The organism is Paenibacillus sp. MAEPY2, assembly GCF_000499205.1.
Lineage (GTDB): Bacteria > Bacillota > Bacilli > Paenibacillales > Paenibacillaceae > Paenibacillus > Paenibacillus vandeheii.
This window is the reverse complement of the sequence record NZ_AWUK01000040.1, coordinates 1-57,671: the sequence shown is the minus strand read 5'-3', so window position 1 is coordinate 57,671 and position 57,671 is coordinate 1. Positions and strand designations below refer to the sequence as shown.

At 48.5% G+C, this 57,671-nt stretch carries 52 protein-coding genes and 1 pseudogene (1 of these 53 running past the window's edge); 33 read left to right on the top strand and 20 right to left on the bottom strand.

The window, feature by feature from the left end:
* Positions 1 to 642, top strand: the 3' portion of a protein-coding gene (lpxD, locus tag P364_RS0128750; protein WP_024633485.1) for a UDP-3-O-(3-hydroxymyristoyl)glucosamine N-acyltransferase. It extends 384 nt beyond the left edge of the window; the window shows 642 of its 1,026 coding nt (coding positions 385-1,026); its start codon lies off the left edge, out of view; it ends in the stop codon at positions 640 to 642.
* On the top strand, positions 639 to 1,415 hold the full coding sequence (lpxA, locus tag P364_RS0128745; RefSeq protein ID WP_024633484.1) for an acyl-ACP--UDP-N-acetylglucosamine O-acyltransferase: 777 nt from the start codon (positions 639 to 641) through the stop codon (positions 1,413 to 1,415). The genes lpxD and lpxA overlap by 4 nt, the downstream gene beginning before the upstream one ends.
* 78 nt (positions 1,416 to 1,493) lie before the next feature.
* Here the strand turns inward: lpxA and P364_RS0128740 are convergent, their stop codons facing one another.
* From P364_RS0128740 to P364_RS0128730, 3 genes are all read right to left on the bottom strand, one after another.
* Positions 1,494 to 3,326: an ABC transporter ATP-binding protein gene (locus P364_RS0128740; RefSeq protein ID WP_173405255.1), complete on the bottom strand. Its 1,833-nt coding sequence runs from the start codon at positions 3,324 to 3,326 to the stop codon at positions 1,494 to 1,496.
* Positions 3,310 to 5,031 carry an ABC transporter ATP-binding protein gene (locus tag P364_RS0128735; protein WP_024633482.1) on the bottom strand — a complete coding sequence of 574 codons (1,722 nt, stop codon included), beginning with the start codon at positions 5,029 to 5,031 and terminating at the stop codon, positions 3,310 to 3,312. Before P364_RS0128735 ends, P364_RS0128740 begins: the two co-directional genes overlap by 17 nt.
* A gap of 69 nt (positions 5,032 to 5,100) precedes the next feature.
* Positions 5,101 to 5,535 carry a MarR family winged helix-turn-helix transcriptional regulator gene (locus tag P364_RS0128730; RefSeq protein WP_024633481.1) on the bottom strand — a complete coding sequence of 145 codons (435 nt, stop codon included), beginning with the start codon at positions 5,533 to 5,535 and terminating at the stop codon, positions 5,101 to 5,103.
* Positions 5,536 to 5,756: 221 nt separating this feature from the next.
* Between P364_RS0128730 and P364_RS0128725 the strand changes: the two genes are divergently transcribed.
* The 4 genes from P364_RS0128725 to P364_RS0128710 are packed head-to-tail and all read left to right on the top strand — an operon-like array spanning position 5,757 to position 8,590.
* Positions 5,757 to 6,686, top strand: a complete 930-nt coding sequence (locus tag P364_RS0128725; RefSeq protein ID WP_024633480.1) for an NUDIX domain-containing protein — start codon at positions 5,757 to 5,759, stop codon at positions 6,684 to 6,686.
* 18 nt (positions 6,687 to 6,704) lie between these two features.
* Positions 6,705 to 7,202, top strand: a complete 498-nt coding sequence (locus P364_RS0128720) for an NADAR family protein (RefSeq protein ID WP_024633479.1) — start codon at positions 6,705 to 6,707, stop codon at positions 7,200 to 7,202.
* Positions 7,183 to 8,121 carry a TIGR02452 family protein gene (locus tag P364_RS0128715; RefSeq protein ID WP_052016820.1) on the top strand — a complete coding sequence of 313 codons (939 nt, stop codon included), beginning with the start codon at positions 7,183 to 7,185 and terminating at the stop codon, positions 8,119 to 8,121. Before P364_RS0128720 ends, P364_RS0128715 begins: the two co-directional genes overlap by 20 nt.
* 46 nt (positions 8,122 to 8,167) lie before the next feature.
* Entirely contained in the window at positions 8,168 to 8,590 is a 423-nt protein-coding gene (locus P364_RS0128710; protein WP_024633477.1) for a macro domain-containing protein, read from the top strand.
* 158 nt (positions 8,591 to 8,748) lie between these two features.
* Here P364_RS0128710 and P364_RS0128705 read toward each other — a convergent pair whose 3' ends face one another.
* The 6 genes from P364_RS0128705 to P364_RS0128680 form a co-directional block, all read right to left on the bottom strand.
* Complete coding sequence (locus P364_RS0128705) at positions 8,749 to 9,696, bottom strand: iron-hydroxamate ABC transporter substrate-binding protein (RefSeq protein WP_024633476.1); 948 nt, start codon at positions 9,694 to 9,696, stop codon at positions 8,749 to 8,751.
* Positions 9,697 to 9,785: 89 nt separating this feature from the next.
* Positions 9,786 to 10,802, bottom strand: a complete 1,017-nt coding sequence (locus tag P364_RS0128700) for a FecCD family ABC transporter permease (protein ID WP_024633475.1) — start codon at positions 10,800 to 10,802, stop codon at positions 9,786 to 9,788.
* 2 nt (positions 10,803 to 10,804) lie between these two features.
* Positions 10,805 to 11,776, bottom strand: a complete 972-nt coding sequence (locus P364_RS0128695; RefSeq protein WP_052016823.1) for a FecCD family ABC transporter permease — start codon at positions 11,774 to 11,776, stop codon at positions 10,805 to 10,807.
* A 202-nt stretch (positions 11,777 to 11,978) separates the two neighbouring features.
* A complete protein-coding gene (locus P364_RS0128690; RefSeq protein WP_024633473.1) occupies positions 11,979 to 13,697 on the bottom strand; it encodes a helix-turn-helix domain-containing protein in 1,719 nt (572 codons plus the stop codon).
* A 33-nt stretch (positions 13,698 to 13,730) separates the two neighbouring features.
* Positions 13,731 to 14,480, bottom strand: coding sequence for an ABC transporter permease (locus P364_RS0128685; protein WP_024633472.1), 750 nt, complete (start codon positions 14,478 to 14,480; stop codon positions 13,731 to 13,733).
* 9 nt (positions 14,481 to 14,489) lie between these two features.
* Positions 14,490 to 15,230, bottom strand: a complete 741-nt coding sequence (locus P364_RS0128680) for an ABC transporter ATP-binding protein (RefSeq protein ID WP_024633471.1) — start codon at positions 15,228 to 15,230, stop codon at positions 14,490 to 14,492.
* Positions 15,231 to 15,457: 227 nt separating this feature from the next.
* On the opposite strand from P364_RS0128680, the gene P364_RS0128675 reads away from it, so the two are divergent.
* Positions 15,458 to 16,468, top strand: coding sequence for a Gfo/Idh/MocA family protein (locus tag P364_RS0128675; RefSeq protein WP_024633470.1), 1,011 nt, complete (start codon positions 15,458 to 15,460; stop codon positions 16,466 to 16,468).
* 13 nt (positions 16,469 to 16,481) lie between these two features.
* Entirely contained in the window at positions 16,482 to 17,102 is a 621-nt protein-coding gene (locus tag P364_RS0128670) for a pyroglutamyl-peptidase I (protein WP_029881382.1), read from the top strand.
* Between the two features lie 82 nt (positions 17,103 to 17,184).
* On the opposite strand, the pseudogene P364_RS35700 reads toward P364_RS0128670, so the two are convergent.
* From P364_RS35700 to P364_RS0128655, 3 genes and pseudogenes are all read right to left on the bottom strand, one after another.
* Positions 17,185 to 17,639: pseudogene (locus P364_RS35700) on the bottom strand (IS3 family transposase); the annotation flags it as partial.
* An 11-nt stretch (positions 17,640 to 17,650) separates the two neighbouring features.
* On the bottom strand, positions 17,651 to 18,232 hold the full coding sequence (locus P364_RS0128660) for a TetR/AcrR family transcriptional regulator (protein ID WP_024633468.1): 582 nt from the start codon (positions 18,230 to 18,232) through the stop codon (positions 17,651 to 17,653).
* Between the two features lie 92 nt (positions 18,233 to 18,324).
* A complete protein-coding gene (locus P364_RS0128655; RefSeq protein ID WP_024633467.1) occupies positions 18,325 to 19,335 on the bottom strand; it encodes a fumarylacetoacetate hydrolase family protein in 1,011 nt (336 codons plus the stop codon).
* 165 nt (positions 19,336 to 19,500) lie between these two features.
* Between P364_RS0128655 and P364_RS0128650 the strand changes: the two genes are divergently transcribed.
* Positions 19,501 to 20,523 (top strand): MBL fold metallo-hydrolase, encoded by a 1,023-nt coding sequence (locus P364_RS0128650; RefSeq protein WP_024633466.1) that lies wholly within the window; start codon positions 19,501 to 19,503, stop codon positions 20,521 to 20,523.
* A gap of 635 nt (positions 20,524 to 21,158) precedes the next feature.
* On the opposite strand, the gene P364_RS0128645 is transcribed toward P364_RS0128650, so the two are convergent.
* Together P364_RS0128645 and P364_RS0128640 are read right to left on the bottom strand one after the other, a co-directional pair.
* Positions 21,159 to 22,001, bottom strand: a complete 843-nt coding sequence (locus P364_RS0128645; RefSeq protein WP_024633465.1) for a 1,4-dihydroxy-6-naphthoate synthase — start codon at positions 21,999 to 22,001, stop codon at positions 21,159 to 21,161.
* The gene (locus tag P364_RS0128640) at positions 21,998 to 22,843 is read right to left on the bottom strand and encodes a futalosine hydrolase (protein ID WP_442952309.1); all 846 of its coding nucleotides are present in this window, start codon (positions 22,841 to 22,843) and stop codon (positions 21,998 to 22,000) included. Before P364_RS0128640 ends, P364_RS0128645 begins: the two co-directional genes overlap by 4 nt.
* Positions 22,844 to 23,361: 518 nt before the next feature.
* Between P364_RS0128640 and P364_RS0128635 the strand changes: the two genes are divergently transcribed.
* The 10 genes from P364_RS0128635 to P364_RS0128590 all read left to right on the top strand — a co-directional run bounded on the left by P364_RS0128635 (position 23,362) and on the right by P364_RS0128590 (position 34,185).
* Positions 23,362 to 23,751 carry a GntR family transcriptional regulator gene (locus P364_RS0128635; RefSeq protein WP_024633463.1) on the top strand — a complete coding sequence of 130 codons (390 nt, stop codon included), beginning with the start codon at positions 23,362 to 23,364 and terminating at the stop codon, positions 23,749 to 23,751.
* The gene (locus P364_RS0128630; RefSeq protein ID WP_024633462.1) at positions 23,744 to 24,646 is read left to right on the top strand and encodes an ABC transporter ATP-binding protein; all 903 of its coding nucleotides are present in this window, start codon (positions 23,744 to 23,746) and stop codon (positions 24,644 to 24,646) included. The genes P364_RS0128635 and P364_RS0128630 overlap by 8 nt, the downstream gene beginning before the upstream one ends.
* On the top strand, positions 24,621 to 26,648 hold the full coding sequence (locus P364_RS0128625) for a hypothetical protein (RefSeq protein ID WP_024633461.1): 2,028 nt from the start codon (positions 24,621 to 24,623) through the stop codon (positions 26,646 to 26,648). The genes P364_RS0128630 and P364_RS0128625 overlap by 26 nt, the downstream gene beginning before the upstream one ends.
* A gap of 538 nt (positions 26,649 to 27,186) precedes the next feature.
* Positions 27,187 to 27,981, top strand: a complete 795-nt coding sequence (locus P364_RS0128620; protein ID WP_152532764.1) for a hypothetical protein — start codon at positions 27,187 to 27,189, stop codon at positions 27,979 to 27,981.
* Between the two features lie 162 nt (positions 27,982 to 28,143).
* The gene (gene nikR, locus P364_RS0128615) at positions 28,144 to 28,653 is read left to right on the top strand and encodes a nickel-responsive transcriptional regulator NikR (RefSeq protein WP_024633459.1); all 510 of its coding nucleotides are present in this window, start codon (positions 28,144 to 28,146) and stop codon (positions 28,651 to 28,653) included.
* Positions 28,654 to 28,968: 315 nt separating this feature from the next.
* Positions 28,969 to 30,612, top strand: a complete 1,644-nt coding sequence (locus tag P364_RS0128610) for an ABC transporter substrate-binding protein (protein WP_024633458.1) — start codon at positions 28,969 to 28,971, stop codon at positions 30,610 to 30,612.
* Between the two features lie 53 nt (positions 30,613 to 30,665).
* Positions 30,666 to 31,649 (top strand): ABC transporter permease, encoded by a 984-nt coding sequence (locus tag P364_RS0128605; RefSeq protein ID WP_201770151.1) that lies wholly within the window; start codon positions 30,666 to 30,668, stop codon positions 31,647 to 31,649.
* Positions 31,646 to 32,635 (top strand): ABC transporter permease, encoded by a 990-nt coding sequence (locus tag P364_RS0128600; protein WP_024633456.1) that lies wholly within the window; start codon positions 31,646 to 31,648, stop codon positions 32,633 to 32,635. Before P364_RS0128605 ends, P364_RS0128600 begins: the two co-directional genes overlap by 4 nt.
* A 1-nt stretch (position 32,636) precedes the next feature.
* Complete coding sequence (locus P364_RS0128595; protein ID WP_024633455.1) at positions 32,637 to 33,593, top strand: ABC transporter ATP-binding protein; 957 nt, start codon at positions 32,637 to 32,639, stop codon at positions 33,591 to 33,593.
* Positions 33,583 to 34,185: an ABC transporter ATP-binding protein gene (locus P364_RS0128590; RefSeq protein WP_024633454.1), complete on the top strand. Its 603-nt coding sequence runs from the start codon at positions 33,583 to 33,585 to the stop codon at positions 34,183 to 34,185. The genes P364_RS0128595 and P364_RS0128590 overlap by 11 nt, the downstream gene beginning before the upstream one ends.
* 189 nt (positions 34,186 to 34,374) lie before the next feature.
* Here P364_RS0128590 and P364_RS0128585 read toward each other — a convergent pair whose 3' ends face one another.
* Both P364_RS0128585 and P364_RS0128580 read right to left on the bottom strand, forming a co-directional pair.
* Positions 34,375 to 35,571: a MalY/PatB family protein gene (locus P364_RS0128585; protein WP_024633453.1), complete on the bottom strand. Its 1,197-nt coding sequence runs from the start codon at positions 35,569 to 35,571 to the stop codon at positions 34,375 to 34,377.
* A gap of 312 nt (positions 35,572 to 35,883) precedes the next feature.
* Entirely contained in the window at positions 35,884 to 37,884 is a 2,001-nt protein-coding gene (locus P364_RS0128580; RefSeq protein WP_024633452.1) for a S9 family peptidase, read from the bottom strand.
* A 351-nt stretch (positions 37,885 to 38,235) separates the two neighbouring features.
* Between P364_RS0128580 and P364_RS0128575 the strand changes: the two genes are divergently transcribed.
* From P364_RS0128575 to P364_RS0128550, 6 genes are all read left to right on the top strand, one after another.
* Positions 38,236 to 38,805 (top strand): STM3941 family protein, encoded by a 570-nt coding sequence (locus tag P364_RS0128575; RefSeq protein WP_024633451.1) that lies wholly within the window; start codon positions 38,236 to 38,238, stop codon positions 38,803 to 38,805.
* Between the two features lie 38 nt (positions 38,806 to 38,843).
* Positions 38,844 to 39,710 carry an aldo/keto reductase gene (locus tag P364_RS0128570; RefSeq protein WP_024633450.1) on the top strand — a complete coding sequence of 289 codons (867 nt, stop codon included), beginning with the start codon at positions 38,844 to 38,846 and terminating at the stop codon, positions 39,708 to 39,710.
* Positions 39,711 to 39,890: 180 nt separating this feature from the next.
* Positions 39,891 to 40,301, top strand: coding sequence for a GntR family transcriptional regulator (locus tag P364_RS0128565; protein WP_024633449.1), 411 nt, complete (start codon positions 39,891 to 39,893; stop codon positions 40,299 to 40,301).
* Positions 40,294 to 40,992: an ABC transporter ATP-binding protein gene (locus tag P364_RS0128560; protein ID WP_024633448.1), complete on the top strand. Its 699-nt coding sequence runs from the start codon at positions 40,294 to 40,296 to the stop codon at positions 40,990 to 40,992. Before P364_RS0128565 ends, P364_RS0128560 begins: the two co-directional genes overlap by 8 nt.
* On the top strand, positions 40,989 to 41,729 hold the full coding sequence (locus P364_RS0128555) for a hypothetical protein (protein ID WP_024633447.1): 741 nt from the start codon (positions 40,989 to 40,991) through the stop codon (positions 41,727 to 41,729). The genes P364_RS0128560 and P364_RS0128555 overlap by 4 nt, the downstream gene beginning before the upstream one ends.
* 153 nt (positions 41,730 to 41,882) lie before the next feature.
* Positions 41,883 to 42,380, top strand: a complete 498-nt coding sequence (locus P364_RS0128550; protein WP_024633446.1) for a hypothetical protein — start codon at positions 41,883 to 41,885, stop codon at positions 42,378 to 42,380.
* A 177-nt stretch (positions 42,381 to 42,557) separates the two neighbouring features.
* Here the strand turns inward: P364_RS0128550 and P364_RS0128545 are convergent, their stop codons facing one another.
* Positions 42,558 to 43,451, bottom strand: coding sequence for a WYL domain-containing protein (locus P364_RS0128545; protein ID WP_024633445.1), 894 nt, complete (start codon positions 43,449 to 43,451; stop codon positions 42,558 to 42,560).
* Complete coding sequence (locus tag P364_RS0128540; RefSeq protein WP_024633444.1) at positions 43,399 to 44,754, bottom strand: helix-turn-helix transcriptional regulator; 1,356 nt, start codon at positions 44,752 to 44,754, stop codon at positions 43,399 to 43,401. The genes P364_RS0128545 and P364_RS0128540 overlap by 53 nt, the downstream gene beginning before the upstream one ends.
* A 422-nt stretch (positions 44,755 to 45,176) precedes the next feature.
* On the opposite strand from P364_RS0128540, the gene P364_RS0128535 reads away from it, so the two are divergent.
* The 5 genes from P364_RS0128535 to P364_RS0128515 all read left to right on the top strand — a co-directional run bounded on the left by P364_RS0128535 (position 45,177) and on the right by P364_RS0128515 (position 52,149).
* Positions 45,177 to 46,670: a TROVE domain-containing protein gene (locus P364_RS0128535; RefSeq protein WP_024633443.1), complete on the top strand. Its 1,494-nt coding sequence runs from the start codon at positions 45,177 to 45,179 to the stop codon at positions 46,668 to 46,670.
* A gap of 26 nt (positions 46,671 to 46,696) precedes the next feature.
* Positions 46,697 to 47,500: a nucleotidyltransferase domain-containing protein gene (locus P364_RS0128530; RefSeq protein WP_024633442.1), complete on the top strand. Its 804-nt coding sequence runs from the start codon at positions 46,697 to 46,699 to the stop codon at positions 47,498 to 47,500.
* Between the two features lie 18 nt (positions 47,501 to 47,518).
* Positions 47,519 to 48,994 (top strand): methyltransferase domain-containing protein, encoded by a 1,476-nt coding sequence (locus P364_RS0128525; RefSeq protein WP_024633441.1) that lies wholly within the window; start codon positions 47,519 to 47,521, stop codon positions 48,992 to 48,994.
* A complete protein-coding gene (locus P364_RS0128520) occupies positions 48,972 to 51,650 on the top strand; it encodes a polynucleotide kinase-phosphatase (RefSeq protein ID WP_024633440.1) in 2,679 nt (892 codons plus the stop codon). Before P364_RS0128525 ends, P364_RS0128520 begins: the two co-directional genes overlap by 23 nt.
* A gap of 247 nt (positions 51,651 to 51,897) precedes the next feature.
* A complete protein-coding gene (locus P364_RS0128515; protein ID WP_024633439.1) occupies positions 51,898 to 52,149 on the top strand; it encodes a hypothetical protein in 252 nt (83 codons plus the stop codon).
* A gap of 184 nt (positions 52,150 to 52,333) precedes the next feature.
* Here the strand turns inward: P364_RS0128515 and P364_RS0128510 are convergent, their stop codons facing one another.
* Positions 52,334 to 53,254: an AEC family transporter gene (locus P364_RS0128510; protein WP_024633438.1), complete on the bottom strand. Its 921-nt coding sequence runs from the start codon at positions 53,252 to 53,254 to the stop codon at positions 52,334 to 52,336.
* 120 nt (positions 53,255 to 53,374) lie between these two features.
* Here P364_RS0128510 and P364_RS0128505 point away from each other — a divergent pair, with 120 nt between their 5' ends.
* The 3 genes from P364_RS0128505 (at position 53,375) to P364_RS0128495 (ending at position 56,238) form a co-directional block, all read left to right on the top strand.
* Positions 53,375 to 53,890: a mismatch-specific DNA-glycosylase gene (locus P364_RS0128505; RefSeq protein WP_024633437.1), complete on the top strand. Its 516-nt coding sequence runs from the start codon at positions 53,375 to 53,377 to the stop codon at positions 53,888 to 53,890.
* A 199-nt stretch (positions 53,891 to 54,089) separates the two neighbouring features.
* Entirely contained in the window at positions 54,090 to 54,662 is a 573-nt protein-coding gene (locus tag P364_RS0128500) for an RNA polymerase sigma factor (RefSeq protein WP_024633436.1), read from the top strand.
* Positions 54,643 to 56,238: a DUF4179 domain-containing protein gene (locus P364_RS0128495; RefSeq protein ID WP_024633435.1), complete on the top strand. Its 1,596-nt coding sequence runs from the start codon at positions 54,643 to 54,645 to the stop codon at positions 56,236 to 56,238. Before P364_RS0128500 ends, P364_RS0128495 begins: the two co-directional genes overlap by 20 nt.
* A 153-nt stretch (positions 56,239 to 56,391) precedes the next feature.
* On the opposite strand, the gene P364_RS0128490 is transcribed toward P364_RS0128495, so the two are convergent.
* Positions 56,392 to 57,447 (bottom strand): LacI family DNA-binding transcriptional regulator, encoded by a 1,056-nt coding sequence (locus P364_RS0128490; protein ID WP_024633434.1) that lies wholly within the window; start codon positions 57,445 to 57,447, stop codon positions 56,392 to 56,394.
* Between the last annotated feature and the right edge of the window lie 224 nt (positions 57,448 to 57,671).

Genomic DNA, 57,671 nt, shown 5'->3' with positions numbered 1-57,671 from the left:
GATCATACTATCGTTTCCGCGCATTCATTTATTGGTAAAAATGTGACCATTGGAACGAATTGCTTGATACACCCTAATGTCACTGTGTTACATGATACTTTCATTGGAGATAACGTCATCATTCACTCAGGCGCAGTGATTGGTGCTGACGGATTTGGTTTTGAATGGGATGGGCAAAAACAAGTGAAAATCCCCCATATTGGAAATGTCATTATTTTTGATGATGTTGAAATTGGTGCAAACACGACTATTGATCGTGGAACGATTGATTCAACAACCATTGGTAAAGGGACCAAAATGGACAACCTTATTCAAATTGGCCATAATGTTCAAATTGGTGAGCACTGTATTATCGCAGGTACAAGTGCAATTGGGGGCTCATCGAAGATTGGTAATCGAGTCATATTGGCTGGTGGAAGTGCGGTTATTAATAATATTACCATTGGAGACAGCTGCGTGGTTTTAGCTAAAACCATGGTTACTAAAAACATGCCCGAGAACTCAACGGTGTCGGGATATACAGCTCGTTCACATAAGAGACAACTAAGAGAATCCGCTGCACTTTCCAGACTACCGAAAATGATAAAAAAACTAAATGAGAAGCTCGATGAACTTTCCAAAACAAAGGAAGGTGCTAAATGATACATCACTCAGCCATTATTCATCCTACGGCAGTAACTGGGAACAATGTCGAAGTCGGACCTTTCAGTATCATTGAAGAAAATTCGAAAATAGGTAGCGGGTGTAGGATTGGAAGTCACGTAATCATAGGAGCTAACACGATATTGGGGGAGAATAACTATATTTCACATGGTGCCATTATCGGTTCAGTCCCACAAGATAAAAGTTACCAAGGCGAAGAATCATATCTCATTATTGGAGATAATAATACCGTGAGAGAGTATGTCACCATATGTAAAGGCACACATAAAGGAGATTGTTTCACGAGAGTAGGTAGTAACAACTTTATTATGAATTATGCTCATATCGCACATGATGTATTGATGGGAGACCATAACGTCATCGTCAATAATGTGCAAATTGGCGGACATGTTAATATTGAAGACTATATCACATTTGGTTGTGGTTCTGGTGTGCACCAATCATGTAACATAGGAAGGTTTGCAATGATTGGAGCGGGAAGTAAAGTTTCACAAGATATTATTCCATATTCTTTAGCAGATGGTCCGCGTTCGTACATACATGGTATTAATATCGTTGGTCTAAGAAGAAATGGATTTTCAAATGAAGAAATAAGCACGATAAAAAAGATTAATACCATTTTATTTCGCCAAAAGCGAACTCTCGATCAATCTATTGAAGAAATAAACAACTTACCTCCTTCTGAATTTAAAGAACACACATTGAGTTTTCTAAATAAATCTACACGCGGAATTGTGCGAATGAAGCGATAAAATGGAAACGCCGCAAAGGTCCGGAATAAAACGGAACCTAATGCGGCGTTTTCGTCTTGTCTTCAAGGGAAAGGTGCGTTAATTTTGTTGTCCCTGATGCAAATGATAATAGAAACCTTGCTGCTGCATCAACTCATCATGACTGCCTCGTTCGGCGATCTTGCCGTCATCGATGACGAGAATCTGATCGGCTTCACGGATCGTGCTTAGCCTGTGGGCGATGACGAAGCTGGTGCGATCCTTCATCAAGGTTCGCATCGCTTCCTGAATCTGCATTTCGGTGCGCGTATCGATACTGCTGGTCGCTTCATCCAGAATAAGAATGGCAGGATCAGCGAGAATGGCACGAGCGATGGTTAACAGTTGCCGCTGTCCCTGACTCAGATTGCTCCCACTGGAAATGATCGGGGTGTCGTAACCCTGCGATAATTTGCGGATGAAGGAGTGGGCATTGGCTAGCTTCGCCGCTTGCTGAATCTGTTCGTCCGTTGCATCCGGTTTGCCGTAGGCAATATTGTCACGAATGGTTCCGGAGAATAGATAAGCATCCTGTAACACAATACCAAGTTCGCGCCGAAGCTGATCTTTCTCAAGTTCCGAGATGTCGCAGCCATCAATGGTAATTCGCCCGCCCGTAATCTCATAAAAACGAGGCAGCAGGTTGATAATGGTCGTTTTACCCGCACCAGTCGGTCCAACAAGTGCAATCATCTCGCCTGGCTTCGCGGTAAAGCTGACCTTTTTGAGAATTTCTCTCTCAGGGCTATACCCAAAGGATACCTCCTCAAATACCACTTTACCTTGAATCTGCTCCAGCTGTTTCTTCTGTTCTTCCACGTATTCACTTGGTGTATCCATAATATGGAATACACGTTCAGCACCTGCAATGGCTGCCTGAATCAGGTTATACTGGTTCGCCAGATCATTGATGGGCCGCTCAATCTGGCGGGAGTAGGCAAGAAAACTTACAATTAGCCCGATGGACGTCAGATCATGATAAGCCATCCAGCCACCTACCGCTGCCAGTATGGCAAAACCGATATTGTTCATGACATTCATCGTTGGGCCTACCAGACCGGATACGCTCTGAGCCTGGGTACTGGAAGTGCGATGCTTCTCGTTCAGGTTCTGAAAATGTTTATGCGCCTGCTCCTGACGATTATAAGCTGCGACCACCTTTTGTCCGGCAATGGTCTCCTGAGCGTAGCCATTAAGCTCACCAAGCAGCTTCTGTTGTGCAGTAAAATGTTTGCGTGTTCTTGAAGCGATCAGCCGAGTGGCGATCGTAATCAGGGGAACCGTCACCAGACTGAGCAGAGTCAGTCGGACATCCAGGGCAAACATAATCGACAGGGAGCCAACCAGCAAGATGGCGCTGGACATCAGCTGGGTTACACTTTGATTCAGCGTCGTGGACACGTTATCGATATCATTGGTAGCCCGGCTCATCAGATCACCGCTCTGATTTTTGTCAAAAAAGTGGATCGGCAGCTGCTGCAGCCTAGAAAACAGAGCATGGCGCAGATCCTTCACGGTCAGTTGGGATACGCCGATCATGACATAGGATTGAGCCCACATCATGAGCGAGCCGAGCACGTATACGGTCAGCAATAGCATGCAGTCTTTCAGCAGGCCATCCGTCATTTTGGGGACGATATGTTCATTGACCGCACGGCCGAGCAGATAAGGTCCTGCCAGATTAAGCAACGTTCCAAGACCCGTCAGTACCAGAGCCGAGATAACCCCTTTGCGATGACGTCCCATGTATGACCATACTCGAATGATGGCGTGCCGGGCGTTCTTGGCTCTTACTTTGGGAACCGGACCTCGGCCGGGTGGCCCAGGTCTTCCGATCGGCGGAATAACGGTCTGATGGATGGAGGAAGAAGCATTTTTAGCCAAATTGAACATCCTCCTTCCGTTGCTGCGAATAATAGATGGATTGGTAGTGTGACGAATGGGCCATGAGATGCTCATGTGTACCACTTGCCGCGATTTCTCCTTCATCAAGCACGTAAATGCAGTCTGCATCCTTTACGGAAGATATCCGTTGTGCAATCAGGAAGGTGGTGCTGTTTTTCATTAGGGAATGCAGCGCCTTCTGAATGCTCGCTTCCGTACGCAGATCGACGGCACTGGTACTATCGTCCAGAATCAGAACTTCCGGTTGCATGAGCAGGGCGCGGGCAATAGAAATCCGCTGCTTCTGCCCACCCGAGAGATTGACACCGCGCTGGCCAAGTTCCGTGTCGTATCCATCTTTCAGGTTCATGATAAAATCATCAGCCGCCGCTGCTTGGGCTGCGGCACGCAGTTCAGCTTCCGTTGCGTCAGGTCGGCCGAAGCAGATGTTATCCCGAATACTGCCACTGAACAGAATGGATTCTTGTAAAACGATGGACGCACGGCTGCGAAGATCCTGAAGATCCCAGTTACGCACGTTCACTCCGTTCACAAGCACTTCACCCTGCGAGGCATCATACAAGCGGGGGATCAGCTGTACAAGTGAAGTTTTGCCCGAGCCTGTTGAGCCGAGTAAGGCCACTTTTTCTCCCGGTTTAGCCGTCAGTGTAATTCCAGATAGAGTATGCTCCCCATCATAGCGGAAATAGACGTCTCTGAATTCCACCTGACCTGCTCCTTTACGAGACACATCATGACCGGATTGGATATCAGGCTGGGTATGAAGCACTTCATTGATCCGTGCAGCAGATACCTTGGCGCGGGAGAAGCTCATCATCATCATGCCGATTGAAGTGAGGGACGAGAGTACAACGGTCACGTAGTTGATAAAAGCAATCAGATCCCCGGCAGCAATATCGCCTCCGACCACCTGAAAGCCCCCAAACCAGAGCACTGCTACAATGGTAGCATTCAGCATCAGGCTTAGTACCGGTGCATTCAGCGATACGATGCGCCATGCTTTCACTGCCGTATGAGTGTAATCCTCATTGGCTTGCTGGAAACGCTTCTTCTCCTGACGTGCGCGTGCAAAAGCCTTGACGACACGAATGCCGGCAAGATTCTCCTGAAGAACGGCGTTCACCTTGTCGAGCTTGTTCTGAACGCTGGCGAAGAGCGGATAGGAAGCGGAAATCAGGATATATAAGATGATAAACAGAATCGGCACGGACAAAATGAGAATTAACGCCAGTTTGACACTGATCGTAAACGCCATAATAATACTGCCGATAATCAGCATCGGCGAACGGATAAACATGCGCAGAAGCATCTGTACAAAGGTCTGCATCTGGGTGATATCACTCGTCAGGCGGGTGATCAGCGAGCCCTCCTGGAAGGTATCCAGATTACGGAACGAGAACTTCTGGATATGATCAAACAATTCCTGGCGCAGATCGGTGCCGTATCCAACGGCGGCTTTGCTTGAAAACAGCGTACATCCTGCACCGCCAACCCATCCGATTAACGCAAAAAGAAACATAAACAAACCTGTAGTCACGATGTGGGACAGGTTCCCTGCAAGCACACCATCATCCACAATGCTGGACATCAGCTTGGGTTGAAGCAGGTCCATGGCAACCTCAAGGACCATGAGCAGCGGAGCAAGAATGGCCGCTGACTTATACGGGGTAAGGAATCGTTTTAACGTCCACAATGGGAAAAATCACCTCATTCGTTGTGAAATAATCATGTTGCAACTATTCATGAGACAGAAGCACCTCATTTAATATTCTTGCAGATTCTGAACCATGCGCTGGGCGAGCGCCGACATGAGTTGCGATTCTTCAGGTGTAAAATCTTTCTGTGCTTGGCGTTCAAGCTCCTGGAATACTTCTCTCAGTTCCTTAAGCGCATCACGGCCCTGATCGGTCAGATAGACACGCAGACTGCGCAGATCCTTAGGGTCGGCTTCACGCCGTACAAACCCCGAGCTTTCCATGCGTTTCAGCATAACTGTTACCGTTGCAGGGGCGCGGCGCAGCTGTTCGGCCAACTGTTTCTGGGTCTGACCATCTTCCCGTTCAAGCTGGAATAACAGCGGCGGTTGTCCAGGATATAACTCAGGGTGGTTGACAAGCTTCTCATGAACCTTGTATCGCTGTAGCTTGACGAGTTCCGATAACTGGCCTATTAAACGTTCATTCCGAGCTGATTTCATAACTGCTTCCATCCTTTTAATTAGTCGACTAACTAAATGATAAGTTTCCTTTGACATATCGTCAAGTGCTTTTTGATATTCCGAAGAAGCTTGTTAGAGCGAGACATAATGTGGGTTTGTGAAGGGATGGAAAATATTGACGCGGGTCAGAAGCATATGTTAGAGTGTTATTATCTAATTGTTAATAACAAATTGTTAATAACAGAATGGGGTCTTTCGAAATGACACATGCGGGTAATTCGGATCAAAATTCATCAGATCATCAGAATCTCGTGAACATAAGCGAACAACAGTTTCTTGAAACCTATGACGCAGGCGAATACGAACGTCCTTCCGTTACCGTGGACATGTTGGTATTTACAATACGAAGTGAAACGCAGGAGAATTATCGCAAACTCGCGGAGCCAGAGCTCCAGCTGCTGCTGATTCGTCGGGGAGGTCATCCCTATATGGGGCAGTGGGCGCTTCCGGGTGGATTTGTCTCTATGCAGGAATCGCTGGAAGATGCCGCCAGACGGGAACTTTTTACCGAAACCGGACTGGATGATATTTATCTGGAGCAGCTCTATACCTGGGGGGATGTGCATCGTGATCCGCGTACGCGTGTAATCAGCTGTTCTTACATGGCGCTGGTCGACAGCAGCGAGCTGCAGCTTCAGGCTGGCGACGACGCCAGCGAAGCGGACTGGTTTCGGATGGAGCAGCGGCTGCTGGAGGAGAAACGTCATATCCATGAGCGTGGACGCGTGACGGAGCGCAGGGTGCAGTTGATTTTGACCAATGGAACAGAGGAATTGTCGGCAGTCATTGAGACGAAGGAAACAGTGGAAGGCAGAGTGCGCCACAGCAATATTTCGATGAATGAGGTTCAAGGAATTGCCTTTGATCACGCGAAGATCATACATTACGCGCTGGAACGTCTGCGGGCCAAGGTGGAATATACGGTTATTGCTTTTAATCTGATGCCAGAGACATTCACATTAACTGCTCTCCAGAAAGTATACGAAATCATCAGTGGCAAAAAACTGCTGGCTGCCGCTTTCCGGCGCAAAATCGCCGATTGGGTTATCGAAACGGGTGAGTATACGGGGAATGCAGGACATCGTCCATCACGTTTGTACAGACTGAATCCGGAAAGATTGACACCATAAAGTTAGGAGGGAATATCGATGGAGAAGTTTACATTTTTTTGGCGTACAGCGTCTCCGTTCTCACAGTGGCACCCGGTGGATTTTACCGTCAATGGCGTTCACTACACCAGTGCAGAACAATATATGATGCACCAGAAAGCGCTGCTGTTCGGCGATCAGATTATTGCAGACAAGATCCTGAAAGCAAGCTCCGCATCTGTACAAAAAAAGCTGGGCAGGCAGGTCGCAGGATTCGACCAGACTGTATGGGAAGAGGAGTGCAGACGTATTGTCTATGAGGGCAACGAAGCCAAATTCACCCAAAACAAACAACTACTGACCACGCTGCTCGCCACCCGAGGAACGACTCTTGTAGAGGCAAGCCCGGATGACCGCATCTGGGGTGTTGGGCTGGCGGAGGAAGACCCGCGCATTCGCAATAGAAGAACGTGGCGGGGGACCAACTGGCTGGGTGAGATTCTCACCCGTCTAAGAGAAAATATAGGAAGTGATGAAGATGAACGACCAACAACATAAGAACGATATTCAGAATAACAACCGCAATATAACAACAGGCGTCAACAGCACGAATGCACGCTCCAAACGTTCTCGTATTGCCCATCAGACACTGGTTATTTTGGAAGCAGGAGAATATGTGAACGGATATGATCGCCGGGTTCAGATCGGTGCGGACTTACAGCGAGCGATCCGGGATTCGGTATTATACCGTCCTACGGAGCTTATCGCTCTTCGAGAAAAGCGAAGTGAAGAAATGATTCGAATGCAAGCTCCGGCGGAAGCTTCAGCCTTTCGCATCGAGGTTACGGGCGAGACCACACTCGCGGCCGCTTCACGCCTTTCTGTGGATGAAGGAAGGAAAGATGTTGTTTGCCTGAACTTTGCATCGGCGAAAAACCCCGGTGGCGGCTTCCTGGGAGGCAGCCAGGCACAGGAGGAAAGCTTGGCTCGGGCTACAGGACTGTACCCGTGTATCGCCCAAATGAACGAAATGTATGATTACAATCGCAAGCAGCGGTCTTGTTTGTACTCCGATTACATGATCTATTCGCCTGCTGTTCCGGTGATCCGTGATGATGAGGATCGGCTGCTCGACAAATATAATCTGACGGCATTCATCACAGCGCCTGCTGTAAATGCAGGAGTGGTGAGAGAGCGGGGAGATGCTGATGATCAGCTAATTGAGTCCGTCATGAAAGGGCGCATTCGCTATATTCTGGACGTGGCCGCGCTGCATGGGCATCAAACTATTGTATTAGGCGCATATGGCTGCGGTGTATTCAGGAATGATCCGGCAAAGGTAGCGGAATATTTCCATGATGTATTGGTAAGAGAGGGCTTCAAGCATTCCTTTGAGCGCATCGTATTTGCCGTATTGGACCGGACAGCCGGACAGAAAACGTTCAAAGCATTTGAGGATCGTTTGGCTGGAGAGTGATTTGGAGAAGTTTACAAAGTCAAAAGGTGTGTGGGAGAGGACAGGTATGAAGTTTCGCGAGATACAGCTGGATTTGTTTGCCATGGATGATCATTACACGCTTGCACACTGCATTTCCGCGGATGCCCGCATGGGGGCAGGAATTGCTGTGCAGTTCCGGCAGCGATTTGGATTGGAGGTTCTTCAGGAGCAGGCGCAGCAGGAGCCACTAGAGATTGGACAGTGCTATCGAGTAGGGCGGACCCTGAATTTGGTCACCAAAGCCAAGTTCTCGAACAAACCAACCTATCAATCCTTTACTCGTGCGGTGGAATCCATGCGTGACGTTTGTGCCAGAGAAGGGATCAACAAACTGGCAATGCCGCAAATTGGCTGCGGGCTGGACAGGTTGAAGTGGGATAAGGTGAGAGGCATTATCCAGGATGCTTTTGCCGAAACGGATGTTGAGATCGTCGTTTGTACCCTGTGATTAGACCATGCCGACGGACTTTTACCTTCAGAGATACAATTTTGGATACAAAAAAACCTCTGCTTTGAGCGGATGGAGAGAGCATGTAGTTGACTCTGTTCCAATCTACAAAGAGAGGTTTTTTGATGTTTTATTATGGGTTGTGAGTAAGGATTATTTTATTTCTTGGAGAACATTTCTTTGGCTTCATCCATGGCCATTTTGTTGCCGATTGAAGAATAATCCAGCCAAGGCTGAGCACCGATCGGGTAAACATGGCCTGCTTTGACAGCCTTAAGTCCCTGCCAGATTGGATTGTTTTGCAGTTCTTTGAACATGCTCTGAGCTTCATCATCCGAGTTCACCACAACGAAGATCGCATCTGCATCAAAGTCCGGCAGTATTTCACGTGAAACAACTTGATAGGGTTTGGACGAATCGAATTCCTCAATGCCTTTAGCTGGGGTCAAGCCCAAATCCTCATACAAAATCGGTCCCATCGGACGGCGTGTACTGAACACACGCAATTCTTTGGCAGTAACACGGATAGCCATTACGGTGCCATCCCCAATGGTGTCATGGATTAGAGATTTCACTTCATCCGTTTCTGTCGCATAATCCTGAATATATTGCTCGGCTTCCTTCTCACGGTTCACGAGTTTGCCAATGTCTTTTAAGTGGTCGCGCCACGTGCCATCATCCAGATTGAAGACGTGTACAGGAGCAATTTTCTCGAATTTGGCGATATCATCACCGGAAAATTCTTCGTCCAGGTAGATGACATCCGGTTTCAGGGCAAGTAAAGCTTCCATGTCCGGGTCCTTAACGGGACCGAGCGGTGTAGTATTTTGAAGACGGTCAGCAACGTGGGACAGGAAGGCTTTGGCTTCCCCGCCGATTACCGAACCAACCGGAGTAATCCCGAGAGACAGCAGGTCATTGGTCAGATGGATCGACATGGATGCGATGCGTTGGTCTCCGGAAGCGGAATTGGTGTCCTGTGAAGCGTTCGAAGTGTCCGTAGTGGAACCTTCCGAAGCAGAGGATGAATTATTGGCGTTCCCGCAGGCTACGAGTACAAGCACCAGACAGATGCTCATGAAGAGCATAAGGTTTTTCTTTAACATGGGTAATCTCAATCTCCTTGAACATCTCATGGATGTCGTTTTTATGTTGGGTATAACGGTGGAATCATTGGATTGTTGCGGTAAAGCTATTACTTGGTTCGTACCAGTAGGTATAAAAAGTAAGGTGCGCCTATCGCCGCGACCACGACGCCTGCCGGAATGGAATTGGGCTGAAAGATCGTTCGCCCAACCGTATCGGCAGCGACCAGAATAACCATACCGATGAGTCCGGCGGCTGGGATCAGATGGCGATGCATCGGGCCAACCAGTCTGCGGGCCAGATGAGGCGCCGCCAGACCAATGAATCCAATCCCGCCGGCCATGGACACACTGACGGCAGACAATGCCACTGTGCACAATAGCAAAATAACACGTTGGGATCGGACGGGTGTACCAATACTGGTCGCGGCAGCATCTCCCAGATTAAAGGCATCCAGCGTTTTGGAGCGACTCCATATGTACGAGATGCAGAGTACAATCCATGGAAGCAGAGCCTGGACATGAACCCAGTCTCTGCCCCAGACGCTGCCAGCCAGCCAGCGAGCGGCGAAGGAATAGGTATCTTCATCCAAACGGAGGGACAAATACAGCGTCAAGGCATGGAATCCGGCCGCTACGGCAATGCCCACCAGAATCAGCTTAATGGGGGATACTCCGTTATGACGATCATAGGATAGCAGCATGATAATTAGCGCCGCGGCGACACTGCCTGCAAAAGCAAACAACGGAATCAGCAAGGCAACCGAGCCGTTCATGGAATGGGCGAAGCTTACAAATACCATCAATCCAAAGGCCGCTCCTGCATGCAATCCAAGGATGCCTGGATCGGCAAGTGGATTGCGTGTAATACCTTGCAGCGCAGCACCAGCGACGCCGAGGCCTGCTCCAGCCAGTACAGTAACCAGAATGCGTGGCAGTCGATAGTCAAACAATACAATCTGATCATCCGGCGTACCATTGCCTAGCAGGGTGTGAAGCACGGCCATTGGTGACAGGCGAATCGTTCCCGTGTTGAGGCTGATCACGATGACGGCACAGGCGATGCAGAGCAGCGTAACACTGACCGCTATGGAACGTTTGCCTCGTGAGGGTGTATTGGAGTTCATCGCTACAAGGCCCTCCTTTCTTTACGGGCCAGATAGAGGAAGAAGGGTACACCGACAAAGGCGACCATAATGCCTACTGCCAGTTCCTGAGGCGGATTCACAATGCGTGATCCCAGATCGGCAAGCACTAGCAAGACGGCTCCGAGCAGGGAGGACATCGGAATGATAAGTCGATAATCCACGCCAACCAATTTGCGAGAGATGTGTGGAATAACTAATCCAACGAAGCCGATTGAGCCTACAGCAGATACGGATACGCCAGCCAGCACTACAACCGCCGTCAGGGCAAACAGCCTGGTCCAGCGGAGGTTGATCCCGAGATTAATCGCAACTTCTTCTCCGAGCGACATAAGGGAGACACGACGGGCCATGGGCATGGTGAGCACGAGGGCAACCAGCAGCACAGGCAGAATCAGCTTCAGATGCCGCCATTCAATACCGCCGAAACCACCGGCATACCAGAAGGCCAAATCCTGACTCAGGTCAAAATATATGGCTACACCAGTGCTGAGCGAACTTAACATCGCTGCAATAACGGCACCCGCAACGGTAAGCCTTATCGACGTCAGTCCTCCGGGAGCGGCCATGCCCAATAGGAAAATGAGCAGAGTGCCCAGAACAGCCCCTGCAAATGACAGGAACATGATCCAGCCATAAGGTAATCCCGGCCAGAAAGCGAAGCTGAGAGCCACGACAAAGGTAGCTCCTGCATTGATTCCCAATATGCCGGTGTCTGCCAGCGGATTGCGTGTAATCCCCTGCATGAGCGCTCCGGCCACAGCAAAGGCGGCGCCAATGACAGCAGCAGCAATAACACGTGGCAGCCGCAGCTCGTGAATAATCTGATGCGGTGTCAAAGCCGGGTTGTACTGGAATATGGCAGTCCATACGGTCTCCAGTGTTAACCCCTTGGCCCCCAGAGAAATGGCGACAAACATACTAAGCAGCAGCGCGGCAATAGCCGCCAAAAACATCAAGCCCACCGTCACTGCGGATTTTTGTGATTTGGACGGACGTTGTGACAGTCCCGGATGTTGAATGCGGGTCACTCCTTTGTTACCAACAACACCTTGCTGTTGTTATTGATTATCATTATCAATTAGTGAACATTATAAAATCTTAATTCAGGCCCGTACATGGCTTAAATTAAGATTATAGAGATGGACATTTTTTAGATTACAGAAATGCGGCTTTGTTCGTCAACATGGAGAGCGCTTCATCGAGCTGGATGTTGATGGAATAGGGAGCGTATACCACCCATGAATTCCAGTCTATGACATGCACGCGTCCGTTTTTTACTGCGGAATAGTTTTTCCACAACGGATCTGTAGTAATCTGCTGCAGCAGGGCGCTCCGTTCATGCATGGATGTAACTGCAATCAGGAGCACATCTGCTTCCAGGCCATCCCATTCCCCAGGCGTGAAGGACATCCAGTTGAAACCTACACCGACAGGTTTGCCTGCCAACTCTCTCTGAATCCGATCGGGAGCGGCCAGTTGCAGGCTGCGGTAAAATACATGGCCGAAGTTGCGATTGCTGTACATGCGTGGTCCTTTTGCAGTTAAAGTACAGACAGCGACGGTGACCTGACCTGCCGTTTCCCTGATCTTTTTGCGAGCCCGCTCCGCCTTGCGCTCATACTGATCAAGCCACTCCTTCGCCGCTTGAGTACGATCCACGATAGAGGCGATTTTCTGCAAATGACCGAAGATGTCTGTCTGATTCCAAGGAATGGTGATGATTGGAGCCACATCTCCGATATGTTCCATCGCTATAGCTGCTGCGTTATCCTTGGTTAGAATCAAATCGGGATTCACATCAAGGAATGCCTGGCGTCCCTGTTCCCAGGGTTCATAGGCATGGAACGGCAGCGTCAACGATTTGGGAACATGGGGCAGATGGCCCTGGATCTGAGCCGCACATGGTGTGATGCCAAGCGTCATCAGGTGATCGGTGTATGGATAGGAGAGCGATACGATATTTCGATGGACCTGCTTGGCATAGGAAGTTGGCGCATAACCGGCATGGTTCCTGAATCGTCGGCTGAAATAGAATTCGTCCCGATAGCCTACCTGGCGGGCCACATCACGAATACGCAGATCTGAAGTCATGAGCAGTTCCTTGGCCCGATTCATTCGTAAATGAGTGATATATTCGATAGGATTTTTCTGCATCCGGCTCTTGAACAGCTGTGAATAATACGACGGGTGCATGCCGGCCAATTCGGCCAGCTTCTCCAGCTTGATTTCGTTCATATAGTTTTCGCGCATATACTGTAAGGTTGATCTGAGCCACTGTTCAGGCTCGTCCTGTCCTTCCGCATCCGACTGACCTTCCTGCGGCCAGAGCATATGAAGCAGATCGGTCAGGAGCAGCTGCACTTTCAAGCTGTTTTGTGAAGCTTCGGTTGTTAATTGTGCGGCAATTCGCTGTATCCCATAGTAAGGGCCTTGAATCCACCCTGTTACAGGTGAACCAAGCTCTCGCTCATATATTCGCCGTTCTTCCGTTTTCTCGGCAACCCGAAACAGATCAAAATGAATGATATACAGTTCAATTTCATGGTCAGCATCAGAGAAGAGCTCCAGAGAACTTCCCGGCGTACACAGGAAGGCGGATTTGCGGGCAACAAGGGTTTCGATATCGTTCGCCACCAGTTTACCCGTAAATTTGTGCATGTAGACAAAGGTATGGTGAGGGAGCTCGGTCTGACTCCATTGCCAATGCGTATCTACGGTGATCCGTTCTGCTTGATGCAGTTCGAGTAACGAGTCGTTTAGAAAAGAATCCATTTCCGTCCGTGTCACGGCTTCTTTGTCGCTGTTTGGCTGATCCGGTTGGGTCAACATGTGGGCGGTACATGGGTTAGGGTTGTTGCTCGAATGAATTAACATGGTGTGACCTCCTTTCCTGACAGATTGGATGTATCATAGCGAGCGCAACCGCATATCCGATGTGAACCACTGTCGGTATGTCATCAGGCTGAGCAGGATGCTGGTAATAGCGGCTGAGCTGGTAAAAGCAAATACGATCAGAATCTGGTAACGAACGGCCTCAACCGGATCGGCACCCGCAATAATCATACCTGTCATCATGCCAGGAAGCTGTACGAGTCCTACCGTTTTCATCCCATCAATCGTGGGTATCATGCTGGATTTCACGGAACGTTTCAACACGTCCTGAAAAGCACGTCTTGGCGTTGCACCCAGTGCAAGCAGGGATTCAATCTCTCCTTTGGAGGACTCGACCTCGCGTTTCATCTGGTTCAGAAACAGCCCGGACACCACCATGGCATTACCGATGGTCATGCCGCTCAATGGAATAATGTACTGGGGAGTAGGCTCCACAATACCCAGACCTAACAATAACCCCATCATGAGCAGCTCTGTAACCGTAATTGCAGCCGCAATATATAAGGAAATCCAGCGAAGGCCTTTTCCGCGTTTGCCGGCATTAATTGAAGCTACTGTAATCATGAATCCGACAATGGCAATAATCAGAGCAGGGTGGTCCGAGTTAAAAATAAATTGAAGTACATAGCCGACAAGCAACAGCTGTACAGCGGAACGAACAGTGCCTATGGCAATATCCTTCTCCAAATCAAGCTTCTGCCAGACCGAGATGAGCATGGTGAGCATTACAAATATAATGGTAAAACTCAGAGCGATGAGTGACATGAGTTCTCCTTATTCTGCCACAGGGACAGGACGCATAATGAATTGTCTGGCCAGTTCGGTGGCCGGATTGTCAAAAAAACGGGCTGTTGGCTGACGCTCCAGCAAGGTCTGGTTGCCCATGAACCAGGTGGTTGTACTGAATGATTGTGCCTGTTCCTGATCATGGGTAACCCAGACAAGAGAAGTGCCTTCCTGCTGGCTCCACCGGGTCAATTGTTCTTCCACGAATCGGGCGTTAGTCCGGTCCAGGGAGGCTGTCACTTCGTCCAGCAGCAGCACCTCGGGCCGCAGCATCATGGAACGGATCAGGGCTATGCGCTGTTTCTCCCCACCGGAGAGGTCGCTGGCCCGCTTTTGAATATCAAGGTCCTCCAATCCCATCCCTGCAAGCAGTCGTTGGGCCAAGTTCTGATCATAGGGCTGCCTATGAAGCAGATGCACCGTTTTCAGGTTATCTTCCACACTGCCTGCCAGCATAACAGCCTGTTGTGCCACATAAGTCATGCGCATACGCCAGGTACGAGGGTCCGAATCCCGGTAAGAGATTCCTTTCCAGATCAGGTCTCCCTCATCAGGAATATCCAGCAGGGCGAGGATGCGAAGCAATGTGCTTTTCCCCTGGCCGGATGCACCGAGTATGGCAATACGCTCTCCCTGTTCCACTGCTGCGTTCACTTTTTCGAATAAAATACGCTGTTCGGTTAAACCGAGACGTTTCACTAGCTTATTAATGGTTAAAAGTGTGGACAAAGTCGGGTCGTCCTTTCATCCGTGATCTGCAATTATCTTAGCAAAAATACGGAATAATTGAAATGAGAGTGAATCTCAATTCGTTTGTTGAATGTAGATCATGGAATGGGGGAGATGAAACCGGTCTGACGCAAGCGGTTCTTTTTGGTAAAATAAAGAAGACTCCGTTTTGGCCTAATCAAGATCGTGATCTTTTTAAAATATTTGATATCAGGGGAGGCTTTACGATGACGAAAGTTGTTGGACGGGACAAAGTAAATTGGGGCATTATGGGCACAGGATGGATTGCATCTCAGTTCGCGCGGGATTTGGAGCATGCCGGGAACGCCGTAAAAGCAGCGGTAGGTTCACGAACAGCCGAAAGCGCAGAGAAGTTTGCAGCTGAATATGGTTTTGCACGCGCTTACGGTTCATATGATGAAATGCTGCAGGACCCTGAAGTGGATATTATTTATGTGGCAACCCCCCATCCGTTACATAAGGAAAATGTGCTTGCCTGTCTGGAAGCGGGTAAAGCGGTACTCTGTGAGAAACCGTTTACGATGAATGCTCGTCAGCTGGAGCAATTGGTGGAGAAGGCGCGTGAGCGCAAGCTTTTTCTCATGGAAGGCATGTGGACACGCTTCCTGCCGCCGATCACTCAGGCCAGAGCATGGATTGCGGAAGGCAGAATCGGGGAGGTACGTCTGGTCAAAGCAGACTTTGGTTTCCGTGTAGGCTGGGAGCCGGAAGGCAGGTTGCTTAACCCGGATCTGGGTGGAGGTGCTTTGCTCGATGCAGGGGTATATCCGATTTCCTTTGCGTCCATGATTTTTGGCGAGCAGCCTCAGCATGTGTGGAGTACGGCCAACATTGGACAGACGGGTGTGGATGAACAGTTCTCCGTATTGTTGTCTTATTCCGAAGGTCGTTCTGCATCGCTGAATGGGGCCATTCGGCTTAACCTGAGTAACGAAGCGGTCATATATGGCACAGAAGGATACATTCGTTTACCGCTCTTCCTGGCAGGCAAGGAAGCCTATCTGCACGTGAACGGTCAGGATGAACCGGAGAAATTTACCGATGACCGGACATGTATCGGATATGCGTTTGAAGCGGAGGAAGCAGGGCGCTGCATCCTGGAGGGACGTACAGAGAGCAGAACGATCCAACTGGACGAATCCCTGGAAATTATGAAGCTGATGGACACGATTCGTGGTCAGTGGGGCCTGCGTTACAAATCCGAAATAAATAGATAGGAGTGGAGAAGCGATGGTGAAAATTCTGATCTCCGGATTTGAACCTTTTGGCGGGGATGCGGTGAATCCGACGGGAGAACTGATGGAAGCACTTGCGCATGAAGTGATCAAGGGAGCGGAGCTGAAAACAGTGCTGCTGCCTGTGCACTTCGATGAATGTGCGGATCTGCTAATCGCAGAGATGGAATCCTATCAACCGGATGTCGTCATCGCCTGTGGACTGGCCAAAGGCAGGACAGCCATTACACCTGAACGGATTGCTGTCAATGTCAAAGACATTCCTCCTGGCTCCTATGCGGACAATCAGGGCCAGCATCCCGTGGACAAGCTCATAGTGGAAGGCAGCCCGGACGGCCTATTCTCCACGCTGCCGATTCGTGCGATGGTGAATAACATGGGGGCAGCTGGCATCCCGGCTGCGGTGTCCAATACCGCAGGCACGTATATTTGCAATAATACGATGTATCGGGTACTGGATCATATCCGCTTGAAACAGCTTCCGATTCGTGCCGGATTTGTACATTTTCCGGCTTCAACAGAGATGGCTGTGCTTCAGCCTTCCGTGCCTTCGCTGCCCATTCCCATGATGCTGGATGCTCTGCGGGTTATGATTCGTACGGTGGTGGGGGAGTAATTAAGTTTGGATCGTTGTAAGACGAACGAATGAGATTACAACTGCACCCCGTCAAGTAGACAGTACAAAAAATAAAAGATAGTTAAGCGGCCTTGGTCCTGAATTCCTTGGGACTGAGGCCATTTAGTTTTGCCTGCAACCGTTCATAGTTGTAAAAGTGTATATAATCATCAATGTCTTTTTGGAGCTCTTCAAAGGTCCAGTAGGTATGCAAGTAGTACTCCTCACATTTGAGCGTTCCCCAGAAGGATTCCATGGGTCCGTTATCAATGCAACGACCCACCCGGGACATACTTTGTGTGAGTTTCGCTTCATCCAACATCTCCTTAAAGCTTAAATAGGCCTTCTTTACGTTGCCGTACTTGAATTCCGTGACATCGGTTATCCATTTTTTGTTTGGCATTTCCGCCTCAAATTTACGATTCAGGACGTTCTCTGCAACCTGCTGAGGCGTAGAGCCTACGTACTTCTTCCTCTTTCTTCGGGTGACAGACTGGTGCCCTGGAGTTTCATCAGACGGTGTACTCGCTTCGCGTTAACAACAAAGCTTATGACTGAGACAAAATTCCTTTAACAAACAATGAGACACTGTGCTTGTAGAACTCTTCCTCGGTGACGAGTTGGGACTGATATTGCCGGTGAATCAGCTCGCTCATCTGAAATCCGTAGCACATCGAGAGAAAAGACATGGCGACAAGACGCTCATTCTGTCTGGCTATAACTTTTTTCTTCTGTAAGCGTTCAAAATATTCAACCAGCAAGGAGTGAAGCTTCGCCGGCGGATCGGCCAGCACTCTGTCTAATTCGGGAAACATTCCTTTGTCGCGGATGCCAATTAAAATGATGTCCGCATTTTTATGGAAAAATAAACGGTACTGCTGACTTACATTCAGCAGATCGACTTCCGGGTTATCGGTCGCGTCCTCTTTTAACAGCTTCTCAAATTGCGGGATATCCGAATGTCTTTCAATGATGGCTTCCAATATGCCTTGCTTGCTTCCAAATTGCCGGAAAATTGTAGATTCATTGACCTTAGCTTCCATTGCAATGGCTTTGGTGCTTACTCCCCGATAGCCATTCATTTTGATGAGACGTGTCGCGGCTTCAATGATTCTGTCTGAAGTTTGCATTGCAGTTCTCCTTTAACATATGTTAAACCCATTCTACTACAAGTATTGCATATGCAGCAGGGTCGGGGTTCATCATTTTCATAAACGTTTATTTAAGGCAAATCGCTTCTTTTTTCCCAGCGGCTTGGTTCCGTAATCTTGACATGATCAGGGACCAATTGCGTGAGCGTGCCTAATTTATCGAATGTAATCTGGATTCGGTCAGAGGGTAACAGCCATTGTTCGGTCTCGATTGCACAGCAATCCGGTATCGTCCCCATTCCTATAATCGTGCCCGGGAGCGGCGTGAAAACTTTGAGAACCTCCTCCATCACTTTTGCAGGGTGTGCAGAATACTCGGATGTGCTTCCCTTCCAGTGCAGTCTCTCCCCGATGTGTACATCCACATCCAGTGCCAGCGGGTTGTCGATTTCATCCGGTGTAACTAGAAATGGTCCTATTCCTTTGCTGCGATCAAAATCTTTGCAGCGCGTCGGTCCGGTCAGCGCCTGGAAATCCGGCCACTGCACATCGCGGACAGTACTGTCGTTAAAAATAACATAACCTGCAATGCAGTTTCCCTTCCCTGTAACAAAGGCCAGTTCCGGCTCGATATCCAGGTAGGAAGAGTACGAAGGCCAATGAATCGTATCCCCATCGCCAATTAGTGCATTATGGTTACACTTGTAATAACTGAAAATTACTTTATTCGGATCTTGCTGGAATTTTTCGGCGGTTTTTCGTTTAAGCTCTTCTCTTTCCGGCCCTGTATATTCTCTTTGCAGCAGATTTACGCCAGCATTTCTTAGATGTCTTGGCGTCAGCCCGAAATCGATAAGCGCAGCCGGATTCGGAACTGGCGGCAGCAGTTTTACCGCTGCAATTGGGTAGATTTCATTTTCATTGAATTGATGTGACTGTTCGACAGCATATTGCATCAATTCCTTAGCGGCATCATAACTTGCCGGCAAATAATGAAGATAGCTGTCCATACTTTCAAGACTATCAATGAAAGTCCCCTGTTTTTTCATGATTGCAGCAAAAGACACGACAAATTCCTCGTTAATTACAAGCCCAAACAAAGGTTCCTGGGATGTCTTGGTTTGAAAGGTTACTAGCTTCATGTTGCAGCGCCTCCATCCATGTAGTGTGATGTTGTTCTGTTACTATCGTATAGCATAGAGTAAATGCATGCAAGTGCTTGCTTGCATTTATGTTATTGATTCTCTATACTAAAGACATAATCAGTGTGCTTTACCCCAAAAACATATACGCAAAGGAGAATTTTCATGAAGTATGGACGTATTATCCAAAAACCTCGCGTTAAATTTTTTGAAGTCGCAGATGGCGTCTTTGCCGGTATTTCGCCGTATCGCGGCATCAGTTGGGCCAATGCCGGGTTCATCAACAAGGGTGGAGGGCTGGTGTATGACACGTTCTTCGATTTGTTCCATGCGCGGGAAATGCGGGAGGCTTTTAAGGAAGTAAGCAACGGCGGCTCTCCCGCATATGTGGTGAATTCGCACTATAACAGCGACCATGCCTGGGGAAACAAAGTGTTTGAAGATGCTTGCATTATTATGCACAAGGAAGCGTCCAGAGAGCGTCTCACCGAAAATATCGCCTGGATGGACAGCGTCATCAGAAGAGGAAAGGATTCTCCGGAATCAACTTCGGGCGAGCGGTTTTTTGCAGCGGAATTTGAAGGATTCGATCTGGAAGGCGTAGAATGGGTGCTCCCGAATATTGAGATAAAGGACGATATCAACATCCGTCTTGGCGATACGGAAGTTATGATTTACAACGTAGCTCCGGCCCACTCTGACAGTGACTTGCTGCTGTGGATGCCAAAAGAAAAGGTGCTGTTCGCCGGCGATGTCGTGTTTAACGGTTGTACGGCATACAGCGAAGAGGGAACTCTCAATTGGGTTAAAGTGCTTGATCGGATTATTGATGAAATTAAACCCGAAATCGTTGTTCCAGGACATGGCGCCATCTGCGGTCTGGACTTCGTGAAGGAGCAAAGAGACTACCTCCTGAACCTGATTAGCGAGTTTAACAAGCATTACAATGACGAAATTGATACCTTGTCCCTGACCAAGCAAATTGATATTTCCCGCTTCCTTCATTGGATTCAGCCAGAACGGTTGTATGTTACAGTGGATATCCTATTGAAAAGCAAACGAGGATTACCACCCCTTCCAATTTGGAACGAGGTGCCTGCTAAGCTGGAAGACATGAAAGCTTTTTTGGCCGGAAAATATGGCGATCAGATCAAGCCATGGGACCCTATGAGTGTTTGGCAAGAATAGCAAGTTGAAGCTAGCGTAGGAAAAACAAAAAACGGCCTTGTCGCAAACGATGCGAACAGCGGCCGTTTTTTTTGAATTGTTTCACGAAATTATAATCGGCGCTTAGAACCGATTATGAAGAAAAATGGAAATGGACTTATGACTTACTAGTAGAACTCTTGCCAAACCAGCCTGCGGAAGAACGAAATAATCAACGAAGGAGTGAACGAAGGCAGAAGCGATCTAACGGATCGGCCAACCAATCAACGTACCTACGGACCAATCGTTCCACATACTAACAAGCGAAGCGCCGAATTAACGAAACTGCAGACGAGCGCTCCAGCCATCACATCTAACGAACTAGAGTCACGCTAATAAGCGGATTTCCACAGACACTGGAATCTAACGAATTTAAGGAGCGTTATTTCGCCGTTTCTTCTGTTTATTTTGTGTTTTCGCAGAGGTTTACCGGAATAACGTTACTGAGGTTCGTTAGTATCGCCATTCCGCTCGATCCTGCTTAATAAGGTGTTACCGATTCGTTAGCGCATTAGTCACGAAGATTATCAGCACGGAGACGGTACCCAACAGAAGTATAGGAACGAGATTTGGCACAGCCTCATTAATATTTTGCATCTCTGCCGGGTGAGCCAGAATTAGATCCGCAATAAATCGAGATCAAACTCGGGAACAAGTCCTTCTTTCATCGCTCGTCCAAGCAACGCTGTAATTGCTCCGTAACCGTCATCGCCCAGGTTGGCGCTGAACTCGTTAACATACAAGCCAATATGCTGCGCAGTTACATCAGGGTCCATCTCTTGTGCATGTTCCATGACGTATGCTTTGGACTCTTCCGGATGTGCCCAAGCGTATTCCACCGAGGCACGTGCCCAACCTGCAAGAGCGTGAGCATCCAGGTTGCGACGGGCAATGATCGCACCCAGCGGGATTGGCAGGCCAGTGTCGCTTTCCCACCAGTTACCGAGGTCTGTCATAAGCTTGAGATCATAGTTCTGGTACGTGAAGCGTGCCTCATGGATGACCAGTCCGGCATCAATTTTGCCATCACGGACAGCAGGCATAATTTGGTCGAATGGCATAACGACAATCTCGCCTACACCGCCGGGAACATTTTGTGCTGCCCAGAGACGGAACAGCAGGTAGGCTGTTGATCGTTCGCTCGGCACGGCAACTCGCCGTCCCGAGAGATAGGCTGGATCGGTTGTACCGTTAGCGGTAAGAACCAGTGGACCACATCCTCTGCCAAGTGCGCCGCCTGCAGGCAAGAGCGCATAATCTTTCAGCACATAAGGTAGCGCTGCATAGGATATTTTCATGACTTCAGGTGTATCTGGTCCATCCGGATTAGCGGCAAGGCCGTTGGTAATATCGATGTCCGCGTAACGGACATCCAGCTCAGGTGCACCTGGAATCAGTCCATGCACCCAGGCGTGAAAGATAAATGTATCGTTGGGACAAGGGGAAAATGCAATTTTCATGATGTAAGTACCTCCCGTAAAATGGAACTTGCAGCCTGGAGCGCATCTAGGGCGTCCTTGATGCGCCAGGCGTCGCGGTCGCGTGGACCGACCGCGTTGGATATGGCCCGCAGTTCGAGTGCAGGCACGCCGAACTGCTGGGCTGCGGTTGCCACGCCGAAGCCTTCCATGCCTTCGGTGGCGGCATCCGGCACGCGGCGCAGCAGCTCCGCGGCCGTCTCGGCAGTTCCGGTCGCCGTGGATACGGTGACCGCCGTGCCTCCGCTGACAGCGAGCCCTGCCCGCTGCAGCTCATGGCGCAGGCGTGCGGCAAGCGCCGCGTCCGCCGCCACTCGGGACGAGCCGAAGCCGAGCTCGTCCACGCTTAGGAAGCCGTCTGGCGTCTGCGAGCCCAGATCGGCGGCAACCATGGCGTCGGCTACCACGAGGGAGCCGACGGCCGCCCGGCCGGGGAACCCGCCGCCGATGCCGGTACTGACCACCAGCGTGTACGCTGGGGTCAGTCCGGTCCCGGCAAGGGACCCCGGCCTTGAGGATGCGGCAGATACCTGTGCCGCATCGGTTTCGCTTGGCGCTGCGGAGCCTTGCGACAGCGCATTGGGGCCAGCCGCCGCTGAGGCAAATGCCAGCGCGGCAGCGGTTCCTGCTGCGGCAGAGGCAGGGCCTACACCCGCAGCAATCACATCAAAGTGCGCAGCTTGGTCACCCAGGCCGCGCAGTACAGCCTCTTTTTCCGCATCAACGGCGGTTACGATTAATACACGCTTTATCTCAGCTGCTGATGCCGAGTATGTTTCTGGGCTGCTTGCCAAGCTTGCAGTTTCTGGGTGATTAAATTGTATAGAATCATTCTGGTTCTGTTCATTCATCCCGGATTCTCCCTTATGAAGTGTTAGATTCAAAGCTCTAATAGGCAATATGTACGCATATAGCGGACGCTGAGAGCACTGTACAGACAACAAGCGAAGCGAGCAATGAACAAGCACATATTTCTTTTCCATCATACCGGAAGGGCAAAGATCAGAACAAGTTTTGAACGTATTTAACTCGAAAAGCAGCTTGACTAACTGTAACAACATTCGGCATGACCATACCCGTCCCTCGAACTAATCTGACGCCCCAAAAAGGCCTGTTTTAATTGCAGAATGATTTATTTCCTTTAGCCTTATATGTCATTTCAATCATATATAAACCTAACGCGAAAAATACGATAAGTCAAAGTAATTGGTTGACAATCTGTATCAACTGTATTAATAATGGTAGTACAGTTGATACACCTTGGTGTTGGAACCAATATACTTCATATACAGTCATCGTTCATTGATAGGGTATTACAACATTTATAGAGAGGAGGTGCGGGATGTTCGAATTGGATGTACGCAGCCGTAAGGCGATCTATGAGCAGCTGGTGGACAAAATCAAAGAAATGATCGTGTACGGTGTTCTCCAACCCGATGAGCAGCTGCCTTCCGTTCGCACGCTGTCCGGGCAGCTTACTGTTAATCCGAATACGATTCAGAAAGCGTACCGGGAACTTGAACGTGAAGGCTATATTTATTCATTACAGGGAAAAGGGAGCTTCGTATCATCGTCCGTGGAACATCCGAATGCAGCCATGAGAGATGAAATCAGAGCGGCTCTGGTGAAGCTGATTGCGGAAGCATCGTATTCCGGTTTGACCAAAGCCGATATGACGCTTTTATTTGAGGAAGCGATGGCCCGTATAGAAAAGGGGGAGCCGAATGATTGAGCTGAACCAGGTCATCAAAGCGTTTGAACAGGAAAAGGCAGTGGATGGTGTAACGTTGCAGGTACATAAGGGGTCCATCTATGGTTTGCTTGGTTCCAATGGGGCAGGCAAGACGTCGTTGCTCAAAATTATGGCAGGCATCTATCGACAGGACAGCGGCACGGTTCGCATGGATGGGCAAGAAATATATGAAAATATGGATCTCAAGGGCCGCACCATTTTTATGGCGGATTCCCCGTACTTTTTCCCACAATCGTCCATCCATCAGATGGCGGCCTTCTATCGTACGGTATATCCGCGTTGGAATGAGGAAAGATTCGTACAGCTCAGCAGTGTATTTAAACTGGATGTCAAAAGAAAACTGCATCGCATGTCCAAAGGCATGCGTCGTCAGGCAGCCGTATGGCTTGGACTCAGCTGTATGCCAGAAGTGCTGCTCATGGATGAGCCGATCGATGGACTTGATCCCGTCATGCGGCAGCAGATCAAGAATCTGCTGTTCCAGGAAGCAGCGGAGCGTCAAGTGACGATTGTGATTTCGTCCCACAATTTGCGTGAGATTGAAGACCTGTGCGACCATGTTGCCATCATGCACAAAGGCCGGATTATCGTAGAGAAAGATCTGGATGATCTGAAGGCGGATACGCATAAAATTCAAGTGGCTTTCCGTCATCCAGATCATGCCAAGGCAATGGATGAACAGGTGAATATTTTACATGAAGAGAAGCGGGGGAGTGTATCCCTGTTTATTGTGAAAGGCAATCGCGAGGCTGTGACGGAACGATTCCGTGCATTGGATCCGTATCTGCTGGATGTGCTGCCGCTGACGCTGGAAGAAATATTTATCTATGAAATGGAGGATGCAGGATATGATATTCAACCGATTGTTCTGTAACCGGGGCATCCTGTTCCAAAATTTCAGGCAGCATGGGTGGATCGGCATCTTGTACCTGATCACGTTGTTGTTTTCACTACCGCTTTATATCGCGACGGAGTACCGGGAAGTGCCCCAGCAGATAACAAGTTTGTTTCAGGCGAATGGAGAGGTACAGATTCTGTTTGCCATTACGCTTCCGGTAGCTGCGGGTATTTTTCTGTTCCGGTATGTGCAATCCGGTGCACCTTCGGATCTGTTCCACAGTTTGCCGCTGCGTCGCAAGCATCTGTTAACCGTTAATTTGTTGACAGGATTTATGATGATCCTGCTTCCAATCTGGATAACAACTGCCATTACTGGCTGGGTATGGGGCGTTTTGGATCAGCCCGCGTTTATATTCGGAGGTAGTTCAATCTGGATGTGGGGCCTCAGTATGAGCATTTACTCGTTGTTTATGTTCATGTTAACTGTGGTGGTAGGCATGTGCATTGGACAGTCCGTATTGCAGGGACTCACCGTGTACGCGCTTTTGTTGTTGCCTGTTGTCGTATGGTTCATTTTATCTCTGCATCTCCAGCATTACCTGCTTGGATATCCGTACGATGATGTTGGACGTAATGCAGAAAAAATATCTTTAGTCCTTCGCATGGCTTCAATTAGTGGAGCTCCTGTGATCGGTTGGGAACTTATTATTTATTCATTATTGACACTGTTGTTCATCCCGCTTTCTTATGTATTCTATGCGAAGAGACAGGTGGAGTCTGCTACCCAAGCGGTGACGTTTACGCTGGTTAAACCCATATTCCGATTTGGTTTAATGTTTACGCTGGTTTTAATTGGCGGAGCCTACTTCACCATTATTGCTCCAAGGGAATCATCGGGGTGGGGCATCTTCGGATATATCCTCGGTGGTATTGTCGGTTATATTGTTGCCGAGATGATTATCCGCAAGACGTGGCTCATCTGGAGCAGCAAGCTGCTGCCCAAGTTTGCTTTATATGGTATCGTGGCTGGATTGATTCTGTATGTACCCGTCGCTGATTGGAACGGATATGCCGCCCGTGTGCCTGAGCTGAACAAAGTTAACAGTATCAAGCTTGGAGGGGAACGGTACACCTATACTAACGGTGTATCACAGAAGATGGATGATGCTCCATTCTATTCAAATGATGCAGAATATATGGAAGCTGTACTTGCCCTCCACCAAAAGATCGTGGATTCGGACCTTCCTCTGCTGGATGCTTCCTTCAATCAAGGTATGCGTAATGACGAGTATGTGTTTATTAACTACAAGCTGAATAACGGCAAGGTAATGAAACGTAAGTACTACATTCCGGAAGCCGAATTCCATCAGGAATTGATGGCCCTGAAGCAGTCTCGGGATTATAAAAAATTCACATATGATACCTACAAGCTGGAAGAGGACGCACTGAGTATCGGGCTTCGCTCCACGATTAGCTCTTATCGAAAAGTGTACATCAGCAATCCAGAACAAGTCCGTGAATTCAAGGAATTGTTGAAACAGGATATTTTGGATCAGACGTATGAAGAACAGCGCTCCCCATGGCAGTCTTTTGCATTCGCGGAAATGAATCAGGAGTCATCATCTTCTAATTCTAATCAGCCGAAGGAAATGTGGAATTTTGAAATCAAACCCAACTTCGAACGAGTGCTGGCATGGTTGAAAGAGAACCATTTATATGATCAGCTTCAAGTCCCAGCAGACGAAATTGCTTCGGCGCAATTTGCGAAGCAGGAGATCGATAGTCCAGGAAATCCGAAGACGATTTATCCACAATCAGAGTATATTGACGATAATTTGAATGGCAACAAGCAGGTCGCTACTAAAAATAAAAAAATTATCAGCCAACTGCTCAAGCGTCAACGGTCCGGTTATCAAACAGAGAGAGATACCATCTATCAGATCAAGTTGAATGTCACCCGCGGGGAGAACATCTACATGATACTGAAAGAAGAAGACCTGACAGAAGAGATGAAAGCCATCCTGGTCGGACAGTAAGACAATCTTTAAGCGGGAAGGGTTCTCCCGATAAACATGTAGATTTCTCAATCTGACTTGACCAGATACAACGAATGGAATATATTAGAAAAAGGAATGATTCGATTTGAAATGATGACTGTTTCAGCGAATCCCATATGGAACGGCTTATGAGGGAAGCACCCGTAAGAGCAGGCAATACGCCTGACTTGCGGGTGCTTTTTTTGTTTTTTGGCAGTTTTTATTTCAGGGAGCGTAATCGAATCACACTGCAAAGATACATCCAGCAGTTTCTACTATCTATTCATATTGAAGGGAGCAGAAGAGAATGCAAAATGGAGTTTTGGAGGAAAATGCAAGTCATCAGGCGGATCTTTGTTCGTGTTCAACACAAATCAGAGAACAGGGCATAATTGAGGCGGATGAAGACAAGCAACAGATTATGAATCAATCCCGTATGAGGAGCTTGAGCAATCATAGTTTCATGAGCAACCGATACGGGGCACGCCCTAACCTTCTTGCTAACATATGGACCCGTATGAGCTTGGGGCTCATAATCATGTTCAGTATGAGTGTAATTTATTATTCCTCCATAGCTGAAGCGGCGGCGGGTCCTGAGCTTGGTGTAACCGCACAGAAAGCATGGGAGACCATGCTGAACAAGGCCGATTCACACACCAAGTTGTCCCTGCAACGAGCGTACGAGAATGTAGGGAACTGGACGACGCAAGAGCAAACTTGGGAACAAAAGACAAAGACCATTCATGCCGCCAATACCAAGGAGCTGGAGCAATTACGTATAAATATAAGGCAAATCGATGATGTAAAGATCGCGGGTCTAGCCGAAAAGGTAAAACAAACCGAGGTCCGCTATGAGCCTTTGTTTGCCTTGTACAGTTCAGTGAACAGGCAGCTCGACGCCGCCCAAGCGGTCAAAAACAAGGAATGGAGTGCAGCTATTCGAACCCAAGCGGATACGTTGAAACCTGTTGTTCAGCTTGCCCGAGAAGACATTCGTTTCAAGAAAAAGGAGCTTGCCGAAGCCCGCAAACGGAAAAGTACAGAAGTGAAACGGCTGCGCACTTTACTGGCTGGAGCCGATCAGGTGAAGAAGCAGATTCAAACGGGCAAAAAACAGGCGAGCCTGTCGAAAGAGCGATATTCAAACGCATTACAACAGTTCAAACAGAGTACGAAGCAAGGCCAGTCGTCACGTGTATTAAGTTCGCTAAACTCATTGGCTGCAGCGGCAGAGAAATGGGCAGTCTCCAAACAACATATTTATTCACTGGAACAGAAGGTAAGTGCTACCTATGCGAAAGTCAGTCAGGAACTGACCAAGAGACCTAAATAAAAGTACACCATCAAAGCGCCATAAAAACATCATAACAAACAACCTATCTCACCGCACTGTACTATACTATCCTTTCTGCCACTACCGAAAAACAACAGTATAGTCGATGAGAAGACAGGACTATGGTACACTCGAAGCAAACGAGGCGGCAGGAGGATATGAATGGCAGACAAAGAAGATTTGACCCGGTTCGGTGTGGCATTTCCCACGCCTCTGATTGAACAGTTTGACAGGTATATTGAAAAGCAGGGATACAAAAATCGTTCGGAAGCTTTCCGTGATTTGGTCCGCAAAACATTGCTGGAGCCTTCTGCATTGCATGCCGAGCAGGATGTAGCCGGAACCATTGAGATGGTGTATGACCACCATATCAGTGATCTCCCTATTCGGTTGATGGAGCTGCAGCATGAGGCGCACCATGACATCATCTCCAACATGCATGTGCACCTGAACCATGATCAGTGTTTGGAGGTGATTGCGGTCCGGGGTAACCTGGGACGATTGCGTCATCTGCATCAGCAGATTCAGGTTCAAAAAGGAGTACTGTATGCAGAGCTGTCTGTAACGTATGTGGATGAGCTTAACAAAATGGCAAGCCATCATACTTACAGTCATGATCATAGTCACAATCAACAAAGTCCTCATCATCATTCTGATTCTTCATCGGAGTAACTTTGAATTCTCAACAAGCTATTCATTGGCTTCAGCTGACTTTGCCCATAGCCCCGTGATTAGAACAACAGATTATTGGTCCAATACCGATAACTGTTGTTTTTATTTGTTACAATACCTCACTTCAAACGGCGAATCACCTTGCCTAAATCTCAATGAATCCCTGTTCATCTCATTTTAATTCCCTATAAATGAAAATAAATGGATTTTGAAGTTAAGTTTGTTGACACTATAAAACTGTTTTGTGCTACAATTTTCAAAAAAAGTAACACGGAATTGGATTGGATAGTGAAAAATAAAGGGGGAACAGCGTAGATGCGCGAATTTTCATGGGGGAAACGATCGGTTAGAGCGGGATTAGGCATTTTACTTATATGTACCGTTGGATTATCGGGATGTACACAGGGGAAATCATCCACAATAGAGAACGCCCAGCAGGCGGCTTCTCTTCCCAAAGACGAATTGGTGCTGGCTGTTGGTACGGAACCGGAAGGCGGATTTGATCCAACTACGGGTTGGGGACAGTACGGTTCGCCACTCTTTCAGAGTACCTTGCTGAAAAGGGATGCCAAGCTTCAACTGGTCAATGATTTGGCTACAGACCATTCCGTCAGTAAAGATGGACTGATCTGGACCATCACATTACGAGATGATGTAAAGTTCTCCGATGGCGAGCCACTGACGGCCGAAGATGTCAGGTTTACGTTTGAAACGGCGGCCAACAGCGGATCGGTCATCGATTTGACCAATATGGCTAATGTGGAAGCCCCAGATGCGACAACGGTCGTCTTCACATTAAAGTCGCCTCAGTCCACATTTATCAGTCTGCTGACTACACTCGGTATTGTACCTGAGCACGCCTATGGTTCTGATTATGCCGAGCATCCGATTGGGTCTGGTCCTTACAAGCTGGTTCAGTGGGATAAGGGTCAGCAGGCGATCGTTGAGGCGAACGAGCAATACTACGGGGAAAAGTCTACATTCCATAAACTGACGTTCCTCTATCTTGATGAGGATGCAGCCTTTGCGGCGGCGCAGGCCGGTACAGTCGATATCGCGGCTATCCCGGCGGCGTTCAGCAAGCAGCAGGTGAACGGAATGAAAATGGAATCGGTAAAAACAGTTGATAACCGGGGCATCATGTTCCCGATGCAACCCTCAGGCGCTAAGTCTGGTGACGGCCTGCCAGCAGGTAACGATGTTACGTCCGACATCTCCATTCGCAAGGCGGTGAATGTGGTAATTGACCGAACTGCTTTGGTAGAAGGAGTACTGGAGGGGCATGGTCGTCCGGCCTATTCGGTCAGTGATGATTTGCCTTGGGGCAATCCGGATTCTGTATTCGCAGATGCGGATGTGGCTGAAGCGAAGCAGATTTTGGCTGATGGCGGCTGGGTGGATACAGACGGTGATGGGATTGTGGAGAAGAACGGCACGAAGGCCGAGTTCAATCTGCTTTATTTTGCAGGGGATTTAACGAGACAATCACTGGCTCTGGCTGCTGCGGATATGGTAGCCGAGGCAGGGATCAAGATCAATGTGGAGGGCAAGAGCCGCGAAGAGACAAAAAAGCTGGCCTATACCAATGCCGTATTATTCGGCTGGGGAAGTCATGATCCGCTGGAAACCTACAACCTCTACAGCAGTACTCATAAAGGCGAAGGGTATTACAACACTGGATTGTACAGTAATCCAACCGTGGACCACTGGATGCAGCAGGCGCTCCAAGCGACAACGGAAGAAGAGGCATTGCCCTTCTGGCAGAACGCGGAGTGGGATGGATCGACAGGATTCAGTTACCAGGGAGATGCGCCATGGGCATGGCTGGTGAACATTGATCATCTGTATCTGGTGAAGAATGGTCTGAGTATCGGTGAACAGCAGATCCATCCACATGGTCACGGCTGGCCGGTGACATCCAACCTGGAGGAATGGTCTTGGGATGACGATTTGAAATAGAAACTCTGCGATAGCAATAGCCTGAATTGGGGAGAGATTGGATGGAGGACAGGATGGGGTGGACCAGATTCGTCGGATTTAAAATGCTGCGGCTTGTATCTTTGCTGGCAGGAGTCAGTGTGGTGTCTTTTGTATTGATGCAATTCTCTCCAGTGGACCCGGTGGAGGCATATATTGGTGGAGACATGATTAGGGTGAGTGCAGAGCAGCGCAGTCTGATTGAAGAACGTTGGGGGCTCAATGATTCACCAATAGAACGGCTGTTTACTTGGGGAGAGGCACTCATTCAAGGAGATCTGGGAACATCGATGATCTATAGGCAGCCGGTTGCAGACATCATCCAGGAACGGTTCATGAATTCTGTCGCTCTTATGGCGGTAGCATGGATGTTATCTGGTCTGATTGGTTTCGGCCTGGGTGTCGTTGCTGCCATGAGGCGGGATTCGCGGCTGGATCGTCTGATCTGTTGGTACTGTTACACACTGGCTTCCACACCGGTATTCTGGATTGCGTTGTTACTGCTTATGGTATTCGGTGTATGGCTTGGCTGGTTGCCAATTGGACTTGGTGTACCTGCGGGTATGGCAGCAGATCAAGTGACGTGGGGGGATCGGGCCATACACATGATTCTGCCTGCGCTGACATTGAGTCTGACGGGCGTCGCCGCCATTGCCTTGCATACCCGGCAGAAGCTGGTGGATGTGCTGGACTCGGATTTTATTCTTTTTGCGAGGGCGCGAGGTGAGCGAGGTGTGCAACTGTTTCGTCGTCATGGGTTCAGGCATGTGGTACTGCCAGCTCTGACGCTGCAGTTGACTTCATTTAGTGAATTGTTCGGTGGGGCTGTACTTGCGGAGCAGGTGTTTTCCTACCCCGGCCTGGGGCAGGCCACGGTTCAGGCGGGATTGCGCGGTGATGTACCGCTGCTGCTGGGACTTGTGTTGTGCAGTGCGATGTTTGTGTTTACAGGCAATATGCTGGCTGATATTTTATACCGGTTCATTGATCCGCGTATGAAGGAGGAGACGATAGGATGAAGCAAACATTGGAACGTCCCTCCCGACCTGTGGCTCAGATTGCACAGCATCCGAAAGTTAACTCTGCCAAAAGTGAGGCGGGGAACAAGAGAAATTGGAGGTCAGTACATCCACGTACTCATGGTCGGAAAGGGTATCCCGATCCCGGCGTCAGCATTCCACGTTTCCGTAATCCGCGCAAATGGGCGCTCATTTGGGGCAGCCTGGGCGTGATCTGGATTGCCATCGTGTGGCTGACAGGCAGACTGCTTCCCGCTGAATCGACGCTGACATCCTTAATGGATCGGAATCTGGCCCCAACTTGGGCTCATCCTTTTGGAACGGATTGGCTGGGACGTGATATGTTCATGCGCACCTTAAAAGGATTGGCAACGAGCATTCAGGTGGGGCTGCTTGCGGCTTGTGGCGGCGGGTTTATCGCGCTGGTATTGGGTCTGGCTGCTGCTTTGGGAAAGACTGCTGATCGGGTCATCTCCTGGATCATTGACCTCTTCCTGAGTGTTCCTCATCTGGTATCGCTGGTGATGCTGGCCTTTGTGTTCGGTGGAGGTTTGCGTGGGGTAGCGTTAGCGATTGCCCTGACTCATTGGCCGAATCTGGCCCGGATTGTCCGGGCAGAGATGATTCAGCTGAAATCAGCAGAGTATATTCACATTTCACGCAGGTTGGGTCATTCGCGAATACGAATTGCGGTGCAGCACATGCTGCCGCATCTGATTCCGCAGCTGTTCGTGGGTGTGCTGCTAATCTTCCCTCATGCCATTCTGCATGAGGCAGCGATTACGTTTCTGGGGCTGGGGCTGTCGCCGCAGCAGCCAGCGATCGGTATTATTTTGTCAGAGTCGATGAGATATTTGTCCGCAGGCATGTGGTGGCTGGCCTTTTTCCCGGGACTCGCATTGTTGTTGGTTGTTCGTGCGTTTGATGTACTGGGCGGTAGTCTGAAGACAATAACGGGTACCGGCAGTTCAAGGGAGGTAGGATAACATGGCTCTTCTGGAAGTGCAGGGTGTATCGGTTTCGTTCCGGCGTGCGCGGGGATGGTTTGGGCACGAGGAGAACCTTGTAATACAGGATCTGGACCTGTCTGTGAATGAAGGCGAGATTGTAGCGGTTGTAGGGGCAAGTGGATCTGGCAAAAGTGTGTTGGCGCAGGCGATCATGGGCATTCTTCCTGCCAATGCCAAGCTGGAGGGCCGGATAAGCTATGCGGGCGAACCCTTAACCCTGGAGCGACAGCTTCATCTGCGTGGAGATGAACTGGTGTACATTCCACAATCGGTCAGTTATTTGGACCCGTTGTTGAAGGTAGGCAGGCAGGTTCATCCGGTAAGCCAAAAGTCAGGACGAAAGCATCGACCGACATCCCGATCCGTAATGCAAAAAGCAGAGCAGGAACTGACGGGACACTATGGATTACCACAGGGCACCTCGGGCAAATATCCGTTTGAATTATCAGGCGGCATGGCTCGTCGCGTGCTGATGGCAACAGCCACTTCGGGTGAGCCGAAATTAATTATTGCGGATGAGCCAACACCTGGCATACATCCCGAAGTGCTGGCTGAAACGATGAAGCATTTTCGTCAATTGGCCAATGAAGGTGTTGGCATCCTTTGGATTACCCATGATATTACGACTGCCCTGACGGCAGCTGATCGCATATCCGTATTTTACGCAGGCTCCAATGTAGAGACGGCGCAGGTTTGTGATTTTACAGGTAAGGGCGAACGGTTACGACATCCATACACGAAGGCGCTCTGGAGCGCTTTGCCGCAAAACGAATTTCAACCTCTGTCGGGTACCCAGCCTATAGCAGGCCGGCAACGGATAGAAGGATGCTCATTTGCACCACGCTGCATCGGAGCGACCACGGCTTGCACAAACGAACGTCCTGAGCTGCGCAAGGTGCGCGGTGGGGAAGTGAGGTGCATTCATGCCACTTGAGGCTCGAAAGACAAGTTATCGTTATAGTAAAGACGCTTGGGTATTTCAGAATATAAGTCTGGAAGTACAGCAAGGGGAATTCGTTGGCTTGTGGGGGCCCAGTGGTTGTGGCAAAACAAGTCTGGGACGTATCCTTGCAGGTTATGTGGAACCGTTGGCAGGTCAAGTGCTGCTGGATGGGAAGCCGCTTCCTAAAACCGGCCCCTGTCCGGTGCAGCTAGTATTCCAGCATCCAGAGAAAGCGGTAAATCCTCGCTGGCGGATGCACCGTGTCTTGAAAGAAGCGGCGATTGAGGATGAGAAGCTGCTCGATGACTTGGGGATCCAAACGAATTGGCTGGAGCGGAGGCCCGGTGAATTGTCAGGCGGCGAATTGCAGCGCTTCTGTGTAGCGCGCGCACTCGGCTTAGCAACTCGATACGTGATCGCCGATGAGATGACCACTATGCTGGATGCGATCACCCAGGCACAGATCTGGCATAGCGTGATGAACATCGCGCGTCAGCGTAATCTGGGACTGCTGATTATCAGCCATGATAGAGTGTTGCTGGACAGGTTATGTGATCGCATTATTCAAATGCCAACGTCGTAGTTTGCTGGATATCAGTATTTTGTATCATTCGATTTCTATAATGGGTACAAATTATAAAAGGGCGTCCGGGTAGTCCATCATGACATTAATCATGAAATTGACTACGGGACACCCTCTTTACAATTTTAACGCACTATACAGGGTCTATTAGCTGAAATTCTGAAAATATAGCTTTGCACCTGATTGAACTCATTCCGCCGACAGCCTGCCCACCAGCACTGACAATCTGCGCATGGCTTCTTCTACTGTTGAACGTGGACAGGCCACATTCATGCGCATGTATCCTGTGCCTTCCACTCCGAAAATGCTCCCATCATTGAAAGCGAGTCCCGCTTCCTTGAGCAGCATCGTACACAGTTGTGCATGCGGGATATTCAGCTTCCGGAAATCCATCCACAGCAGGTAAGTTGCTTCTGGAAGTTGGATTCCGATTTGCGGCATATGCTCAACGACGTATTCTTGCACGTATTCCATATTTCCACGGATATAGGCAAGACAGTCATCCAGCCATTCTTCAGCACCATTGTAAGCCGCTTCGGCTGCCACTGCTCCCAGCGTGCTGATGTTGGCAAGCCCCATCGTTTTCACGCCCTGCATGAATGATTCTCGCAGCTTGGCATTTGGAATGATGATATTGGAGGTACAGAGACCGGGAATGTTGAATGTTTTGCTTGGTGCTGTACAGATGATGCTGAGATCAGCGACAGCTTCGGAAATAAGAGCTAGTGGCGTATGTGCACCTTGTTGGTGTACCAGATCGGCATGAATCTCATCCGAAACGATGAGTATATCATATTGCACGCAGAGTGCAGCAAGGTTCTGAAGTTCTTCACGAGTCCATACCCGTCCAACCGGGTTGTGAGGACTGCACAGAATCAGCATTTTGACCCGACCCGTCTTCAGGCAGGATTCCAGATGCTCCAGATCCATAGCGTATTGTCCATCGTTCTCCACTAATGGATTGGTCATCAGCTCTCTGCCCTGACCGCGGACCACTTCATAGAAGGGGGCATATACCGGAGTCTGGATTACTACCGCATCTCCCGGTTCAGTGAAACGTTGTACAGCAATGCTGAGTGCAGGCACAATCCCCGGGGTGAATACGATCCATTCATCGTTAATACTCCAGTTGTGACGCCGATCCATCCATCCCGATAGCGCTGCGTGATACGCATCTGTTCTCACCGTATAGCCAAAAATCCCATGCTCCATGCGAGTCTTCAGCGCCTGAATGACCGAGGGTGGAGCGGCGAAATCCATATCGGCAACCCACATGGGGAGCGCATCTGCGACGCCAAAAATCTCTTCAAGCGCATCCCATTTCTCTGATCCTGTGGAGAGCCGACTAATCGGCTCGTCAAATGGTTGATTATTGTTCTTGTTCATGACTTGAATCCCCCTTGATATCCGTTCCTTCGACTACAATCGACAGATTATTATCTAATAAATTGGCTGATTTCGCAACTTGTAACCAGCAGATAGATTCCATTTTGTAAGGGGCTATTTCCAGGACTTTTGTTCATGTAGAAACAACCCAAATGTGAACACAGTAAAAACCACCAGAAAAGGTCAAGATGATGACCCTTCTACTGATGGTTTTTGCTGATCCATTGTTCTTCTTTCCCAGGAAGAGATGAGGAGCAAGAAGAAGTTTAATTATTTATTTTTATTTCATAGTTAAGCGATCTTATGATGGCATTACAGGTGCTCATTGAACCATCCAGCAATATGCTCCAGCCGACGTACCCTTAAGTGTGGGTGACCTCCGCGGGACAACTCGTGATTGGCTCCCGGGAAACGAACGAACCGAGTGGTCTGTTTGCGTCGCTTCAAAGCAACATACAACTGTTCAGCCTGTTCAATCGGACAACGCAGATCCTGCTCACCATGCAATATCAGGAGCGGGGTGTTGACGTTGCCCACATAGGCAAGCGGGGAGTGTTTCCATAATTTCTCGGTGTCATCCCACGCATTACCGCCAATCTGGTCCTCCGTGAAAAAGAATCCAATATCACTGACCCCGTAGAACGAGAGCCAGTTCGAGATCGAACGCTGAGTGACGGCTGCCTTGAAACGGTCGGTATGTCCAACGATCCAGTTGGTCATGAAGCCGCCATAACTGCCGCCAGTGACGCCAAGACGGGACTCGTCAATAAACGGATATCGGGATAACGCATAATCCATGGCTTCCATCAGATCACGATAATCCCCACCGCCATAGTCACCCCGGCAGGCATTCACGAACTGCTGTCCGTATCCGAGGCCACCCCGCGGATTGATGTATACAACAGCGTATCCTTGTGCTGCGAGGATCTGGAACTCATGCATAAACGTGAACCCATACATCATATGTGGACCGCCATGAATTTCAAGGATGGTTGGGACTTTGACTCCTTCCACCATGCCAGCTGGTTTCAGCATCCAGCCTTGCAGTCGTAAGCCGTCAGAGGAATCGAACCAGAAGGTCTCTGGTGTGCTCAGCTGAATTTCTTCTTCCAGTTGGGGATTGCTATGGGTTAATTGTATAGATTGGGCCCCTGTATCTTCAGGCTGAGTATATAAAAAGAGATCGCCAGGACTTAATACGTCTGCTACGGCAGCCACAATCTGTCCATTTTCCAGCTCGGCAAACTGGTAGAACTCTTTCTCGTCCGGCAAGATATATTCGGCATGACTGCCGTCCCTTGCAAATCGGGCAATTCGGACACTGCCTTCAATAGTAGCAAGACAGAGAATGGATGAACCATCACGACTGAACACCGGACCCGTATTGGTTAAGTGTGAGCGCATATCACCGACAAGGCTGTGATTCATCTGTACATCCCAATCCTTGCTCAGACATACGGGTTTGCCGCCTGAGATCGGAAGGGTATAGAGCTTGACCAGCGTAGCATTTCCATAGGAGCGGTCACTGGCAAGCAGCGCAAGGGATTGTCCATCAGGTGCGTACGTCAGCCGCCCGAAAGAGTATCCTTCCGGGGTCAACTGCTGCATGTCAGATCCGTCAGCCTTGGCACGATACACATGGTTCGTCAGGGTGTAATCGTTATGCTGCTCGCCCTCTTCAGGCATCTGAGCGATCCAGGCAATGGACTCACCGTCTGGCGACCACGCATAGTCCCCAACGTCATAATGGCCTGTAGTTACAGGGATAGCCTCTCCGCCTTCGGCTGGAACACGGAAGAGATGGGTGCGTCTGCCATTCCACAGTCCGCCACTGTCGGACTTCATTCGAATACGATCCACAACAAGTTCTTGCAGCAGTTTTTTATCTGAATCTTCGGTTTCATCTTCGTTTTTCTTGCTCATGTCCACCGATGATTTAACCAGTAAAGTAAGTCCATCCGGCGACCAGAGCAGGGAACTGACTCCATGCTTCAAATGGCTGATTTGCTGTGCTTCTCCACCATCTGAGGCGATCAGCCACACTTGTGTTTTGCCTTCATGCTCTCGTAAAAAAGCAAGCTGTGAGCCATCCGGTGACCATGCAGGAGCATGATCCTTATCTCCAGATGTGAAAGGCCTGTCCTTCTGGTTCTCCAGATGGAGGAGTCTCAGGTGAGAAGAGTAACCGTCCCGTGCCTCATTTGTTTTTCGGCTTACATATACCAGTTGTCCACCCTGAGGAGACGGAGTTGGATCATTAACCCAAGTAATCTGAAAAAGATCTTCCGATGTTATGCCGCGCAGACTGTTCATTGTTTGTCCTCCCACCATGAATCAGAATATGTTAATTTCCTAACCTTTCCATTTATATTAACGGAAAGCATGAGGCAGGACAATACGATTGTGAACCAACGTTTTCCTATTTCTTAACAATATCACCTGCGCCGAAAAGGAATTATTGGAAGCATGACGAATCCTAATGTTGAATAGTCATGAAATGGACGAAATGTGTCAAAAAATGTTTTTTTATTTAATTTAATTTAATTTAATTCTATTTAATGAACAATGCCATTTGAGTATATTTGGTAACAGCTCATTCAATGAGCTGAACCCTGTTTATATAGATCATTCTTGTCTCAGTCACCATGAAGGAGGAGCATCACATTGTCCACATCCTATGATCAACAGCACGTGGAATACCCGAGCCGGAAACGCATGGCATTGCTAACAGTGGGGGCGGCACTTTTTGTAGCAGCCGGATTTTTTTTGATGTTTGATGATTCTTCAACAATGGGATCCGCTATTTCTTCCGTTATAGGCTTGTTCTCCATTTTGTTTTTTGGGCTTTGTCTTTGCTATAGTTTGGTAAAGATGATTAAGAAGGAACCTTCCTTTGTTGTTGATGAGCATGGCTTTGTGGATTCCTCTTCTTACACATCTGGAGGGATAATTGCCTGGAAAGATGTTGAGAGTATTTTTATGTATGAATTCATGGGACAGAAGATGATTGGGGTTAAACTATGGGACGAAAATGCCTTTCTGGATCGCCAGAATGGGATGAAACGCAAATTAATGTTGGTCAACAGCAGCATGGTCGATGCTACCGTAAGTATTGCTCAGAACAGCCTCACGTTACCGCTGGATCAGTTGTATACGATGATGGTGGAGCGTTGGAAGCGATCGAATGAAGGGGCGAATGAGGGCAATAGCTTTGATCTGCTTAATAATGAATAGATAGGGAAGAATAGCATTCTCAGATTGGAGGAGTATAGATGAAACGAGGAAATCAAGCTCACACGATCCAGCTATCCGATGGAACAACACTGCCTGCAATTGGACAGGGAACCTGGTACATGGGTGAGAAGCAATCCAGTCGGAGAGAAGAAGTTCAGGCACTGCGTTATGGGATTGAACGTGGTATGACAGTGATTGACACGGCCGAGATGTATGCGGAAGGCGGGGCAGAAGAGGTTACTGGTGAGGCGATAATGGACTGTCGGGATGATGTATTTCTGGTATCCAAGGTGTATCCTCATCATGCGGATCGGAAGCAAATGATCACCGCTTGTGAGCGCAGCCTCTCACGTCTGGGTACAGATCGCCTGGACTTGTACTTGCTGCACTGGCGTGGGGGTGTACCGTTGGAAGAGACGGTCGAAGCGATGGAACAGCTGAAACAATCGGGTAAAATTCTGCGTTGGGGTGTCTCCAATCTGGACAAAGAGGACATGCAGGAACTATGGAACATTCCAGAGGGTAAAAACTGTGCAGTGAATCAGGTTCTGTATCATGCGGCTTCCAGGGGGATTGAATACGATCTCCTACCCTGGCTACGGGAACGTCATGTTCCTGTGATGGCGTATTGCCCGCTGGCTCAGGGTGGCAGGCTCCGGAAAGAGCTGCTGGAGCATCCAACCATCCTTGACATTTCCCGTGATCGAGGAGTTAGTCCATCGCAAATCGCGTTATCCTGGGTTATCAGGGATGGTGATGTACTTGCGATCCCGAAAGCTGTACAGTTGGATCATGTTGCAGAAAATGCGGCGGCGATGCATGTTACTTTGACTCAAGATGAAGTGGTTCGGTTAAACGAGGCATTCCCTGCACCTAAGGGCAAAGTGCCTTTGGATATTGTATAGATAACTTCTGATTAGGTTGGACACCTCATATCATGATCATAGTCAGAAGAATCAAGAGCAGATCTCAGGATCTGTTCTTTTTTTTGTATAGAAGGCAATTTAAATAAATGGGCTTTACAACACCAAATCACTAGTGTACTATGTAACTAACACACAGATACAGAGAGGAGCGAGAATATTGTGAGCATCGAATTTGACAACAACTTGCCCATCTACCTGCAGATCATGCAGTACATCAAAAGACAGATCGTAACAGGCACACTTAAGGCAGGCGATAAAATTCCTTCGGTTCGTGAATTGGCGGCCGAATTACAGATTAATCCCAATACGGTGCAACGGACATTCCAGGAATTGGAGCGTGAAGAAGTGGTCGAAACCAAACGGGGTCTGGGCCGATATGTGACAAGTGAGGAGTCGAAAATTATGACGATCAAAAAAGAGATGGCTGGCGAATTGCTGGAGCGTTTTCTGACAGGAATGCAGGAGCTGGGCATTGATGAACAGGACATCGTAACCATCGTGGCTGATGCTGTTGCAGACGGAAGGCAGTCACTGGGTCGCGATGGAAGAGGAGGAACATTGAATGAGTAATATTCTTGAGCTGAACAATATAAACAAAACGTATGGCAGCAAGAAGGCCCTTCATGACATCACATTGGATATCGCACCAGGCCGAATTGTAGGTTTGCTGGGCAGCAACGGAAGTGGCAAAAGCACCCTGATGAAGCTGGTTGCAGGCTTGCTGCACCCCAGCAGCGGAGACATTCGCGTAACCGGAAAACCGGTTGGATTGGAAACCAAGTCGCTGGTATCCTTTATGCCGGACCGGCCATTGACCGAGAATTGGATGAAGGTCCGGGATGCAATTGCATACTACCGTGATTTCTATGCTGATTTTGATGAAGTTAAAGCCAGAGAGATGCTTGAATTTATGAAGCTTGAAGAGGGAGTTCGGGTACGGCATTTGTCGAAAGGCATGAATGAACGACTACAACTAACACTGGCTCTTTCCCGCAAGGCTCGCCTCTATTTGCTGGATGAACCGATTGGCGGTGTAGACCCGGTTGCCCGGGGCAAAATTCTGGACGCCATTGTGAAGTTCTACGATGAAGACAGCAGTCTGATCATTTCTACGCATCTTGTAACGGATATCGAACGAATTTTTGATGAAGTAATCTTCATTCGTGAAGGTGAAATGGTGATGCGTGAAGAGGTTGAGACCCTGCGTCTCAAGTACGGAAAAAGTGTGGATGAAATGTTCAAGGAGGTCTATGCAGAATGATGACGTTGCTGAAGTACGACTTTAGAAGGAATTGGAACATACTGCTTGCCGGGCTGGCAGTATTGATTATCGTGCAAATTGGGCTGGCAATGTTCATGTCAGATATAACAGGCAGCGTTATAGGTGTTATGGCATATGTCGGAGTAGGCGTGTCTATTTATGTGAAGATGATTAAGACGTACTGGTCCAATATCCGTTCGTATAATCGCCGTCTCGTTCCCGTAACAGGACTGTCTCACGTTTTGTCTCCTTTAATATTCGGAACGCTTTGCGGGCTGGGACTGATGGTTGTAGCTACCATTCATTACTTCATCTTCAGTGCAACGCACACAGATATGAACTTGGTCAGTGCCATTAATATGTCGGGCATTCATGTTTCCGAGATCATTTCCTTGCTGTTGTTTGTCTGGTGGGCAGTTTTGTTCATAACCGTCATCATCTTTCTCTCCATATCCATTGGAGGCAGCTTCCGCTTTAAAACAGGGCCATGGATTAGTATCATTGCATTCTTCGTATTAACCAATCTCATTAGCTGGTTGGAGAATATTATCTTCTCAGGTCGTTTTAACCCGAATGAATTATTTCAGGTCACGGAAAAAAGTACAGGGATCTCTATTACGTCCAATCGGATCTTGTGGTCACAGGGAACATGGTGGAGTGTTATATTCGAAATCATCGTGGCTGTGATTTTGGTTGCAGCTGCCGTATACCTGAATAATAAAAAAGTGGAAGTGTAAGTAAAAGTAAAAGTAAAAGTAAAAGTTCTGTCAGCTGCAGGTTGAGCTGACAGTTTTTTTATTTTGAAGCATTTCCCAGTTCTTATACGTAAATAGGGATATATGTCTTTTGCAATAAGGGAGAACATTTATTTCTTATGAGGGAGGAATTCCATGGAACTCTATTTCAGAGATAATTTCTTTAATGCAGGGTACACCGAGATTATGAACCATGAACAGGAGCAGGCGGGTCATCTCGATTTGAAAAGTGCCTTTGGTTCATCGCTTGATGTATTCGATAACTCGGGACTCATTTGCAGTGGTAAATTCCGCATGTTAAGTAACCGTTGGGATGTGACCTCAGCCGATGGAAGGGAATGGGGGGGCTTACGGGCGAGGATTAGCTTCTTCAGCAAAAAGTATGAGTACGATGCCGGACGGCGTGGTGTGTATGATGTCTCCGCTCCAGCGTTTTCACAGGAATATGATATCACCGGGATGGGCGGCAAAATTGTGGCAAGCTTCAGGCGTACAAGTGGCTGGTTCGGTTCAGGTGCGTTTGTGTTAGACAACCAATCCGAACATCTGGATACGTATGAATTGATTGCCGTTGTGATGGGTGTGCATGCGATTAACAAAAGAAGGAATTCAGCTGCCAGTAACGGCACGTAGAAGCAGACGAGTGGAGTGGGATAGTGCCAGGTACTCGAATAGAGCCTGCTCAGTTCGTTAAACGTTCGTATCGCAAATCATCAAAAGGGCTTCCCCATCATCTTCATGACTATGGGGAGCCCTTTGTGTATTGTGGAAATTTATCAGCAACTATTGGCCCATCAGTTGACGTGCACGTTAGGCAGAGTCACTTCCGTCTGCCTCGATGAAAGGCTCCTCCACATGCTGGCTCCGCACTCCTTCATAAGTTCGTTCAGGCTGTAATTCAGTCCCAGATTCCGCATAGCGTGCCAGCACTTTGGCGGCTGTCTCAGACATTCGCGCTCGAAGGGCAGCATTGTCTGCGATCCGTACCCGTTTGCCCAGAAAACGCATTTTGGACAGCACATAATCCATCTCATTCCGAGGAATCGTCAGCTCAATTCGATAGGTTTGTTGTTCTTCTTCATATTCAACCTGCTTCTCGAAGCAAGAGAAGGCGTATAGAATCCGCGATAACTCCTGGTTGAATTCAGGCAGTACTTCAATGGTCACGGTTGTCTTCCGGTTCTCCGTCAAATTAGCGATTTTGGTAGCATATTGAGAGGCAAACTCCGGTTCAACATTCTGAGCCTGCACCGCAATAATGCTGTGCAGTTTGGTTGACATCAGCTTGCCGAAGCGTGGAGCATACCAGAGCACGTACCATTCCTTTTTGACCATGGAATATTCGAGCTTGTAGGGAAATCCGAACTGATCCTGGCTGATGCGTCCATTGCGGACACGCCCTGTCAAACGAAACCCCTGATGATGCAGAATCAGCTGCCGTAATGGTTTGAGCAGCGGATGAAAGACGCTGTTTTCTTCACTTTTGGCCTTTTCGGTCAGATAATCCTGAAGGTCCAGATCCTGCTCCGCATCCAGCATGTCATGCATTTTGTGCAACGTGTCGGGGTTCAGCGCTTCCGGTGCAGCAGGGTGATTCAGCATCATGCGCAGCCAGGCTCGTTCCTGTGAGGTCCAGGTGAACAGTCCGGTTTCATTCAATCTCGTCATCATCTGATAGTTGAACATCTTCTCGAACAGATTCATAATATTGCGCAATCTCCTTCCATTCCTTAATCATCTCCTGACGCAGCCTCTGTGGAGCGATCACCTCGCAGCTTGAGCCAAAACTCCGAAGCCACGGCTTAATCTCGGTGGTACCGTTGACCTGAATTTCATACAGAAAGGTATGTTCCGTTTCGGGCGTAATCGTTCCCCATTGACCTTGCAAACGTACACGGTCCAGAATGAAGTTACGCTGACCATCCCGTGGATGGAAGAATCGGGCTTGAACCGTCACGGTGTTTCCCGTATCCACCAGCCAGCTGTAGCGGCTGCTCTCGGCCCACTGCTGCTTCAATTCGAGCATATATTCTTCTTCAATTGCATCCTGTTCCTCCAGCTGCGTAATGCCTTCCATCCGAAATTTCACAAAGCCACGGCGCCCTTGATATCCAATGACATACCAGCGGCCATACTGATGATCATAGACCACTTCAAGGGGGATGATCCGGTTGGATCGTCCGCCTGCTTCCCGTTCAAAGCGTGGATTCGTATTCTGCGAGCTGTAGCTGGACGGTTTTTTGGGTGAATAATACAGGAACTGCACATGTTTTCGTTGTCGAATTGCACTAAGCAGGGTGTACAGATGAGCTTCGTCCAGAATGCGGGAATAATAGTGGTACTTGTATATAAATGGTTCGGTGGCTTCTTCCTGCGGATAGCTTGCAGCAATGGCTTTTTTGAGACTGTCGCGTAATAAATAACCCTGTACGGAAGGAACCTGGGTGTTCGCCATAATATCCACAAAATCATACAGCTCCAGCTGTTCTTCCACGGTTAGCCCCGTAAGTACATCCTGCTGCAAAAGGTAACGATAAGGTCTACCGCCGGGTTCCTTGCGAATTACCCCGACTTCTTCCAAATACTTCAGATCTAAACGAATCGTCTTTTCGTCAGGCAAAGCCAGATCCTCCGGCAGATCTGCGCAGCAGGCGTCCAACAGTTCCATAGCGGTCAAAGCTTGGTCTTGTAAGGTATGCAAAAGGACGGATAGACGCTGAACTTCAGTCTCTTTCATCGACTTGGCACGAAATAGGAAGAGCAGCATAGGCTCAGCGGATTCCCCATACTGGAAGCGTACGAGCTCTGCCATTTCTTTATTTTGTTCCGAACCGGTGCGTTGGTCGGCGACGGACTGCATGATTTCTTTTAACCTGCGTTGGGTTTTATCAAAAGTATGTACGGATATGCCGAGCCGCTCGGCGTATTGTTTACGGTTGTACGCGCCGCTTGTCAGGGACAACATGCGCAGAAATTGAATTTCTTTGTCAAAGCTCTCTTTAGCCATGAGCATTCACTCCTTGTTATCCCTTCATTGTATCAGGATGAGTGGCTGGTTTCATTTTAAACTTATGGAGGTTGAATCAATTTCATCATACCTTTAGGTGCTTCAATCGTTACAAAACGATCATTTAATGAGTTATGAAATGGATTCGTCGCCATACTTTCGCCATGTTCGCGTGCAAATGCATGAGGCATAATAAGGTTGTGAAGCGGGGAAGCAACAAGCTCTGCGGATCAAGGTTCCGAGGCGCCAGGGAGGGTTACTTCGACTGTTAATCGACCAGGTCGTTGGTTCGAATCCAATCGCCGCCGTCCATGGCGGTGTAGCTCAGCGGTAGAGCGGGTATTATACCTTCCCACCTTTTTCCTCGGAACATTTTATTATGGAAGATGAATGAATAGACTCACACCGGGAGGTCATGAGTGATGAGCAGAGCGAAACAATTATTCAATCAACCTCAGCCAACCACACGTAATCATGAAGGCTATGGAGCCTATGAGCGATTGGTGGAGGAACAATATATACAGTTGTTGTTGACCAATACATTGAACAATACGTTTTATGCAGATACACAGCAGCTAATGGACGATGCGATGGTGAGTCATCAGGAGATGGCTGAGGTGGATGCGGGTTTTATGGCGCGGGCGCTGATCTATGCGCGTAATGAAGCCTTGATGCGGTTACAGCCCCTATTCGGGCTGGCGCTGTTGTCGAAGGTGGACCCGGATCACTTTGCAAAAGTATTCTCCCAAGTGGTACAGACACCGGCTGACTTGGCCGATTTTCTGACCATTCTAAGAGGAACTGGCCGGGGGCAAGGCGGTCGAGCTGTGAAGCGTCAGGTGAGCCTTTTTTTGAACGGAGTCAGCGAATACTGGGCGATCAAATACAACGGACGCGGGCGTGGATACAGTCTGGGCGATATGATCGCTACAGCACATCCCAAGCCGAGAGATATGAAACAGCAAGCCTTGTTCCGTTATTTACGGGGGCTTGAAGTAGATCTTACGGACCTGCCGCAGTTGCAGGCGCTGGAGAAGCTGAAGGCTATCCCGAATCCGGCAAGTCAGATGCATCTGATCGAAAAAGGCAAACTGCCGTATTCGGTGGTCACATCGATCATGCAGCCAACACGTACGGTATGGGAGGCATTGATGTTACAAATGCCGACCTTTGCGTTGTTGCGTCATCTGAATGCAATGGATCGGGCTGGAGTTTTTGAAAAATCAAAAAATATGGATTACGTCACACGTCGTCTAACGGATGCGGAAGCCCTGCGTAAGTCGCGCATTTTACCTTTCCAATTCGCCAGTGCATATGAAATGACTGCAAGGGAAGAGCTGCGGGAGGCTTTGCGGCAGGCCGTGGAGCTATCGATTGGAAATCTGCCAGCGTTGCCTGGAAGAACGGCCATTTTCCTGGATCGCTCCGGCTCTATGCAAGGGGATTATCTGCGAATCGGTTCGGTGCTGGCACTGGCGCTTTATAAACAAACCCGAGGCAACTCGCTGTTCTGGTTATTCGACCATATGGTTGAAGATGCTCGTCCGAAGATGAATGAAAGCATTCTTTCCCAGGCTCATCGTATTCGGGCACAAGGTGGAACCGACACGGGGCGGCCTGTGCGTGAGCTTCGGGATATTGGAGAGAAAGTGGATCAGATCATTATGATCACCGATGAACAGCAGAATGAGGGCAGTCCGTTATATGCCGAGCTTGAACGTTATCGCCGGATGATGAATTCGGAGTTGAAGGCGTTTATCGTGGATATTGCACCTTATCAGCAGGCAATGGTACCACCACGTGATGGTAAAACTTTTTATATCTATGGCTGGAGTGAAACGGTATTGACGTATATTGCCGAGACTGTGGCGGGATATGATACACTCGCTAACCGGGTGCGGGCGATGGATATTTAAATTGGGAAATGTGGAGGGCAATAGAGATGACTCATGTTCATGAAGAAATGAGAGATACGATTAGACAGCAGCTGAAGCAGATTGAACAGGAGGAGAACGTACGGATCATCTATGCCTGTGAATCGGGCAGCCGGGCGTGGGGTTTCCCTTCACAGGACAGCGATTACGATGTTCGTTTCCTATATGTGAGACCGCTGGAATGGTACTTGTCCATTGAGGATAAAAGGGATGTCATCGAACGCCCGATCAGTGATCAGCTTGATATCAATGGTTGGGATTTGCGCAAAGCCCTGAAGCTATTTCGCAAGTCGAATCCACCGCTGTTGGAGTGGTTGCAATCCCCGATTCAGTATGACGAACCGTACAGCGTGGCAGAGCATATTCGTGCACTGTCGCCTTTGACCTTCTCACCAAAGTCCTGTATGTACCATTATCTGAATATGGCGAAGGGAAACTTCCGGGATTATTTGCAGGGTGAGCAGGTGAAGATCAAAAAGTACTTCTATGTGCTGCGCCCACTGCTCGCCTGTGGCTGGATCGAACGTTATGATGCGATGCCGCCGATGGCATTCAAAGAGCTGGTGCACGAGCTTGTTCCTCAGAGCGGGCCGCTCTATACGGAAATCCATGAATTGTTACGCCGGAAAAAGGCAGGCGAGGAACTTGATCTGGAACCGCAGCTGCCAGCGATACAGGCTTTTTTGGCGGAGAAGATCGCGCATTTTGAACAAATGGCCGCTCAGATGGAGAATGAGCAGGTTATTCAATATGAAGAATTGGACCGGATCTTCCGTTTTGCACTGCAAGAGGTGTGGGAGGTAAAGGTATAAGAAGAAGGAGGAGATCTGATGCATCTGATATTGAAAGTAAGAGGAGCAGGGGCAGGAGCTGTATCGCGCTTGCTGGCGAAGAATCCACATAACGTATATGACCGGACGGAAAAGGATGCGCGTGTACGAATTGTTTATATCACTGACACAGAGAGCGAAACCGAAGTGTTGATTCATGCCGAGCCAGATCCTGTTGATCTGGTAAGAGGTACTCCGAACGGTTACGACATTACACAATATATTAACGACCGTGAATTTGTAACGAGCAGTTTGTTCTGCTCTTACATACGCTCTGCGCTGGGGACAGCGTTGAATGGTAAACCGAAGGAAGACCATTTGCAATGGGTGGAGCACTCGTTCGATATGGAGCTGTCATTTGGACCTGTGGCATCGGACCTCCCTGATCGGGTTGTGGAGGAACTATTCTCGTCACTAGGCTACACGGTTACCCTTGAGCGGGATGAGTTGTCTTATACATTTGATCTGAAAAAGAATAGTACTGTCCGCCGTATCAGACTGAGCGGACAAGTTACAGTACAAAATGCACTGCGTCAGTTATTTCTGCTGATTCCAGTGTTGGACAACTACAAACATTATTTCATTAGTGAAGATGAGATTGATAAGATCAAACGTTATGGCGAAGGATGGCTGGAAAACCATCCACTGAAAGAGCTTATTGTCCGACGCACACTGCGATTTTCCGAATTAATTCGGAAGTATGAGCACCAGGAAGGGAACCTGTCCGTCTCGGTTGAGCGGGCAGGTGGAGTGAATCAGATTTCCGATAAGGGAATCAATGAGAGTGATGAAGGGATTCAAGATACCTCTGCAGGTGAGCTTGAGCGATCTGAGTCACCAGTAAGGTTAAATGAACTGCGTTATCGAGCAATAGCGGAAGTAGTTGAAGCTCTTCCATCTAAGCGACGTATTGTCGATATGGGAGCCGGGGAAGGTAAACTTTCTGCCCGCTTGGCCTATATTTCGGGCGTGGAATCCATTCTGGCCGTTGAGCCATCAGGTCAGTCACGGCTTCGGGCCATGGAGCGCTTCGCGAAGCTGGAAGACCGAAGCGGGATCGTTGCTATGCCCAAACCTGTGATCGGCTCGCTGTTTTATTTTGATGAACAGATGCAAAATCAGGATGTCATGATCCTGTGCGAAGTGATAGAGCATATCGAAGCGTATCGCTTGAACGGGATTATGGAAACCATTATGAGTGATTATCGACCCGATGTGTTGCTGGTGACAACTCCAAACAAAGAGTACAACGAAGTGTATGCGATGGAGCAGGATAGCTTTCGTCACCATGATCATCGTTTCGAGTGGACTCGGGCGGAATTGGCAGCCCAATGTGAAGAATGGGCACTCAAAGGAAATTATAACTTTGAAATAAGGGGTATTGGTGAGTGCGCAGAGGGATATGGACAACCTACACAACTGGTCATTTTTGAACGGAGAAAGGAGACCAACTATGAAGAACAACAGAGAGCCTAAAGAAATAGAAGATACAGTCAGACGCCAGGTCGATGGTGCGAAGGGTTTGGAACAAGTACAGCGTGAAATTCGCTTGCCGCATGCAGGCATCGTCGTTCTGGTAGGGCCCTCAAACAGTGGGAAAAGCACGTTGTTGGATCGTCTCGTTGTAGAAGGTGTCATCCGAAGAACCGAGGCGGTATCATCTGATCAATTCCGAATGCTAATTGGAGATGACGAGTATGTGGATTGGAAACATAGGCCCCGTAGCGAAGCAGATGTAATCTATGCCGAGTACCAGCAGGTATCGGCCAAGGCGTTTGAAGCAATGGAAGCCATGCTCGCGACCCGTTGCCGTCTGAACAAGCTGACCTGGGTTGATGCCACACATCTGTATCCGGAGGATCGTCAGCGGTTGATTCAACTGGCCAGAAAAGCTCATGTGCCCGTGATTGCTGTGGTGTTGGATATCCCTGAAAAAGAACTGCTCGAACGTGATGCTCAGCGAGAGTATCCGCGCGGACGTCAGCGGGTGAAACAACAGGTGCAGCAATTCAAACGCACACTACGCGCCATTCGTGAAGATGGCTTCGACGCTAATTATGTGCTGAAGCATCCGGAAGACATCTCGTTTGTCCGTACATCCAACCCACTTATAATCGACATGGGTACAGGTATCGATATTATTGGAGACATTCATGGCTGTTACGAGGAAATGATGGAATTAATTCTCCGACTTGGATATGTGGATAAGGATGGAAGCGGGCTATACCATCATCCAGAAGGAAGAAAGCTGGTCTCGGTTGGTGATGTAACCAGCCGGGGACCAGAATCGCTGAAGTGTCTGTTGTTCTGGCAGCGGCATTGTGCATCTGGACTCGCCTACATGATCGACAGCAATCATGGGTGGAAAATAGGACGCTATCTGGACGGTCGTGATGTTACATTGAGCCATGGCGATGAACATGTGGAGGCCGAGCTTATTCAGTTGGAGCAGGAGCAAGGTAAAGAAATGGCACAGATAGTGCGAACAGAATTAAGGGCATTTCTGCTTGATGCACCATCTCATCTGATTTTTTCCCGAAATGGCGTACGTCAGGTGGTCGTAGCACATGCCGGGATTCGGGATCACTTTATCGGAAAACAGTCCAAACGCATTCAGGATTATTGCCGCTACGGCGATGTGGAGGGAACGGATGAACACGGAAGACCGATTCGCAAGGATTGGTACGTAGATCACGCTTCCGGTGAATGCATTGTCTGGGGACATGATCCGCATCCATATCCAACGATAGTGAATGATACGATCAATATTGACCAAGGCGTTGTCTTTGGGGGTATGCTCACGGCGTGGCGGATGCCGGAACGCGAGGCAATTAGTGTTCCAGCGAAGCAGGATTACGCTGAAGATCCGGACAGTCCGCTCAAACGATGGGAACGGCGGAGATTTGCTCCACCTAACTTGCGCAAGTTCAAGGAAGGATTCACAGTGCAAACCGGGTCCCGGATGGATGTATCCATTCATTCTGAGGTGGCAAAAACGGCGATCGATACCTTTTCTCATTTTACCGTACCGTTGGAGGAACTGGTTTATATCCCGCCCACGATGAGTCCACCACCAACAACTTCTTCGATAGAAGGATATTTGGAACATCCACAGGATGCGTTCCAGTACTACCGGTCTCAGGGCGTTACTCGAATGGTAGCGGAGAAAAAACATATGGGAAGCCGTGCCATTGTGCTCCTGTTCCGGGACGAACAGGTAGCTGAGAAGCGAATAGGAAGACCAACACTGGGGAACATTGTGACCCGGACGGGCCGCTCCTTTTTTGACAGGACAACTGAGAAGGATGTGTTATTAAGATTACACACGGATTTGATTGCAGCGGGTTATTTTGACCGTCACCAGACGGAGTTCGTATTACTCGATGCAGAGATCGTACCCTGGAATCTGAAAGCGCGGGAGCTAATCTCCTCGCAGTATGCACATGTAGCTGAGGCTTCGTTGATGGATCGGGAGTTGGTGCTTGGAAAGCTGCGTGATGCTAAAGCAGCCGGCCGAAATGTGGAGGAGTGGTTGCAGGACACAGAACGTAAGCTTGCCAATGCTAGAACATTCCGCGATGTATTTCAGAAATATTGCTGGGATGTAGAGGATATCGGAGATATTCGTATTGCACCGTTTCATACCTTGGCACATAGCACTGGGGCGTTTTGGGATCAGACGCATGAGTGGCATATGGAGCAAAATCGTGAGTTCGCCCGGATGTCCACGATGATGATGGAAACGGAATACCGTGTAATCACCAGTAGGGCAGATGAAGAGGAAGTCATTCGTTGGTGGGATGAGATCACGGCTGAAGGACATGAGGGCATTGTCATCAAGCCGGAAACATTCCGTGCCTGGAACGCCAACAAAATGATCCAACCTGCGATTAAAGTACGAGGTCGTGCGTATTTGCACATCATTTATGGTATGGATTACCTCGCACCGGAAAATTTGTCCCGGCTCAGCAAACGCAAAACGTCCAAAAAAGAGCGCCACGCTCTGATGGAGAGTGCCTTGGGCATGGAGGGAATTGAGCGTTTTGTACGCATGGAGCCTGTGGAAAGAATTCATGAATGCGTGCTGGCGACATTGGCTCTGGAATCTGAACCGGTGGACCCACGTTTGTAACTGAAATAGTGAAACATGAGACTTCTGATTCCTTTGGATGCAAGGTAATTGGGCAGGTTTGGTACATCCAAGCCTGTTTTTGTTTATTTTTCGTCAAAATATTTCAATTAAGATAATTAAAATAAGGAGTTTTAACGTCAATATAAATAACTAAAGCCCTATATCCTTCCATTCTATTCTGGGTAATAATTAATAGTAAGCAAGTGGTCATCATAATCTCACAACGTAACGATAGGGGGTAACCTGTATGGCGTCAATCATTCTGCTGGTGAAACAGACGGAAGACGATGAAAAGGTTATTTATCGATTCGGACCGAATGAGCGGAAGATGGGACTCATTGAAATGAATAAGGTCAAGGAAAGTGTGAAGGAACTGGAGCCTGTTCAGGTGGAGGGTGTGAGTCCGAGTTTTTACTTCAATCGGGCCGCGCAGCGACTGGTTAGATGTTTGTTCAGAGAAGGTGGCAAGTTCCCTGAGCGGACGACATGTGAATCTTAGTTTTCTTAGGGCTGTCAGTTAAACAATAGACTTGATTAGATGGAATATTCATTAACAAAGAAAGTTCAAGCGCATCCAAATAAGGCTGCGTTCGAACTTTTTTTGGTTATGCTGGCTTCTCCTCTGACAAAATAAAGTCCACAGCTCCATAAGGGAGAGTGGACTAGTTTTTTTGCGTATAAGGTCAGAACGTCTTCGCAAATGAAATCAGAGCAGTAATCGTAATGATGTTAAGCAGCGTCGAGATCAGAACTGTCTGGGCGGCAAAATCCGGCTCGTTATCATATTCCTCCGCCAGAATGGACGCATTGACTCCGGTAGGCATACCGGATGCAATAATGAGCGCCTGGGCGGCGATGCCTTGCAAACCGAGCAGCAGCACGATTGAGATCCCAATGGCTGGGCCAATCAGCAAACGCAAAAATGTGCTAATATACACATCAAGACGATACAGGCGGATCGGATATTTTACAATTTGCGCTCCGAGTGTTAATAGGGCTACAGCCACCATACTTTGCTGCGCATAGGTCAGCGGCATGGACAGGAAGGTTGGCAGTGGGATATTTCCCATATGAAACAAAATGCCGAGCAACAACGCATAAGGAACGGGCATTTTTAGAAATCCAATGATCACCGCACGGTAATTGCCTTTGAGCTTCGCACCCTGAATGGACAACACACCATAGGTAAAGGTCAGCAATGCCTGTAAAGACATGACCAATGCCTGGATGGACGATGCCAGTGGATCGCCACGGAACACTAGGGAGTTGATGGGCAGACCATAATTGCCTGCGTTGTCCAGCATGATACTGTTGTTGAAGGCGGCCTTCATGCCTTTATTCATCCGAAGCGAACGTGCGAACACAGACCCCACAATATAGAGAATAACTACATATAAAGCGTAAAAAAGCGTAACGGTTCCGAGCAACTCACCCGACATATCGGAGTGATACATGCTCATAAAGACGGCTGCGGGGGTAATACAATAGAAATTGATTTTGGCGAGGGTGTACAAGTCCAACTTGAACACCTTTTGCATCCAGGACCCGACGGCAATCAGGAGAAAGACGGGTAGGACGACTTCAAGCATGATGTCTGCAATCATCAGTTCAGCTTCCTTTTTCATGAAAATTTCAGTCCGATTCGAAAATACTTCAACCATTATATCATTTTATACACAGATGAAAGATGTAAATGACTAAAAAAGATAAGGGGGCTTTTCTTTATGATTCCAGATCATCTGGATTATGGTTTATCGATCTTATTTATCGGATTTAATCCCAGCATCACGTCTGGGGAGACGGGTCATCATTATGCTTACAAAGGAAATCGTTTCTGGCGCATTCTTGAACGCTCCGGATTGACCCCTCGTTTATATGATGCAAAAGAGGATGGAGAGTTGCTGAAGCTGGGGTATGGATTTACGAATATAGTGGCCCGGCCGACAAGAGGCATGGACGATATTACGAAGGAAGAATATGCAGAGGGACGGAAGATTTTACGGCAAAAGCTGGAGGAATACCGACCGGACATCGCCTGTTTTGTTGGAAAAGGAGTATACACCCAGTACAGTCAGCGTGCCAAAGCGGAATGGGGATTTCAGGACGACCCGGTCGTCAAGGAAATACATGAATTTGTTGCCCCATCATCCAGTGGATTAGTGCGTATGTCGATGGACGAAATTGTAGCGATCTATTCACAGCTTAGTGATTTTGTATCAGAGAAAAGCAAGGACGACTGAAGAAAGAAGCAAGGAAAGAACTTGGGATTACAGTCATTGCAGCAGTCACAAAGAACCAAGAATGGTTGTAGAGTTCGCTCATCCGGTTTTCACCTGGTGGCGCGAATTCTTTTTTTTGGATAAAGTGAGAGGTTTCGGGAAGTGCTTCCGTCTATATAGTACAGAACCATGCATGGAAGCTGTAGAGAAGGGGGATTACATGACTCAACAGATACCAGAGGAGGAGCTCATTCAGCGTATTATTGCGGGGGACAAACAGCTTTTTGCAGTGCTCGTGGATCGATATAAAAATAAAGTATTCGGCATTTTGCGCGGAATGGGTGCGAGTCATCAGGATGCACAGGATCTCGCTCAGGATACGTTTCTGCGAATTTACCGTTATCTTCCGACACGAAGGGAAGGAAGCAGTTTCTCATCCTGGGTGTACACCATCGTTGTTAATCGGATGCGGGATTTTATGCGGCAACAGAAACCCGTGATGACTGCTGTTCATACGGGCTTGGAACAGACCAATGGTGAAACGCCAGAGAAGCATGTGCTGCATAAGGAGATGCAGCGTGAAATCTATCGCCAGATGGAGCAACTGCCGGAATCGTATCGGCTTGTGCTGCTGCTTAAATATACGAATGAGTTAAGCTACGAAGAGATTGCAGATATCACGGACATGAGTTCCGCGCAAGTGCGTAATGCGCTTTACCGGGGGAAGAAAACGTTGAAAAAACAAATGGAACGCAAAGGAGGTTTATCAACGTATGAAGCCTATTCCAAATGATGAGGATCGATTGTGGGAACAGCATTTGTTCCGTGAGGAACCGGATGCAGACTTTACGCTTGAGGTGATGCGGAAGCTGGATGGCGTGTCTATGTTGAGCGCAGAAGACGGGAATCTGTTTACGAAAAAAGCCTCCAAATCCCATTGGATGCGCCGTACTGGGATTGCAGTGGCGGCCGTTGTGATCCTTGCGGGAGGGGCCTGGTTTGCTTTTGATCACACAGCAAAATCCACGCAATCCACGGTAAATGCCGTAAATCAGCGGCTTCCCGACATACCTGTACCAGAAGAGATAAGATCTGGTTATCTGACGGATGATTACAAACGTCTGAAACCACTTGATCTTGTCATCAACCCGAAAATTCAAATTGTAGATCAGGGGTATACGCTTAAGATTAGCGATGTCCTTGTGGATCGTTCACAAATTATTATTATAATTGAGCAAAGCAACCCTGAAGGCAGCACGACACCGGTTGTTTATCCGGAGGCGGGAAGAATTCATGTTACAGATGAAAAAGGAAACAGAGTTGCTTCCATGGCGGTAGATACGAGGCTTAGCAGTGGGAAGTATCAAAGGTTTGTATTCCAGCTGAATGATGATATTCCAGATCACGTATTTGTACGGGGAGAATTAAGTTATTTAAAAATCCCTGATCATTATAATATTGATACTGGAAAAATTACAGCAAGTAATACAACGGTGGATTGGAGCTTCCAATTCAACATCGATATGACCAAAGCCAAATTAATGGCTGTTGAGGCTCCCATGAACAATACCTACACCACTCCAGAGGGCTTAAAACTGGATATGACACAGCTTGTACGTACACCAAATGGGACCCGCCTTGACATGAATGTGAGTCTGGATGATCAACTTCGGGCTATAATGGGAGAGACTTGGGCGGAAGATATGGACATCATGTATCATATCGAAATCCCGGAAACGAATGAGTATCGAATTTTTAACGAGAGCAGACCCAGTGCTCGTCAAGCCAAGTTCCGACTCCGTGATCAGAGTGGTATTAGGGATGGTGGGCCGTTAAAGTTGTCGGAGACATGGGACCCTGCTTATGTTACGGTGGATGCGAAGAAGATTCGCTTTGTCCTGGATGGTTATACTATCCCGGTGTGGGAGGAGAAGTCCGTGGAAGTGGATCTGGAAAAGATGCGTAAGGATGCTGAAATTTACACCTACGTACTGCAATTTGAACAATATGGAGATGAAATTTTAGTTTCTGACTTCAATTACAAACCGGTGTGGGAGTCCTATGACAAAAACTCCTCACTTGTGCTGGAGGGAAGAGGGATGTTCCAAAATGCTGTTAATGGCGATCGCTGGGTGGCCGTAGATTCGGAAGGAAAAGAGTATCCTGTTCAAGTAATCGGTTTTCCAGACCAGCCTAATAATAACGGAGAATACGTTGCAGACAATCTGAAATTGGTTATCCGTGATTTTTACAAAGAAAACGGAACGAAATTCACCTTAAAAAGAACAGCAGTAATTAATCGAGAGTATCGTGATGTGAAATGGGAAGTAGATCTTCCGTCGTACACAAGCCTGCCTTGGCAGAAATAACAGTCAAGAAGGTTATTCTCTGCCAAGAACGGAACGGAGCTTGGTATGAATAACTAGATAGAGATGAAAGGCCTCGCATAATAACATGCGGGGCCTTTTTGGTATTCAATAAAGTTAAGTTGCTCAGACGCTAAGGAGGTTGCCCACATTAAATTACGCCGATTCCCTTGGAATAAGGGACGTGGATAACATGACTGTTTCCTTTGGTGTACCAGGGCGTTCAATTCGACGCTGCAAAGCTTCGATCGCACGCTGACCGAGCTCCTCTTTGCAGAGATTGACTGTGGTCAGGGGAGGGGACGATGTAGCGGCGGCATGCACATTGTCGATACCGATGACAAGACAATCCCCGGGCGTGGAGAGACCCATTTCCTGCAACTTATTCATCCACTGCAAGGCGATATCATCATTGACGCCAATCCAGGCATCGGGGCGTTCGTCGGCGGGCATGTTTTTAATTGTAGCAGCCAATTGATTGATCCATTCGCCGTTCTCATAAGGAATATTCCATTCTCTGAAGGCAGTCATACGACTGCTGTCTGCATGAAAATGGTTCAAGGCCAGTTCGATGCCGATCTTCCGCTGTGCAAAGCTGGCAGCCCGGCCATCATCTGTAATCAGACCGATGCGGCGGCACTGCATCGACATTAAATATCTCGCCACAGTAATGCCTGCTTCCAGGTTATCATGGCTGATGGTATCACAGTTCAATAGAGGCTCCTGATGATCTACGAGCACAATCGGGCGACCTGTCTGAGCCAGTCGTTGCAGGACAGCATGGGGGAAAGCGCCCATGACGATGACCCCGGCACACCTTTCCCAGTCCAAGTGAGGAGCGATTGCCCGTTCAGGAGGTGTGTGTTCATCAGCGACTCCCAGAGAGGGGGATACGATGGCATGATGCCATCCTCTTTCATTACAGGCAGAGATCATACCGGAGAGTACACGCTGCCAGTAGTGCGGTTCGCCCCGGTTGAGCTGATTCATGCAGATAAGAGCAAACGGCGGCTCAGATTGATCTTCATTTCCAGTGGGCACAGCACTGCTACCTGGGGTGCTCTGGCGATATCCCAAGGCACGGGCTAATTCCAGAACACGGGCACGAGTCGCTTCACTGACACCTGTCTTGCCGCTGAGTGCGCGGGAGACGGCATATTTGGATAATCCAAGCTGGTCAGCCAGCGACTGGATGGATACTTTACGTGACATTTCATTACTCCTTCATATGTAAACAATTTGCATAAAGCCAACGAGTCAGTTCAATCTATATAAATTGAACAAAACATTTACACGATAACGGAGAGGACAGAAATAACCTGAAGAAGCGGAGCTAGAAGCTTTCTAAAAGAAAGCTGCATCGAAAGCATACGCTTCGCCTTTATCCCCGGATTTTTCCCTTTGAAAAAGGCAATCCAAAAAATCTGGGGATAACA

What these genes read in the sequence shown, in the direction of transcription:
- P364_RS0128610 (WP_024633458.1), top strand. Translation starts at nt 28,969, where the DNA reads ATGCGCGAATTTTCATGGGGGAAACGATCGGTTAGAGCGGGATTAGGC.
- P364_RS0128705 (WP_024633476.1), bottom strand. Translation starts at nt 9,696, where the DNA reads ATGTTAAAGAAAAACCTTATGCTCTTCATGAGCATCTGTCTGGTGCTT.
- P364_RS0128530 (WP_024633442.1), top strand. Translation starts at nt 46,697, where the DNA reads ATGACTCATGTTCATGAAGAAATGAGAGATACGATTAGACAGCAGCTG.
- lpxA (WP_024633484.1), top strand. Translation starts at nt 639, where the DNA reads ATGATACATCACTCAGCCATTATTCATCCTACGGCAGTAACTGGGAAC.
- P364_RS0128545 (WP_024633445.1), bottom strand. Translation starts at nt 43,451, where the DNA reads ATGAATCTGTTCGAGAAGATGTTCAACTATCAGATGATGACGAGATTG.
- P364_RS0128570 (WP_024633450.1), top strand. Translation starts at nt 38,844, where the DNA reads ATGAAACGAGGAAATCAAGCTCACACGATCCAGCTATCCGATGGAACA.
- P364_RS0128595 (WP_024633455.1), top strand. Translation starts at nt 32,637, where the DNA reads ATGGCTCTTCTGGAAGTGCAGGGTGTATCGGTTTCGTTCCGGCGTGCG.
- P364_RS0128560 (WP_024633448.1), top strand. Translation starts at nt 40,294, where the DNA reads ATGAGTAATATTCTTGAGCTGAACAATATAAACAAAACGTATGGCAGC.
- P364_RS0128635 (WP_024633463.1), top strand. Translation starts at nt 23,362, where the DNA reads ATGTTCGAATTGGATGTACGCAGCCGTAAGGCGATCTATGAGCAGCTG.
- P364_RS0128700 (WP_024633475.1), bottom strand. Translation starts at nt 10,802, where the DNA reads ATGAACTCCAATACACCCTCACGAGGCAAACGTTCCATAGCGGTCAGT.
- P364_RS0128515 (WP_024633439.1), top strand. Translation starts at nt 51,898, where the DNA reads ATGGCGTCAATCATTCTGCTGGTGAAACAGACGGAAGACGATGAAAAG.
- P364_RS0128550 (WP_024633446.1), top strand. Translation starts at nt 41,883, where the DNA reads ATGGAACTCTATTTCAGAGATAATTTCTTTAATGCAGGGTACACCGAG.
- P364_RS0128495 (WP_024633435.1), top strand. Translation starts at nt 54,643, where the DNA reads ATGAAGCCTATTCCAAATGATGAGGATCGATTGTGGGAACAGCATTTG.
- P364_RS0128525 (WP_024633441.1), top strand. Translation starts at nt 47,519, where the DNA reads ATGCATCTGATATTGAAAGTAAGAGGAGCAGGGGCAGGAGCTGTATCG.
- P364_RS0128555 (WP_024633447.1), top strand. Translation starts at nt 40,989, where the DNA reads ATGATGACGTTGCTGAAGTACGACTTTAGAAGGAATTGGAACATACTG.
- P364_RS0128660 (WP_024633468.1), bottom strand. Translation starts at nt 18,232, where the DNA reads ATGCAAACTTCAGACAGAATCATTGAAGCCGCGACACGTCTCATCAAA.
- P364_RS0128520 (WP_024633440.1), top strand. Translation starts at nt 48,972, where the DNA reads ATGAAGAACAACAGAGAGCCTAAAGAAATAGAAGATACAGTCAGACGC.
- P364_RS0128585 (WP_024633453.1), bottom strand. Translation starts at nt 35,571, where the DNA reads ATGAACAAGAACAATAATCAACCATTTGACGAGCCGATTAGTCGGCTC.
- P364_RS0128710 (WP_024633477.1), top strand. Translation starts at nt 8,168, where the DNA reads ATGAAGTTTCGCGAGATACAGCTGGATTTGTTTGCCATGGATGATCAT.
- P364_RS0128655 (WP_024633467.1), bottom strand. Translation starts at nt 19,335, where the DNA reads ATGAAGCTAGTAACCTTTCAAACCAAGACATCCCAGGAACCTTTGTTT.
- P364_RS0128670 (WP_029881382.1), top strand. Translation starts at nt 16,482, where the DNA reads ATGGTGAAAATTCTGATCTCCGGATTTGAACCTTTTGGCGGGGATGCG.
- P364_RS0128605 (WP_201770151.1), top strand. Translation starts at nt 30,666, where the DNA reads ATGGGGTGGACCAGATTCGTCGGATTTAAAATGCTGCGGCTTGTATCT.
- P364_RS0128500 (WP_024633436.1), top strand. Translation starts at nt 54,090, where the DNA reads ATGACTCAACAGATACCAGAGGAGGAGCTCATTCAGCGTATTATTGCG.
- P364_RS0128650 (WP_024633466.1), top strand. Translation starts at nt 19,501, where the DNA reads ATGAAGTATGGACGTATTATCCAAAAACCTCGCGTTAAATTTTTTGAA.
- P364_RS0128620 (WP_152532764.1), top strand. Translation starts at nt 27,187, where the DNA reads ATGTTCAGTATGAGTGTAATTTATTATTCCTCCATAGCTGAAGCGGCG.
- P364_RS0128695 (WP_052016823.1), bottom strand. Translation starts at nt 11,776, where the DNA reads ATGTTTTTGGCGGCTATTGCCGCGCTGCTGCTTAGTATGTTTGTCGCC.
- P364_RS0128685 (WP_024633472.1), bottom strand. Translation starts at nt 14,480, where the DNA reads ATGTCACTCATCGCTCTGAGTTTTACCATTATATTTGTAATGCTCACC.
- P364_RS0128535 (WP_024633443.1), top strand. Translation starts at nt 45,177, where the DNA reads ATGAGCAGAGCGAAACAATTATTCAATCAACCTCAGCCAACCACACGT.
- P364_RS0128645 (WP_024633465.1), bottom strand. Translation starts at nt 22,001, where the DNA reads ATGAAAATTGCATTTTCCCCTTGTCCCAACGATACATTTATCTTTCAC.
- nikR (WP_024633459.1), top strand. Translation starts at nt 28,144, where the DNA reads ATGGCAGACAAAGAAGATTTGACCCGGTTCGGTGTGGCATTTCCCACG.
- P364_RS0128725 (WP_024633480.1), top strand. Translation starts at nt 5,757, where the DNA reads ATGACACATGCGGGTAATTCGGATCAAAATTCATCAGATCATCAGAAT.
- P364_RS0128675 (WP_024633470.1), top strand. Translation starts at nt 15,458, where the DNA reads ATGACGAAAGTTGTTGGACGGGACAAAGTAAATTGGGGCATTATGGGC.
- P364_RS0128590 (WP_024633454.1), top strand. Translation starts at nt 33,583, where the DNA reads ATGCCACTTGAGGCTCGAAAGACAAGTTATCGTTATAGTAAAGACGCT.
- P364_RS0128600 (WP_024633456.1), top strand. Translation starts at nt 31,646, where the DNA reads ATGAAGCAAACATTGGAACGTCCCTCCCGACCTGTGGCTCAGATTGCA.
- P364_RS0128540 (WP_024633444.1), bottom strand. Translation starts at nt 44,754, where the DNA reads ATGGCTAAAGAGAGCTTTGACAAAGAAATTCAATTTCTGCGCATGTTG.
- P364_RS0128490 (WP_024633434.1), bottom strand. Translation starts at nt 57,447, where the DNA reads ATGTCACGTAAAGTATCCATCCAGTCGCTGGCTGACCAGCTTGGATTA.
- P364_RS0128505 (WP_024633437.1), top strand. Translation starts at nt 53,375, where the DNA reads ATGATTCCAGATCATCTGGATTATGGTTTATCGATCTTATTTATCGGA.
- P364_RS0128580 (WP_024633452.1), bottom strand. Translation starts at nt 37,884, where the DNA reads ATGAACAGTCTGCGCGGCATAACATCGGAAGATCTTTTTCAGATTACT.
- P364_RS0128715 (WP_052016820.1), top strand. Translation starts at nt 7,183, where the DNA reads ATGAACGACCAACAACATAAGAACGATATTCAGAATAACAACCGCAAT.
- P364_RS0128630 (WP_024633462.1), top strand. Translation starts at nt 23,744, where the DNA reads ATGATTGAGCTGAACCAGGTCATCAAAGCGTTTGAACAGGAAAAGGCA.
- P364_RS0128730 (WP_024633481.1), bottom strand. Translation starts at nt 5,535, where the DNA reads ATGAAATCAGCTCGGAATGAACGTTTAATAGGCCAGTTATCGGAACTC.
- P364_RS0128625 (WP_024633461.1), top strand. Translation starts at nt 24,621, where the DNA reads ATGATATTCAACCGATTGTTCTGTAACCGGGGCATCCTGTTCCAAAAT.
- P364_RS0128690 (WP_024633473.1), bottom strand. Translation starts at nt 13,697, where the DNA reads ATGTTAATTCATTCGAGCAACAACCCTAACCCATGTACCGCCCACATG.
- P364_RS0128740 (WP_173405255.1), bottom strand. Translation starts at nt 3,326, where the DNA reads ATGTTCAATTTGGCTAAAAATGCTTCTTCCTCCATCCATCAGACCGTT.
- P364_RS0128720 (WP_024633479.1), top strand. Translation starts at nt 6,705, where the DNA reads ATGGAGAAGTTTACATTTTTTTGGCGTACAGCGTCTCCGTTCTCACAG.
- P364_RS0128510 (WP_024633438.1), bottom strand. Translation starts at nt 53,254, where the DNA reads ATGATTGCAGACATCATGCTTGAAGTCGTCCTACCCGTCTTTCTCCTG.